Here is a 57,671-nt window from a genome sequence, read left to right as displayed (position 1 = left end):
ACATGACCTGTGACAAAATGTCCCCCCAACTTGCTGCCAACCCGCAGCGAAACTTCCAGATTGACCGGGCGATCGCCTAAACTCGCTTCCAGCGTTGTCCGCCGTAAGGTTTCTGGGGAAACTGCCGCGATAAATCCCTGCTCCAAAATTTCGGAAACGGTGAGACACACCCCATCGACGGCGATGCTATCTCCCAGAGCGATTCCGTCTAGAATGGCATGGGAGTTTGTTTGGCAGGTGATCTGCACCTCATAATCCCCGTGGCGCTGAATCAGTCCGATGGCCTGAATGAGTCCAGTAAACACAGCTATTCCTTACTAAATTAATAACTTTGGTAACCGATAGGAGAGGCTTTTCTCAGGGCGATCGCGCAGAGTGGCTTTAACGTTATAACTTTTTAGTTAAACTTTCAGATTTCAGCCTACTGATTGACCCTAGATTCGGGGCATACTGGAATTCAGACCCCTCATATCCGGTTTCTCGAAGAACAGCAACGTAATGTATAGAATCTAACCCGTAGCGCTGGCTCTTCAGCCCTACAACGTATGTTTCTACACTACGGTCGCTCGGATCTTAGGGCTAGACTCGTACCAGACTGTTCAAATCTGCCATTTTATAGCCTGCAACGTTAGATTTAATTCCATTACACTACAACTCATCACCGGGTTTCGTTTCTCCGCATAACGGATTTTAGAGGCTCAGCAATGATTGAAATGAAGGTCGCTGGCATCGCTCTGGAGGCTGCTACTCGCAGCCCCATTGTGCTTCTGAGGGATGCTTCAGAGCGGCGGCAACTCCCCATCTACATAGCACAGGATCAAGCGCGGGCCATCATCAGTGTGCTTGAAAACCAGACTCATCCTCGTCCCCTCACCCATGATTTGATGGTTAACATCCTGGATGAACTGGACGCGACCTTGGAGCGGGTGGTTATTCACTCTCTGCAAGAAAGTACTTTCTTTGCGGTAATGACGATTCGCCACGGCGAAACGCGCAAGGAAATTGATGCACGACCCAGCGATGCGATCGCCATTGCCCTCCGTACTCGCAGCCCCATCTGGGTAATGGAAGAGGTCATCGCCGACGCCTCCATCCCCGTCGATCGAGATGCGGATGAGGCCGAGCAACGGGCATTTCGCGATTTTCTGTCGGGTCTGAACCCTTCAGACTTTGCAGAACGGGGCCGCTCTACTAGCAGCGAGAGCTAGTATCCTCTGAACACTATTTTGAAGGGCTAACGTCTCTTCAAAAAGTTCTCTACCTGAACATTTAAGTGCCGGGAAGCCGACACTTAAATGTTTACGGAAACTTAGAGTTACTACGAGACATACTTGGGAATGCGCTACCGCCGTTTTGGCAGAACCAATCGGGACTTGTCGGTCTTTTCCCTGGGGACAATGCGCTGTCTGGCCTCTGAAGCTGTGGCCCGACAAACGATTGAGCAGGCGATCGCTCTCGGCATCAATCACCTGGAGACAGCCCGAGGCTACGGCAAAAGTGAACTGTTTTTGCGAAGTGCTTTGAGGCAAGGGGTGGGCGTACCTCGCCGTGACCTGTGGATTACGACAAAGCTTTCCCCCACCCCCGATGCCGAAAGTATGGCCAGAGCAATTGACGAGTCTCTGGAGCGGTTAGGGCTGGATTATCTGGACGGCTTAGCTATTCACGGTCTAAATACGGAAGAGCATCTAGCATGGGTGCAGACACGTGAGGGCTGTATGAAGGCGGTACAGCAGGCGATCGCGGATGGCCGTATCCGCCACGTCGGCTTCTCAACCCATGGCCCTCTAGAGGTTATTTTGAGGGCGATCGCCACTGATCAGTTCGATTTTATTAACCTTCATTACTATTACTTCTTTCAACGGAATAATCCTGCCGTTAATCTGGCCCATGAGAAAGACATGGGCATTTTCATCATCTCTCCAGCAGATAAGGGTGGGCAGCTCTACACGCCTCCTGAAACCCTGGAAAAATTGTGTTTTCCTTTTACCCCGCTGGATTTGACCTATCGCTTTTTACTGAGCGATCGCCGCATTACCACCCTCAGCGTTGGCCCCGCAAACCCAGCTGAATTGGAAGCCATTGGCTCTGTGATGGATCAAACGGAGCCTCTAACCCTGGAAGAGCAGGAGGCGTTTCATCGATTGGAGCAACAGAAGGATCGTCTCGGCACAGATCAGTGCAGCCAATGTCATGCCTGTCTTCCCTGCCCTGAGGCGATCAATATCCCTGAAGTGCTACGGTTGCGGAATTTGGCGGTCGCCTATGATATGCAGTCCTACGGCCAATACCGTTATGGCATGTTTGAAAATGCGGGGCACTGGTTTCCGGGGCGGCGGGGCGATCGCTGTACCGACTGTGGTGAGTGTCTTCCTCGCTGCCCGGAACAGCTTAATATTCCAGACCTGTTACGAGATACGCAGGAGCGTTTGGGTGGGCCACCCCGGCGGCGATTATGGGGCTGAGCCCGGGCAGAAGAGTTGTTATGGTGCGCTACCCTTTAGAATCTTGCCTAAAAAAATTTAGAAAAGTTATGCTTCAGGCTGAATGGCGATTGCTATAACTGCAATTATCCGTACTCATATCTCTTATCGTCTCTGGAGAACAGGATGAAAAAAGCCTTTAGCTGGGTTGGCATTTTACTGCTGAGCCTGTCCATCTGGGTTGGATTCACTGATACTGCTACTGCCCAGTCTCAAACACCCTGGTTTATGTCCCTCTACTGTCAACCAGAGGGTGGGTTTCTCCAGCTGAATATGGTGCCCGAGGGGGCCAGTGGGGTGACCTGGCGAGGCTATGGCACGCTGAGAAATACGGTTATCAACATTAGTGGTCGCTCATCCTATCGCATAGAAAGCGCCAGTATGCTCTCGCTACCCAGCGATCCGCCCCCAGCAGCACCCGTGACCTTGACAATGCGATCGCTTGAAGAAGCATCCCGTGGCCAGGCTCAACCGATTGGGCAAGTGGCTTTAAAGGATATTCGTGTGTATCCCCAGGAAGTCATCGGGTTTTCAGGGCGCTCAAATGCAACACTACTTGTTGACGACCCTACCGCAACACCCCAGCTTCCCTTATCGGATGTCATCACCAATTGTCAGGCTGTCAATTTGACAACGCTCCGTCGCCGCTTAAGTCCTCCCAATCAAGCCAGCTATACTTGCTATTGCTCCAACCCAAATCTGCCGCGTGAAATGGGTGCAGAGTCTTCGTCAGGGCCGGCATTTACGGAATGGCGCAATCGTGCAGGTGAAGCTTGTCGGGTCAGTGCTCGCGTCACAGGCACGTTTACTTGTAATCGCCTGTAATCGCTGATATGTAGCGTTACGCGCCCAGCGTTAGGACGCTTATTTTTGAAAGACCTGTCTATGCAAGGCATTTCAAAGATAGAAAAAGAATCGAGTGGAGACTTAGCCTCCACTCGATTCTTTTTGTTCTGTAGTCACAGTTCTATTGGGCGTAAAGAGGGATAGTTGCACTCAATAGGGGCAAAAATTTTGTCCCTATTGATGGCGTAAAACTATCGGGGATGAGGGAACCGCGCATTAAGCTGAAGAGCTTAATCTGCTGCTCCTTCTGTGTTCCCGCTCATATCCTCTTGGTTGTCGTCACTACCCGATTGAGCGCCTGAACCGGGGAACCGTCTCCGGCCGCCCATGCGCCCGGTGCCGCCCCGCTTCCGAAACTTGCGGGCGTACTCTAAATTACGCAGTGCTTTTTCCTTTTTCAAGTTACGGCGTTTAGCCATTCGAACCTCGTTTGCTAGTGGTGTGCAGTGAAAAATCTAGAAGAGTGGGCTGTGCGCAGAAAATTGACGATCGCAAAGTTCACAAACTTCATATCTTACCAAGCCCGGGGACGTCAGTAAAGTCTTGCTCCATTCCCTGGCTTCCAGATGCTGGAACCAGCAGTAAGACTGCGTCGGACAAGGTTAGATGGTATCCGCCGAGGGCGGGAGCAGAATGCCCTCCTCAGCATAGCGCCTGGCCCAGGTAATGGCGTCCTCGCGATTGGCGATCGCCCCCTCCGCATGGGCTAAATGAATGGCGTCCAGTAATTTGCCAATCTGGGGGCTGGGGCGCAGATTTAACGCTTTCATCAAATCACGTCCGCTAATTAACGCTTGTGGGTGCGCGACTGGATCTGTGGGATCCAGGTAGTGGTTGAGTAGGGGGGCGATCGTCTCCAGATCTAAACCCTGGGCAGCCGCCACCAGCACCAGCGCAGGAAATGTGCTGCCAACACTCTGGAAGAAGCGGTATTGTTGCCCTGCGCTTGCCGTCCCCGTGAGAGTCGCTAGCAGGGGCAGCGTTCGTACCACTGTCATGGCCGCCTGTACTTCCAGGCGGCTGTATTTCAACCGCCAAAGGTCTTGCTCGGCAATGTCGAGAATGGGTTCTGTCAGGCAGACTAGCTTTGCGACCCGTAGCCAGCTTCGTCCCATGCCCGAAGCTTTTTGCTGATCTTTGGGCCAACTGGTTGCTTCTTCAGCCAGAGCGGGCCAAAGCTGCTCCAGTAGAATCATGGCTCGGTCGATCCCGGCGATGTATTCCATGCTGTCGTGAGTAGCATGGGGGAGCCAGTAGGCCAGGAGTTGATCCTGCCAGGCCATCTTCAGAAAAGACGTACCCTTAGGGGTCCCCAGCAGGTAGTTCAGCTCGGCCTGAACCCGTTCAGGGGCAATCCGCTCCAGTAAGGGGGCGAGATCCTGAATAGTTGCCTGGGTTTCGGGCTCCAGACTAAATCCTAACTGGGCTGCCTGCCGATAGGCCCGCAGCAGGCGCAAGGGATCCTCTTTCAGGTTCTCAGGAGCCACCATGCGGATCCGCTGATGTTGCAGATCGGTGTACCCACTGAGGGGATCAATCAGGCGATCGCTATGGGGGTGGTAAGCGATCGCATTCACCGTGAAGTCACGCCGATGCAGGTCTTCCTCCAGGCAGTCGCCCACCTGCTGGGCAAAATCTACCGTAGCGCGATCAAACACCACCCGAGCAATCTGACGTTCCTGGTCGAGTAGTACGTAGCCTGTTTTGTAGTGGCGGGCGATCGCCTCAGCAACAGCGACGGCACCTTCAGCCAGCACAAAATCTAGATCCAGGTACTCGGCTTTCCGTCCCAGCAACGCATCCCGAACATTACCCCCTACAAGACAGGTGGTTGGTGGCAACCAATCCAGGCTGAACGGCCAGGTTTCTGGGGAAAGCGCTGACTGAATATGAGGGAAGTGGAGCCAAATCTCGGGTGAGTGGAGCGATGATAGGGAAGTAATATTCAAAATTTTGATGGCCTACGGCCTGATGGTAGGGCGATAGTTAATACGGGCGATGCTTCAGGAAGCCCAATCAAAAAACATACCGGAAAATGGGCCACGGTATTCTAAATCACTACCACGATCACTACCACGGCCTCCCCTATTATTTGCTGGTGTCTTTTCATTTTGCTACATCCAATTGGGGGGCTTGGGCGATCGCTTCTGCCCGGCAATCCAGGGTTAGAAATACTTTCCGTGAAGCATCCAGCATGTCCAAAAAACAGCCTTTAGAATATCCCCCTCCATAGGCTTAAGACATAACCTGAGGTTAGGGACCGGGTGCTGATGCCGTCATCGGTAAATTTAGGCTAGATTATCAAAAATGCCCGCCATTGTCGCACTATGAGGTGTTCGGGATGTGTATCTGTGTTAACTGCCATTACGTGGATCGCTGCACCACGTATCACGAGGTGGAAGGGCTACACCAGCAGCCTCATTTGACTGACCATCCTGATTTTGAGGCGGTCAACCCTACCATTAACTACAACTACTCGCTGCCCGAAGTGCGGGTGACTGAGGATGGGCAAATCGTCCAGGAAGGGGATCTCAGTGAAGAGTATGACGTAGTGGGCTGTGATAGCTTCAAAGCGGATATGGGCAAGTGGTCCCGGCTGCGACCGGGTGAGCTTGTTCCAACGTGATTGGGAGATTTGCCTTGAGGGAATGGGTGGATGGGGAAATGAGTGGATGAGTCAGTGATGGAGTCCACTGGCTCGCCCATCTATCTCTCGATTGATCCACCCATCTATCCGTTTCCCCTCCATGAGCCATTGCCTAAACCCTGATTGTCCTCAGCCAATTAATCCAGGAGATGCCCGTTTTTGTATGGCTTGCGGGCGATCGCTGCGGTTGGGCGATCGCTACCATCCATTAGAGCTGCTGGGGCAGGGGGGATTTGGGCGCACCTTTATGGCTCGTGACGAAGGGCAGCCAGGCCATCCCCTGTGTGTCATCAAACAATTTCTGCCGCAACAGCCTGGCGAAGAAGCTCGCCAAAAAGCCGCTGAGCTATTCCGGCAAGAGGGAGAGCAACTCCGGGAAATTGGCAAGTATCCTCAGATCCCCACGCTCTACGCCTACCTGGAGGAGGAGGGTTGTCAGTATCTGATTCAGGAGTTCATTAAGGGGCGCACCTTAGAACAGGAACTGACCGAAGCGGGACCTTTCAGTGAGCTAAAAATTCGCCATCTGTTGAACAGCTTGTTGCCGGTGTTGCAGGCGCTGCACGACCACCAAATTATTCATCGTGATATCAAACCCACCAACATCATCCGACGACAGGAGTCTGCAAATGCTCCTCTAGAGGACTTAGTGCTGGTGGATTTTGGCGCTTCTAAGTATGCCAACCCTACGGTGCTGGCCCGTACGGGCACCCTCATCGGGAGTGCTGGATATGCGGCTCCTGAGCAGGTAATGGGCCGTGCTGAATTTGTTAGCGATCTCTACAGTCTAGGGGTGACCTGCATTCACCTGATGACGGGGCTGCATCCCTTTGATCTATATTCAGCAAGTGATGATGCCTGGGTTTGGCAGGATTTCCTGACGGAGCCCGTGAGCGATCGCCTTGCCCAGGTGCTGAACAAACTTCTGCGTCGTCCCACTTCCCAACGATTTCGCTCGGCCACAGCCGTTTTGCAAGCGCTCAATCAGACCAGCAGCCCTGTCATACGAGTTGGCCGCCGTGTGCCTCTTGCCGTGGGTAGCCGTCCTGATCTGACTCTGGCTCCAGCGGAATCTGTTGAGTCTCAGCCTGTTCGCCGCAATTGGGAGTGTGTATTTAATCTGGAGGGGCATACAGGGCCTGTGACGGCGATCGCCATCAGTCCCGACGGTCTTCTGCTAGCCAGTGGCAGCACCGACCGTAGCATTAAGCTGTGGCATCTGGAGTCTGGCACGTTAATGCACACCTGGAGTGGGCGATCGCTCCGGTTTCAGGCGGGTCATACCGAGGCTATCACCACGCTGGCCTTTAGTGCCGATGGCTGTACTCTCATCAGTGGCAGCGAGGATTGCACGCTGCGTTGGTGGGATTTGGAGACGCGCAAGTTAATCCGCCGGAGCCCGGAGCATGGCTGGCTGATTTCGGCCTTGGCGCTGAGCCAGAATGGAGCGTTGGTCGCCAGTGGTGGGGGCGACGGCCTGATCAACCTGTGGGAGCAAGAGAGCGGGGAACCTTTAGCCCATTTGCACAAGCATCGCGATCGCATCAGCAGTCTCCTGCTCAGCCCCGATGGACAAACCCTCATCAGTGGTAGCTATGATCGCACCCTGCGGCTGTGGGATCTGCGGAGCGATCGCATCATTCGTACCCTCTGGGGCCATAGCGATCGCATCAGTGCTACCGCCATCAGCTCCAATTGGTTAACCCTCATCAGTACAGGTTGGGATCGCACGCTGCGCTTTTGGAACTTAAGCGAGGGCAAAGCTGTACACACGCAACTGGCTCATCAGGATGCGGTCACCTGCCTTGCCCTTTCCCCCAACAACCGCTTGCTGGCTAGCGGCAGCGAAGACAACCGAATTAAGCTTTGGGATTTGAAGCGGACTGAATCAGGTGTGCTGGTGCCGACCGGCGATCGCCCCCTTGCGCTTCCCTATGCCTGGAGCGTCAGCGCCCTCGCCTTTAGTCCAGACGGTCAGGTGTTGGTGAGCGGTAGTCCCGATGAAACTGTACGTGTTTGGCAGATGGTTTAGTCTATGCCTTACTGTCTCAACCCACGCTGCGATAAACCCATCAACCCAGAAAAGACGAACTTCTGCCAGAACTGTGGGCAACGGTTGCGGCTGGGCGATCGCTACAGTGCCTACCAACCGCTGGGCCAGGGAAGGTCTAGCCGCACATTTCTAGGCATGGATACGCATCAAATCCTCGACCCGCGCTGCGTTCTAAAAGAATTTCCCATGGGCACTGACGCGGATGCCCTGCGACAGCAGACAGCACGCCTGGCAGAGCTATCGGAGCATCCCCAAATTCCAAATGTCCTGGCCTACTTTGAGCGCGATCGCTGGCAATACCTGGTGCAGGAGTTTGTCGATGGGCGTAGTTTGCTGCGGCAGCTCCAGGAGGAGGGGACTTTTGATGAGGCACAAATTCGAGAGATGCTGCGTACGGTGCTGCCCGTGTTGCAGTATCTGCACGACCACTTCGTGATTCATCGCGATGTGAAGCCCGATAACCTGGTTCGCCGGAGCGATCGCTCTGGCACTTTAATGCTGGTGGACTTCGGTGCCGTGAAGTTCTCCACCCAATCCACTCTGGGTAATACGGGTACGTTTCTGGGTAGCGCTGAATATGCTGCCCCTGAGCAACTGATGGGAAAGGCTACCACCGCCAGCGATCTCTACAGCCTGGGGGCTAGTTGCCTGCATCTGATGACTGGGCTATCGCCCTTCGATTTATTTGACTCTGCCCAAGGGGAATGGCGATGGCGATCCGTCGCTGTGGGCATCAGCGACAGCCTGGCTTGCCTGCTGGATCGGATGATGGCTAATAGTTTGAGCGATCGCTACGCCACCGCTGCCGAAATTCTGCGTGACTTAGGTGCTTCCCCGACCCAGATTCAACTGGCAGCTAGTTGGAAGAAGCCTGTCTGGTCTGCGATTTGGCAGGATGCCGGAACAGAGAAGTGGGAGTGTGTCCAGACGATTGAGGTGGCGCAGGAGGTGAATGCGCTAGCGCTGGTTCCCGATGGCATCATAACCGCCCACAACGACGGCACCCCTCGGCGATGGGATGCCTCGACGGGGGTAATGGTGCGGATCTTTGAAGGCCACGAGCATTGTGTGTCCTGTATCGCGATCGCCCAGGATGAAGCCACTATGGTCAGCGGTAGCCAGGATCAATCGTTACGGGTCTGGGATGTGAACACGGGCAACGTGCAGCACGTGTTGCGGGGGCATCGGGGGAAAGTGACGGCGATCGCTCTTGATACTTCCCTGTTAATCAGTGCCAGTCATGACGAAACCATTCGTCTTTGGGAACTGCCCTCCGGTCAACCCCTCGGTGTGCTCCAGGGGCATACCCATCCCATCGAGTCTCTGGCCTACGATCCCGCCTCTCAAATCTTAGTGAGTGGTGATGCCGGGGGTTTCGTCAAACTATGGTACCTGGGTACTCGTGAACTGCTGCGAACGCTTTCGGGGCATACGGCCCGTGTCAGCGCTGTTGCGCTCATTGCTGCTACTCAAACAACCCTCAGCAGCAGTTGGGATATGACTTTGAAATTGCGCGACCTTAACACTGGAGGGTTACGTCGTAATCTAACCGGGCATCTACTCCCCATTAGCGCCCTTGCTCTGGAACTCAACCACAATCTCCTGGCAACGGGAAGTCACGACATGCTGATCAAACTCTGGAATCCTCACGATGGGAAACTCCAGAGTGTGCTGAGTGGACATACGGGTTCTGTTGATGCGCTGGCGTTTGGTGCGCAGGGCGATTGTCTTTGGAGTGGAGGGCGCGATCGAACACTTCGCTGTTGGAAGCCTGCACACCTGATATAGTGCGTAGCGCTATGAAACAGAACTTAGCCTTCAGCCGGAGGTGCTGCGGTGTTGCCTCCAAACCCGTTGTTCTTGACGAGATATTCAACAACGCCTTGAATGACGGTCTTCACGGCAGGTTCGCTAGCGGTGTAGTCGATAGTAACCGTAATGACGTATCGCTCGCCCTGAATATTCACGCCAGTTGTGCTACCCAGCACTTTAGAGTTTTGCCCCGTTTTCTCCCCAATCCAAACGGCAGGACGCTTCACCGCTTCATAGCCGAGCTCCCAATCGTACTGGTTCACCAGTCCTTCGAGAATCAAGTCATCACCAGGGTGCTCCTGGTTGTAGATGCCCACCATCATGTCGGTAAGTTCGTCGGTGGTCATGACGTTGGGAGGGGTGCCCAAGTTGGCGGGGTAGGTGCTTTGGCCTACCAGCTTGGTGCGTACGGTCGTGGTGGTGTAGCCGCGATCGCGCAGCACCTGATTGATGTAGTCCCGCCCGACATAGTCTATGAGCTGATTGGTTGCAATATTGCCACTGTAGCTAATCATGTCAAGCATGATTTTTTTCAGGGAATATTCTGAGCCGACCCAAATCTTTCCAGCATCCTCCGTCCAGTTCCCCCGACTGACCATGATCTTGGTCTCTGGGTTAATCTTCTCTTCATCCAGTTTTGCCATCAGGGCAACGGCCACAGGCACCTTGATCAAGCTGGCTGGGCTGGCTGGAGGTTCATTGCCCCGCAAGCGACGGCATTCTCGCTGCATGTTGCAGACCGTGACACGAACCCGAGAGGCCATGCCCGTTTTCTCGGCAATGGCTTTCAGGAAACCGGAACGAACCGTGTCGTAGCGATAGGCCGCGACAGCATAGTTATTTTCATATTCCTTCCGCTTTGCCTCGGCTTGGGCTGCCATGAAGGAATCTTTAGATACCTCTTTCAGTGAGTCCATAGCTTGCTTCCAGAGGGTGTAAGCCTGCTTGGCAGACTCCTCTGAATCATCAGCTTGAGATTTCAGGGCGGTTGCCTGGTTCGCAAACCGAATGGCATCATTCCAGCTTTGCTTAGCCGACTCTTCTACTTGAATGTGAATTTCGACAGCCTGTAAGCTGTCTAACAACTCTGTTGGAGCTGTGGCGGTACCCGTCTGGGAGGAAATCAGGACGGGCTGACGCTTGGCGAGGTCAGCCTGAAGGCGATCGCGGATCTGATAAAGCTCTTGAAGGGACTTGGCTTCTGGAAACGGCACTGTTTTCGAGTGCGGAGTTTCTAGCACGGGAGCCAGAACTGGGAACGAAGGAACAATCAAACTGGTTGCCCAAATCCCAAAAGTTGCCAGGGGTGTAACTGTTAGATACCACCACAAATGACGCATTCCACTACCTCGATACCCCACACCAGGGCTGACTCAACAGGGCCAACTTATCTTTAGATTTAATCACTTTTCCTGAAAAAGCATTACAAGACCGTTTACGGTAATCAAAATTCCTTAAAATGTCACATCCCTCCGCAGAATTAAATTTGCTAAACAATCTGGGGCAGGGGAGGACTGGAGGGTTTAAACCTTCATAGCCTACAAGCTTCTAGCCGGTTTATTTTGAAACTTATTTAACCTTAGTTCGAGATAAGCTGCAGTGCTTATTTTGGCGTGCGCAAAGCGCACGCCAAAATAAGCATTTTCGAGTGCCGCGCAACACGCGGCACTCGAAAATGCCCTTAACCCGAACTCAGGTTATTTAATTTGAGTTGAGGTTATTTCGTCTCCGACTCCTCACCGCAGAATTCTCAGTATGGAATCAGGCCCGAAAACCGCGTGCCTTCGGCACGCGGTTTTCGGGCTTCAAAGCCAGGATTGCACGCCCGTCGGGCGCGCAATCTTGGCTTTGAAGCTCATCATGAGAACTGCTGCCCTCAGCGCAACTCTGCCTTAATTGACCAAAAAATCGTCTACAGTGAGGGATGGGAAAATTTCCCCCCTGCTTACTGTTAGATGTACCCGATGGAGAACTCCCCGATGCCATCCATCCGCGAGTTGCACCAGCAACTTATTCGTAAGGAACGAACGGCGGTTGAAATTGCCGAAGCGGCGCTGGAACGATTGCAAGCGCTAGAACCAAAAGTGCATAGCTTTTTGACGGTTACCGCTGACTATGCTTTGGAGCAAGCCCGACAGGTGGATGCCAAGATTGCGGCTGGAGAGGCGATTGGCCCGCTGGCTGGCATTCCCATCGGCATTAAAGACAACATGTGTACGAAGGGAATCCGGACGACTTGTGGTTCGCGGATTCTAGAAAATTTTGTGCCTCCCTATGAGTCCACGGTGACCCAGCGGCTCAAGGATGCCGGTGCTGTCATGTTGGGTAAAACCAATATGGATGAGTTCGCTATGGGTAGCTCCACTGAGAACTCAGCGTTTCAGCTCACAGCCAATCCCTGGGATCTGGAGCGGGTACCGGGTGGTTCGTCTGGTGGCTCGGCGGCAGCAGTAGCGGCTGGGCAGTGCGTGGTATCCCTGGGATCTGATACGGGTGGTTCAATTCGCCAGCCAGCTTCCTTCTGTGGTGTGGTCGGTTTGAAACCCACCTATGGTCTAGTGTCTCGCTATGGTTTAGTCGCCTACGCTTCGTCACTGGATCAAATTGGGCCCTTTGGCCGTACGGTCGAGGATGTTGCAATTTTGTTGGGGGCGATCGCGGGTTATGACTCCCAGGACGCTACCAGCCTCAAAGTTGACATTCCAGATTATGCTTCTGCCCTGCGTCCTGACTTCAAGCCACGCGGCAAATTGCGAATTGGCATCATCAAGGAAACCTTTGGTGAAGGCTTGGACGCTGTGGTTGAACAGGCCGTCACGAAAGCTGTAGAGCAATTGCAGGGATTGGGCGCTGAAATTCAGGTTATTTCCTGCCCACAGTTCCGGTATGGGCTGCCCACCTATTACATCATTGCGCCCTCTGAGGCATCCGCGAACTTGGCCCGCTATGACGGGGTGAAGTATGGCTTCCGAGCCGATGATCCTTCCAATCTATTGGATATGTATGCCAAGACCCGCGCCGAAGGGTTCGGAGCGGAGGTGAAGCGTCGGATTATGATTGGAACTTACGCTCTGTCAGCGGGTTACTATGACGCCTACTATCTCAAGGCTCAGAAGGTCCGTACGCTCATCAAGCAGGACTTCGAGAAAGCGTTTCAGCAGGTGGATGTGCTGGTGTGCCCCACTTCTCCTACCACGGCCTTTAAGGCGGGCGAGAAGACGGACGATCCCATTAGCATGTATTTGTCTGACCTGATGACCATTCCTGTAAACCTGGCAGGATTGCCTGCCCTGAGCCTACCTTGCGGTTTTGATGAGCAAGGTCTCCCCATTGGTTTGCAGCTCATCGGTAACGTCTTGCAGGAAGACCTGCTGCTCAGCGTGGCTCATGCTTATGAACAATCCACCCGTTGGCATGAGCCCATGCCAAAACTTGAAGGGTAGTTTCGTGGATTTCGTGCGTGACCCGCACGAATCATGTCAAAGCTGATTGAAACAACACAAAATAGATAGTGCGCGGTAGAAGTACCGCGCACTATCTATTTGGGCCCCCAGGATGGGTAGGAATGAATGGCCAAACACGCCAGGAGAGCAAAATTGATGAAATGGTTTGGGGTAGGTTTAGCGATCGCCCTCTCCCTCTACGGCATTTTGAGCCTGCTCCTTTACCTCCGGCAAACCCGTCTTATCTTTTTCCCCTCATCGATTATTGAAAGCACGCCTGCCACTGTTGGCCTCGCCTTTAAGGATGTATGGATTGGAGTGCCAGCGGCGAAGGGCACTGAACGCATCCACGGTTGGTGGGTACCCGCTGGAACTCAAGAACGAGGCGCTCTGCTCTATCTCCATGGCAATGGCGACAATATTGGTGCCAACGTAAACCATGCGGCCCGATTTCAGCGCCTGGGATTATCAGTTTTGATGATTGATTATCGGGGCTATGGGCAAAGTGGAGGAGCCTTTCCCTCAGAAAAAACGGTTTACGAAGATGCCCAAGCGGCCTGGGACTACTTAACAGGGCCGTTAGGCTATCAGCCAGAACAGGTGATGGTGTTTGGGCACTCCTTGGGAGGGGCGATCGCCATCAATCTCGCCGTCCAGCACCCAGATGCGGCTGGGCTTATTGTTCAGGGCAGCTTTACCTCCATGCAGGAGATGGCAGAGCGCACTCTATCGTTTGGATTTCTACCTATTAATTGGCTTCTAACCCAACGCTTTGATTCCCTAAGCAAGGTCAAACGTTTGCAAATGCCAGTTTTCTACATTCATGGCCTGGCCGATCATCAGGTTCCATCGGATATGAGCGACAGACTTTATGAAGCGAGTCCTCAACCCAAGCGGCTTTGGCTGGTGCCGAACGCAGGCCATAATGGCTTAGCAGAGGTCGCGGGCCAAGCTTTCTCTAATCAGGTCGAAGCTTTTTTAGAACAAGCTATGCCTCAACATAGGTAACCTCAATTCGGGATAAGCCCGAGCGCTTCTTTTTGCCTGCCCTGCAAAAACTTAACCCGAACAGAACTGACGCAAGCCCGCTATCCGTAGCGCATTTGTGTTGTGGGTGGGGTGCGAAGCACCCCACCCACAACACAAATGCGTAAGCCCTGCCGAACTCAGATTAATTAGAAACGATAGTGCTCTCCAGGGGCCAGTAACGACCCTTCTGATAGATCCAACTAATTCCGTCTGGGTCAAGGCTTTGGCTCCAAGCACTAAAATCTTCCTGTAGTTTGCGTCGGCTCACAGTGCTGGGGCTCACCCGTAGGCGCTGGGCCAGGCTAATGCGGGTGAGAGCTTCGTTACGATCCCCTTCTGCCAGATCGAGATAAAACTCCCAGAAGGTAACGAGCAATAGCGCGAACAAAAGGATCACGGCTTCTGGGCGTTGTAAGGTTTTGAGCAGAGCCTTGATAGAGTCATCAACGTCTTCAAGAAATTCTTCTGTCTCAGCTTCTGCAACTGTCAGGGCAGTTTCCTCGGGGCGGGCCAGTACTCCTGCTTCGGGGGACGGTAGCGTTGTCGTAGAAGTTGCAACAGCTGCAAAAGGTTCTACAAGTTGTACAGGTTCAGCTGAGGCTTCTGCCTCTACTTCAGGGTCTTCTGTAAGCTCAGGTGAAGCTTCTACTTCAGGGGCTGACGAGGTTGCCGTAGAAGTTGCAACAGCTGCAAAAGGTTCTACAAGTTGTGCAGGTTCAACAGAAGCTTGTAGCTCGATTTCAGGGGCTTCTGCAGGTTCGGGTGAAGCTTCTGGCTCGACTTCAGGAGCTGACGAGGTTGTTGTAGAAGTTGCAACAGCCGCAAAGGGTTCTACAAGTTCTGTCGGTTCAGGTGATGCTTCTAGTGTGACTTCAGGATCTTCTGCCAGCTCAGGTAAAGCTTCTGGTTCGACTTCGGGAGCTGATAAGGTTGTCGTGGTTGCAACAGCCGCAAAGGGTTCTACAAGTTCTGCCGGTTCAGGTGAAGCTTCTGGTTCGACTTCAGGGGCTTCTGCGGGTTCGGGTGAAACTTCTGGTTCGACTTCAGAAGCTGACAAGGTTGTTGTGGAAGTCATAACAACCGCAAAGGTTTCTACGAGTTTTGTTGACCTTTCGGATGTTCCAGGGGTAGCTTCTGGGGCAGTGGAATCGGCTTCGAGAGCACTTGGGGCGGTTTCCGACGGGGTGGTGGTCATGCTACTCACGGCGGGTTCTATCTTCAGCACAAGTTCTTGCTTCCATGCTACTGACTCCTCTCCCACCCGCTGCCCATACAGAACAATTTGCTCTAGACTTTCAGCCTTGAGTTCTCGCATCAGCTTTTCGACCAGGGCACTCATCCGGCTAGCATCCGGTGCTGGCTCAGCTTCCAAAACTAGGTGGAGAGTGCGATCGCGCCGTGCTGCCTGCACATGCACCTCCAATGGCTTTAAGGTGTGGTTGAGAATGGCCGCAATTACCCTTGGATCGCCTTCCCGTGCCCGTCCTAATATCTCTTGAGAGCGCATCTTAGAACCCCTAACCATCATGCCAAGTTTAGTAGACCATCCAGAGGGGATCGTTTTCAACCCAAGTCATGTAGAGATTTGATAATGTTAGCTGGCCTCATTTCTAACTGTTGAGCTTGTCACCCTGACTTCGAGTTAAGGGCGTTTTCGTTGCCGCGCAACGTGCGGCAACGAAAACGCTGATTTTAGCGCACGCCAAAATCGGCGCTTCAACTTACCCTAAGTTCGTTACGTAATGATGGCTGCCTGCACCTGTAGGAAAAGAACTGGCAGAACACATTCATTCAGCAATTCTCATTTTGGAATTCAACCCGAAAATAGCCCGCCGAAGGCGGGCTATTTTCGGGCTTTGAAGCTGAGAGTTCATGCCCGAAGGGCACGAACTCTCAGCTTCAAAGCCCATACTGAGAATTGCTGACATTCATTGGTTTTTATCGCAGCATGGGATGAGGAAGTGCGATAGTAATGAGGTTTGTTGAATTTTGTAAGTGTTCCATGAGTGCCAGTCCTGCGTCCGCCTCCTTGGAGAGCAGTTTGCTTTCCCCTCCCATCTCCTCAGAGTTGTGGCAGCGCCACTGGGATGGGCCGCCCCTCCGGCTTGGGGTACTGGCATCGGGCAGTGGCAGCAACTTTGAGGCGATCGCCCAAGCCATTGCCAAAAAAGAACTCAACGCCGAAATTTGTGGCCTTATCTACAACAACCCTCAGGCCAAAGCCGCCGAACGGGCCGATCGCCTGGGCATCTCCAAAGTGCTCCTCAACCACCGCGAGTTTCCCAGTCGAGAAACACTGGATGGGGCGATCGCCCAAACCTTCTACGACCAGGGGGTTGACTGGGTGATTATGGCGGGCTGGATGCGCATTGTCACCCAGGTTTTGATCGACGCCTTTCCCGGACGCCTGCTTAACATTCACCCCAGCCTGCTCCCCTCCTTCAAAGGAGCCCATGCGATCGAGCAAGCCCTAGCGAGCGGTGCCAGAATCACTGGCTGTACCGTTCATCTCGTTTCCCTAGAGGTTGATAGCGGCCCAATTCTGGTGCAGGCGGCCGTTCCCATCCTTCCCGGAGATACTGTAGAAACTCTGCACCAGCGTATTCAAGCTCAGGAACATCGAATTTATCCGTTGGGAATTGCGATCGCTGCCGCATCCTAAACGAAAGACTAGAACGCCTGTAGACACCACAATCTCAGGCACAACACGACGTAACCCAAACCTGAGCCAAACCTCACAGATGCGAAGCGACCTAACACCTCCCCTGCAAAACCTCCTTGCCGAGGGAGTTTTTTGGAAGGGCAGCCCGTCCCCAAGCCAGGCCTTCAACCCCAACAGAACGTATGCCTCGTTGGGTACGTGTAACACACTCAGGACTTACGCATTTACGCTGTGAGTGGGGTGCTCTGCACCCCACTCACAGCGTAAATGCTCTAGATATAGCGGACTTGCGTAAGCCCTGATACTAAAAAAGCCAGTGATAGAAAAACAGAAAGGCTCGGCGATCGCCGAGCCTTTCTGTTTTTAAGCAAAGGTGGCTTAGTAGGTCTCTACGTGCCAACGCTCCTTAATCGAGCGCTGGTAGTCCTTCCACACAATGCCTTCCTTCTCGGCAGCGGCAGCCATCGCTGCATCAATGCCATCTTCCATACCTTTCAGACCGCAGATGTACACATGGGTCTTCTCTTGCTTCACCATGTTCCAGATCTCATCCGCATGCTCAGCCACCCGGTTCTGGATATACATCCGGCCGCCCTCAGCGTTTTGCTGCTCACGGCTGATGGCATAGGTCAAACGGAAATTGTCGGGATACTTCTGGGTCATCTCCTCCAACTCCTCCTTATAAAGGATGTTTGGAGTCTTCGGTACACCAAAGATTAACCAGGCAAAGCCTTTGAACTGATACTCAGGGTTTTTAGCCCGCTCGGCATCCTTGAACATGCGCCATAGGTAAGCACGGAAAGGTGCAATCCCAGTACCGGTCGCCATCATGATAATGTTGGCTTCGGGATCATCGGGCAACAGCATTTCCTTCCCAACGGGGCCAGTGATTTTCACATCGGCACCGGGCTCAAGGTTGCAGAGGAAGGTCGAGCAAACACCATAAACGGTTTCGCCGCTCTCTGGATGCTTGTACTCCAACTGACGAACGCAAAGGGAAACAGTTTGGTCGTCCATATTGTCGCCATGGCGAGTCGACGCAATGGAATACAGGCGTAGCTTGTGGGGCTTGCCTTTCGCGTCAATTCCGTCTGGAATAATGCCAATGCTCTGGCCTTCCAGATAACGCAGATCACCACCAGAGAGGTCAAAGGTGATGTGTTGAACGATCCCGATACCACCTTCACCAACTAGCTTCTCGTTACTCATGCACTTACCGATAAAAGGAGCATTCGGTCGGTAAGTGTTCACGGGAACATCTTTCTTGGTTTTTTCGCTTGCTTGCGTCATGGATGGTTTGCCCTGCGACTGGCTTGCTTCGGAGGGAGCTGACCCAGGCGCAACCTGCCCGTTCGATTCACCAGCAGGAGATACGGGACGAATGCTGACAATGCGGCCTCCCATGCGGGAAATCCGCTTCATTTCCTGATTCATCCGAGCGTAGGGCACTGTAATAAAGATGCTGCCACTCCGCCGAATGGAAGATGAAGAAGGTTCACTGTCATCCGTTTGCCGAAGCCCTTCGACCTCATAGACGAAGAGCCGAGAATCTGCCTGTGAGCTAGAAGAACTGCCCATTGCGCTTGGACTATACATCGTTAATTGACGCCCTATAAACCGACTATTGCTGTTCAAGATCAAAAAGCGTATCTGGTTATCACAGTGGCCCGTGGAATCACCAGACTGGTATCTAGATTAGCATCGCCGGAGGACGCATCATTGATGGAATTATGGGCAGATATGGCGTTAGACCCTCCAGCCCCACCATATCGGCCTCTTTCGTTGCGAAATGTTACTTTCGCTTCAATTTCACAGCTTCTTTACATTCAGGAATTAGGTAGATATTTCTTCATGCTTCGTAGCAATTGCCCCTCTTCCTTTTAATATGAATACATTCAGGTCGGACTTAAAAAATCTGGAATCCGACAGATCATCTTGTAGCGATCGCCCCTCTTCTGATAGGATCAGCCATAATGGATGGTATTAATACCTAGTAACGACAGGTGTATTCACCCGAGCATTTTGCGGGCTTTGTTTTTCCGTTGGATTAATTACGGGGATCATTCCTGCTAAATTTAAATGTCATGCATCACCGGCCAGCGTCATCCTGACAAACAGGTCACGTTGCGATCAATGCGGTCTTTTAGTGCCGTTGCCGGTGATTTGTCGTAGGGCGGGTATTGCGTTTCAGATAACTTGTGTCTTCTGTAGGGTAGTTTGAGGGAATTATGACCAGTCACATCGACCGTGTAGTACTCATCGGCGTCGCAGGGGATTCCGGCTGCGGCAAGTCCACGTTTCTCCGTCGTCTTGCCGACCTGTTTGGCGAGGAAATGATGACGGTCATTTGTCTGGACGACTACCACTCTTTGGATCGGAAGCAGCGGAAAGAGCACGGTGTCACCGCTCTGAACCCTGCGGCTAACAACTTCGATCTGATGTATGAGCAAATCAAAGCTCTGAAAGAAGGCAAGTCCATCGAGAAGCCTATCTACAACCACGAGACGGGCATGATCGATCCTCCTGAGACCGTTCACCCCAACCGCATTGTGGTAATCGAAGGCCTGCACCCCATGTACGACGAGCGCGTTCGTGAGCTGCTCGATTTTAGCGTTTACCTCGACATCGACGACGAAGTGAAAATCGCCTGGAAGATCCAGCGAGACATGGCTGAGCGCGGCCACACCTACGAAGACGTAATGGCGGCTATCAACTCCCGTCGCCCCGACTTCGAAGCCTACATTGACGTACAAAAGCAATACGCTGACGTCGTTATCCAAATTCTTCCCACCCAGCTTATCCCCAACGACACCGAGCGCAAAGTTCTTCGCGTTCGCCTCATCCAGAAGGATGGCATCGAAGGTTTCGAGCCCGCCTACCTGTTTGACGAAGGCTCCACCATCGACTGGATCCCCTGCGGCCGCAAGCTGACCTGCTCTTACCCCGGTATTCGTCTCCACTACGGCCCCGACGAATACTACGGCAACAGTGTTTCCGTTCTGGAAGTCGACGGTCAATTCGATCGCCTGGAAGAAGTGATCTACATCGAAAGCCACCTCAGCAACACCTCTGTGAAGCACTACGGTGAACTGACCGAGCTGCTGCTGAAGCACAAAGAGTACCCCGGTTCCGCAAACGGTTCTGGTCTCTTCCAGGTGCTAGTTGGTCTAAAGATGCGCGCCACCTACGAGCGTCTGGTCAGTGCCGAAGCACCTCTGGTTGCCAAGGCTTCCGCCAACTAATTACTGGCCATACTGTGGACATAAAGGGGGCTTTAGGCCCCCTTTTCGCATTTCTAACACCGAAAAATACGAAGAGCTGCTCCCCAGCCAGCAGGTTTGGAGGGTGACGCGCCTCCGACGAGACTTCTGCACCCTATTTAACCTGAGTTCGGGTTAAGGGCATTTTCGAGTGCCGCGCAACGCGCGGCACTCGAAAATGCCCTTAACTGAGGTTATTTACTATCCAAAAGAACTGGAGCGGCCTCACTCTTATCCTCTTCGCCATTTGGGTTAGGACGTGAGAAGGGAACCGAAGTACTCGCTTTTCATGTCCTAACCTAAATGGCTCTCGCTATATCCCTGTTCACCCTGCTCCTTCCCAGACCCCACCTGGGAATCCTTGTTAGATAGCTCTCATTCCCCTAACCATGACCCTGGCTGATACCCTCTGGAACGTCAATCAAGACTTGGCGATCGCCTGCCTCGACCATCCCTTCGTCCAGGGCATTGGTGACGGCACCCTACCCCGCGAGATCTTTGCTTATTATGTTGGGCAAGATGCCTTCTTCCTGGAAGCCTTTGCCCGCGCTTATAGTGTTGCAGCGGCGAAAGCTCCTGATTGGAATGGCTTCTCTACATTTCACGCACTGGCAGATGGCGTGCTGCAAGAGTTAAAGCTGCACCAATCCTATGCAGCAGAGTGGGGAGTTAACCTGCGGGACGTGCAACCTGGTGCTGCCACCCGTCAGTACACCGACTTTTTACTCGCAACTGCATGGGGGCAAGAAGTGGGTATGACGGCGGCAGCAATGTTGCCCTGCATGAAGCTTTATGGATTTTTAGGCCAGGAGTTAGCTGTAGGGGGTATTCCTGATCATCCCTATAGCAATTGGATAAAAACTTATAGTAGTGGTGACTTCGAACCATTGATTCAACAACTGGCTGAACTCACCGATCGCTACGCTCATGCAGGCCGTACCGTTGAAGCCACTTACCGTTACGCTATGCGATGCGAATTGGACTTCTTTAAAGGAGCCTGGGAAATAAAATAAGCGATCGGTTTTCCCCCTGCCCAATTGACCATTGTGAACTTAATATAGAAATATTGCGGTTTGTTTAGACTCATTTTTCTATGAACTCCTCAGCCGGGGAGTCGAGTCCGATCGCGTTCCGGGTCGCAGGCCCCCTCGGCCTCCCCATCCAATCCCTCCCAATTCAGGTTCTATTATGCTTTCTCCCATTCGCAACGTTGCCATTATTGCTCACGTTGACCACGGTAAGACTACGCTTGTTGATGCACTGCTGAAACAATCTGGCACCTTTCGTGAGGGGGAAGAGGTTCCGGATTGCGTGATGGACTCCAACGACCTGGAGCGGGAGCGGGGCATTACCATTCTTTCCAAAAACACCGCTGTTCATTACAAAGAAACCCTCATCAACATTGTTGACACTCCGGGTCACGCTGACTTCGGCGGTGAAGTGGAGCGTGTTCTGGGCATGGTTGATGGCTGCATCCTGATTGTGGACGCCAACGAAGGCCCCATGCCCCAGACCCGCTTTGTACTGAAAAAAGCATTGGAAAAGGGCCTGCGTCCTATTGTGGTCGTGAACAAGATTGACCGTCCCCAGGCCGATCCCTTTGGGGCGATCGATAAAGTATTGGATCTGTTTCTCGAACTGGGTGCAGATGACGATCAGTGTGATTTCCCTTACCTGTTTGCTTCTGGCCTCGGTGGCTTTGCTAAAAACGACCTGGACGACGAAGGCGTTGATATGCAGCCTCTGTTTGACGCCATTTTGAAGCACGTTCCGGCTCCCGTCGGTGATCCTGAGAAGCCCCTGCAATTGCAGGTCACAACCCTGGACTACTCTGATTACCTGGGCCGCATCATTATTGGACGGATTCACAACGGCACCATCCACATGGGGCAGCAGGCGGCTCTGATGAAGGAAGACGGTTCTATTGTGAAGGGCAAAATCACCAAGCTATTAGGCTTTGAAGGTCTACGGCGGGTTGAAATTGCCTCCTCTACGGCAGGCAATATCGTTGCCGTTGCTGGTTTTGCAGATGCCAACATTGGCGAGACCGTTACCGATCCGAATTCTCCTCAAGCGCTGCCCCTGATTAAGGTAGACGAGCCGACTCTGCAAATGACCTTCTCGGTCAATGACTCGCCGTTTGCAGGTCAGGAAGGACAGTTTGTTACGTCGCGTCAGTTGCGCGATCGCCTGATGCGCGAACTGGAAACCAACGTGGCTCTACGTGTAGAACCCACCGACTCTCCCGACAAGTTTGCTGTATCAGGCCGTGGTGAACTTCACCTGGGCATCCTGATTGAAACTATGCGTCGGGAAGGCTACGAATTCCAGGTATCTCAGCCTCAGGTGATTTACCGTGAAGTCGGCGGTCAGCCCTGCGAGCCCTATGAAATGCTCGTGCTCGACGTGCCCGAAAGTGCGTCCGGTAGCTGTATCGAGCGGTTGGGCCAGCGTCGCGCCGAAATGCAGGACATGCGGATTGGCGATATGGGACGGACTCAGCTTGAGTTCGTTATCCCGGCTCGTGGTCTGATTGGCTTCCGGGGTGATTTCATGCGCATGACCCGTGGGGAAGGCATCATGAACCACAGCTTCTTCGACTATCGCCCCCTCTCGGGTGATATGGAACTACGCCGCAATGGGGTGCTGATTTCCTTTGAAGAAGGCACGGCTACCTTCTATGCCATGAAGAACGCTGAAGATCGGGGTGTTTTCTTCATTACCCCCGGTACGAAGGTCTACAAGGGCATGATTGTGGGTGAGCACAATCGTCCTCAAGATCTGGAGCTCAACGTTTGTAAGACCAAGCAGCTGACCAACCACCGCGCTTCCAGTGGTGAGGAATTGGTACAGCTTCAGGCTCCCATCGATATGAGCCTGGAACGGGCTCTAGAGTACATCGGTCCCGATGAGCTGCTAGAAGTAACTCCTGAGTCTATTCGCCTCCGGAAGGTGTCGAAGAAGCTCGCGAAGCGTTAAGCAATAAAAAAGGGGGAGCTTTGCTCCCCCTTTTTTCCATGAACCTGTTGATCAACAGAACGTAATAATTACGCTTTGAGGAAGCCCGCTTTAGGGCTTCCTTATTTTTCTTTCTGCAACTTTGCCGAAATTTCATAGGGGCTCACTGTAGAAATTTTTGCAAGTACATCAATCCCAGTTTCGTGGCACTTCCGGAAAATGCCATCGTCTATATGCACTTCTAACGAAGTCTGGGTCATATCCATCAGAAAAATTGCTTGAGCTTGCCAGCCCCCAACTGTGTATTCCCGTCGTGATTCCCTGTAATTCCTGTTTCTTCAACGTACCGCTTGCCGCTAATGCATTCGGTTCATTGGCTGTCGGGTCTTAGAGCCTGTATTTCTTGTCCCATTGAGCCCCCCACGAAGACATGAAAATCAACGACCTTGTCAACTTCTTCCCCGATGGTGTTCTGGTTTTGAATCACCACGGCGACATTGTTTTTTCCAACGCCTATGCCAATCAAATTTGCCAAAAACTTTTAGAGGAAACTCCTACCACTGCTCCTGTCGCTGATGAAATCTGGCAACTTTACCAGTTACTGCGCAAGGCCAGTGATGGGGCGATCGCTCCCGAACGCCTTGCTCTCATGGAGGGAGAATTCTACACCGGTCCGGGTAACGACATCCGCGTTCGCGTTCAGACGGTGCAGTTAGAGCAGACGGAGGGTCTGTGTTTTCTGATTGTGCTAGAGGATCGGCAGGAAACAGTACGGCGGGCGGCGGTTGCCGAAATCAAAAAATTCAAGCTCACCCCCCGGGAAGCAGAGGTTTGGGTGTGGCGTCGCATGGGGATGACCTATAACGAAATCGCGGCCAAGCTCTTTGTGACGATTGATACAGTCAAGAAGCATCTAAAAAATATTTATGCCAAACGGGAAGCTACTGAGTGGGCTGAACAGGGTTAGGCTCCTTTGCAGATGTTTTAGATGAAAGGAAGGAGTTAGAGCCATAGCTCCAGCTCTTCCCTTTTATGAATGATCCAGCTGTTCTTATACTCCCTTCCATTTCATGTGGCGCAGGAGAGGGGTAAGGGGCATCGTCCCACATCCCTTTCCGGCACCTCATGAAATTGAAAAATGCTGTAAGTAACCTCAGTTCGGGATAAGCTGAAGTGCTCATTTTGGCGTGCGCTTTGCGCACGCCAAAATGAGCGTTTTCGAGTGCCGCGCAACGCGCGGCACTCGAAAACGCCCTTAACCCGAACTCAGGTTAAGTAGCTCAACTCAACTACAGTGCTGTGCGCATTTGTTATGTCACTCGTGCAGCTGATACGCATTTTGGATTGCATGTTTAATGATGCCTGCTGACTAATGACTGAAGAAATACCGAGGAAACTATCTACAAAGATTTTTAGCCGAAAAAATTAGCATATCTAAATGGGAACTAAGAAAAAGTACTGAGTGTTTCACTAACTTATTAAAGAACGCTACTTTTATAGAAAGTGGGATGTTTTATGGCTGCTTAGTGAGATTTCTCTTGTGAGGATGTTTCTATTGAAAATAAAGTTATACATTTTTGTTTCTAAATAATAGAAAGAGTTGTTTTTAGAGCTTCTGTTTCTATAAATGTCCTCATTAAAAATACCGAGTTTTTTAGAAGAAAACTAATTTCTTGAAGAGCTATAAATTCCCATTGTTTAGGGATTTCAAGATTTTGTTAGGTAATTATCACGGTATTCCTTCGGTAGAGCTTGGGAAGGCTATAGGTGTCTAAAAATACTTCGGATTGGCGTTGGAAGTGTCGCGAAGTATTCATCGGCTTTACGAGGTTCTACCATGAGTTATTGTGCCGTGACCGCTGGCTTTACCCGCGAACAAAGCAGCGCTTCTGACATTCGGCCTGCTGCTTCCACAATTGTTATTATCGACCCCTCTATTGAGGCCCCTGAGAGTCTAGCAAATGGTATTGCTAGTGGGGCTAATGTTTATATACTTGAACCTCAGCGAGACGGAATTGAGCAAATTACTCGGATTCTCCAAGTCCATAGAGAAAAGATTGCGCTAACTACGGTAGCCCTACATATCATTTCCCATGGATCGCCTGGCATTTTGTATTTGGGTGCCGCTCAACTAGATCTTGCAACAATTGACCGCTATGCAACTCAACTAAAATCATGGTTCGCAGTACCTGGTGCTGAGTTATTGCTCTATGGCTGTAATGTTGCCACTGGGGATGCTGGAGCCGAGTTTCTCGAAAAGCTTTATGACTTTACAGGCGCTAGCATTGCGGCTAGCAGTACTCCCATCGGCCATCGCCATCAGGGTGGTAACTGGGTACTAGACACACAGCGCGGCAGCGTCACTGCACCTCCAGCTTTTCAAAATGGGGTTTTAGAAAACTATTCTGGACTGCTAGCGACTACAGCGAGTATTGCCCGACTTAACCCGACAAGCGCTTCCACGAATGCTGACAATGTGACATTTCAGGTCACATTCAGTGAAGGCGTACAGAATGTTGATCCTACAGATTTTGTGCTGTCTGGTGGTAATACTACCGGAGCCTCTATTGCTGTCACCCAGGTCACGCCTTTGGTTTACAACGTTGCCGTGACTGGAATTACAGGCTATAACGGTACGCTCAATCTAGACTTTGCGACTGGTCAAAATATTACTGCCGTGGCTGGTGGTACGCCGTTTGTGAGTACAAATCTGACGGCAGAAGAAGAATACAGCCTGGATAACACGCCTCCCACGTTGGTGTCGTTTTTGCGGCAGCCCGTTGCGGGTGCTAATACAAATGCCGATGTCCTGGTTTTTCGGGCCACCTTTAATGAAACGGTCATTAATGTTGATCCCTCTGACTTCGTCGTTACCGGCACAACGGCCAGCATTCTGGGGGTGAGCTCGGTAGCCGGTTCTCCAGGTGTTTATGACATCACGGTTGCGGGTGGTAACTTGACGAATCTTCCATCTGGAACGGTTGGCATTAATTTATCGCCAACTAGCAACATTCGTGATGTCGTGGGTAATGCCCTCGTCATCCAAGAACCCACTCCTGAGAACGACCAAACCTACAACGTGGATAATGTTGCTGCCACAGTGGTCAATGTCTCTGCTGTGCCTGCATCAGCCACACCAACTCGCTACAATACCGGGGATCAAATAACCCTGGCTGTCGAGTTTTCAGAAGCCATTACGGTGGTGCAAGGTTCGTCCTCGACTTCACTGCCCCAACTGATTTTAGAAACGGGGGCGGTGGATGCGATCGCCACATACAGCGGCGTTGATGCCACCAATCCAAAGGTTCTGCTCTTTACCTATACGGTTCAAGCTGGCAATACCAGCCCAGACCTCGCGTACCAAAGCACTACGGCTCTCATGTTGAATGGCAGTGCCATTCGGGACGCGGCTGGCAACAATGCTGTGCTGAACTTGCCAACTCCCGGCACTACGGGCTCACTCAACTCTACCAGTGAGGTCATCGTCGACACCACAGCTCCTACCCTGGTCTCCTTCGTCCGCCAGACTCCGGCAGGGGCCGTTACCAATGCTGACACCTTGGTGTTTCAGGTGACCTTTAATGAAGGTGTAAACAATGTTCTTCCGAATGCAGATCCCCTTCTAACTATTGACGACTTCGTCGTCACGGGAGGTTCTACAGCAACTGTCACGAGCGTAACCCCGGGGAGTAGTCCTTCGGTTTACAACGTGACGGTTAGTGGGGCCGGTTTAACAAACTTTAATGGCACGGTTGGCCTTGCCTTGGCTGCTCAGCAGGATATTGTTGACCTGGCAGGTAACCCGTTATTGCCAACCCAACCGGCTACCAATCAGGCCTACACCGTCGACAATACTTCAGCAACCGTCGTTAAATTGACGTCTCCTACCGCTAACGGACGTTACAACGAAGGCGACTTGATTCAAATTACGGTTGAATTTTCGGAAGTTGTTACCGTTACGGGTGCTCCACGGCTGCTCTTGGGGAACGGTGCAACAGGGGCAACGGCTAACTATACGAGTGGCAGTGGCAGCAAAATTCTCACCTTTACCTATGTCGTTGCAGCCGGGGATACCAGCGCTGATCTGAATTATGTAGATATCAATTCCCTGCAATTAGGCAACGGTGGGGCCATTCAAGATGTTGCTGGTAACGATGCGGCTCTGACCTTGCCAGCATTGGATTCTGTTAATTCCCTAGGGGCAAGTAAGAATCTGGTAGTGGATACGACGGCACCGAGCCTGCTTTCCTTTACCCGGCAAAACCCGACTATTAACACAACCAATGTCGATAGTCTGACCTTCCAGGTGTCTTTTAGCGAAGCGGTTCAAAGCGTAGATATATCCGACTTCACAGTTGGAGGGCTCACCACCGCAACCGTCATAAGCGTGATACCTGTTGGCACTGACGGGACGGTTTACAACGTGACCGTTTCAGGTGGCGATCTGGCTAACTTTAATGGAAGTGTTGGGCTTAACCTATCCAGTACCCGGAATATTACCGACTTGGCGGGTAATGCCTTGCCTGTCGCCGAGCCAGCTGGCGACCCATTGGTATTTGACCAAGCCTATAACGTCGACAATACAGCTCCCACAGTGAGTGGTGTGAGTTCGCCAGCGTTGGATAAAAGCTATAAAGCGGGCGAGTCCATTGCCATTACAATCCAGTTCTCGGAGACCGTGAATGTAACAGGTACCCCGCAGTTAACGCTAGAAACAGGTGTTAGCGATCGCCTGGCCACCTATACCGGTGGAAGCGGTAGCAACACCCTCACCTTTACCTACATTGTTCAAGCCGGGGATACTGCTGCTGATCTGGATTACCACAGCGCTGCAGCACTGGCTTTGAATGGAGGCATGATTCGGGATCTGGCCGGTAATAACGCCAACGTGTCCCTTGCAGCTCCTGGCGCAACTGGCTCCCTGGCTGCCAATAAAAATTTGGTTGTTGATACCACTACCCCCAATCTGTTATCAATCATTCGGCAAACGCCGAGTGCTGCTACCACCAACCTGGACAGCGTTACCTTCCGGGTAACGTTTAGCGAAACCATGGTAGGGGTGGATGGGGCAGACTTCGTTGTGACAGGGGCTACGGGGACGAGCGTAGCAGTAACTCCGGTGGGAAGCTCTGCTACGGTTTACGATGTCACCGTTTCGGGGGGGAACCTGGCCGCTTTCAACGGTGATGTTGGGCTGAACTTGGCGGCTCAACAAAATATTACCGATGTAGCGCTCAATGCCTTGCCAACGGTGGAGCCTACAACCGACCAGCTCTATACCATCGACAACGTCGCGCCTACGGTGCTGAATGTAACATCACCGACGGCAAATGGGCGCTACAACGCTGGAGATGTTCTCCAGATTGCCGTCAAGTTTTCGGAGAAGGTCGCGGTCACGGGTATTCCCCAATTAACGCTGGAAACAGGGATAACCGATCGTGTAGCAACCTATGCTAGTGGCAGTGGTAGCGACACCCTTGTCTTCACCTACACCGTCCAAGCCGGAGATACCAACGCTGACCTTGAGTATGTGAGCACGGCAGCCTTAGTTGGCACCATTCAGGATGCGGCCGGTAATGTGGCTATCCTGACCCTGCCTGCGCCTGGGACGGCCAGTTCTCTGGGAGCCAATAAGGACCTGATCATTGATACGGCTGCACCTGTGCTGACTGCCTTGACCCGACAGACACCGCTGGCACCGATTACCAATGCTGATAGCTTGGTCTACCGGGTGACCTTCAATGAAGCGGTGCTGGGGGTGGATGTCTCTGACTTTGTTGTCTTCGCTTTGGGCCCCAACCCGCTGACGGCTACAGTCTCTACCGTAACCCCTGTGCAGGGAACAGGGAATACCGTCTATGACGTAACCATTTCTGGCGGTAACCTGGCCAACTACAGCGGAGATCTACAGCTCAACCTCGCAACTGGGCAAAACATCACGGATTTGGCTGGGAACTCGTTACCCTCCGCACCGCCTGCCCTGAATGAGGTTTACAGCCTTGACAATACTCTGCCTACGGTTACTAGCGTCACCTCTGCTGCTGCGGATACCCGTTACAACGCGGGTGATTTGATTCCTATCACCATTACCTTCTCGGAAATCGTGACGGTTTCGGGAACCCCGCAGTTGGTTCTGGAAACGGGAACGAATGATGCGATCGCCGATTACGTCAGCGGCAGCGGCACCAACACTCTGACCTTTAACTACACCGTCGGCACCGGAGAAAACAGCTCTGATCTGGACTACCGCAGTACCGTTGCCCTAATGCTGAATGGAGGCACTATTCGGGATGCGGGTGGCAACAATGCGAATCTCACCTTACCAACCCCGGGGGCCGCGACGTCTTTGGGTGGCAGTAAGTCGCTCATCGTCGATACTACGGCTCCCAGTGTGACGTCCATTGTGCGCCAAAATCCGGGGGTCGAGCTGACCAATGCTGATAGCCTGGTTTTCCGGGTGGCCTTTAGTGAAGCGGTGACCAACATTGATACCGCAGACTTTGTTGTTAATGGTTCTACCTCCGCTACCGTCACCAATGTTCTTGCGGTTAACGGCTCAACCACGGTTTACGATGTCACGGTTTCTGGCGGAGATTTGGCCAGTGTGAATGGTCCCATCGGGCTCAACCTCGCGCCCGCCCAGAATATTACTGATCTGGCAGGCAACCTGCTGCCGCTGGTCGAACCTGCTCCTGCTAATGACCAAACCTACAATCTGGATAATATCCAGCCTACGGTTACGAATGTCAGCGCTACGACAGCGAATGGGCGTTACAACGCAGGTGACACCATTGCGATTACGCTCGAATTTTCGGAAGTAGTCACTGTCACAGGTGCTCCTCGACTGACGCTAGCGACGGGTGGTACAACGGGGGCATTGGCGACCTACAGCGGTGGTAGCGGTACCAACACCTTGACCTTTACATATACCGTTAGAGCCGGGGAAACCAGTGCCGATTTAGATTATGCCAACACGACTGCTCTGGATTTGAATAGTGGCAGCATTCGAGATGCGGCTGGCAACCTGATCGATGTGGCTCTAGCCGCACCAGGCACGGCTAACTCTCTGGGGGCGAACAAAGATCTCATCGTTGATACAACGGCTCCTAGCCTGACGGCGATCGCCCGCCAACTGCCGACAACCAACCCGACGAATGCTGATAGCCTGACCTACCGTGTCACCTTTGGTGAAGATGTTCAGGGGGTTGATGCGGCAGACTTTGTGGTGGATAGCACTAGCACCGCCGCTGTTTCGGGTGTGACTCAGATCAGTAACTCGATTTACGATGTCACCGTTGCAGGCGGCAACTTGGCTACCTTCAATGGCACCGTGGGCTTGAACCTGGCTACTGCGCAGAACATCACCGATCTGGCTGGTAATGCTTTGCCAACTACTGCCGAATCTGCTGCCGTCACGGATGAACGCTACACCCTGGACAACACTGCTGCTACGGTGGTGAGCGTCACATCCACCACTGCCGATGGTCAATACAATGCGGGCGATGTCATTGTTGTGACCGTGCAGTTTTCTGAGGTGGTGAATGTGGTGGGAACACCCCAGTTGACCCTGGAAACGGGGACTGTGGATGCGATCGCCGAGTATACAGGGGGTGACGGTACCAACACACTCACCTTTACCTACACCATTGCGGCTGGCCAAAACAGCTCTGACCTCACGTACATCAGTACGTCAGCCCTGACCCTGAATGGCGGCACCATTCAAGATACCTCCGGCAATGATGCGAACCTGGCTCTGCCTGCCCCGAATGCACCAACAACGTCTTTGGGGGGCAGCAAAGCCCTGGTAGTTGATACCATCGCTCCCACTATGTTGTCCATCGAGCGCCAAACTCCGACGGACAGCCCTACCAATGCTGACAGCCTCACCTTTAAAGTGACGTTCAGCGAGGCGGTAGAGGGGGTCGATGTGTCGGACTTTACCGTGAACGGCATACCCTCCGCCAGCATTACCAGTGTGACGGGCAGTGGAGCCGTGTACTCAGTAGTCGTTGCGGATGCGGCCTTGGCTAGCTTCAATGGCACCGTTGGGTTGAACCTGGCAGGAACCCAGAATATTACCGACGGGGCAACTAATGCATTGTTGCCGGGTGAGCCGACCACTGATCAGACCTTTACCCTCGACAACACGCAGCCAACCATCCTGGGTGTTAGCTCCTCGACGAACAATGGCAGCTACAACACAGGCGATACTGTCTCGATTACGGTGCAGTTCTCGGAATCCGTCAACGTTACGGGGACACCGCAGCTTGCTCTGGAGACCGGCACGACGGATGCGATCGCGACCTATGCCAGTGGCAGTGGAACTGACACCCTCACCTTTACCTATACGGTTGCAGCTGGAAACAGCACGCCCGATTTGGATTACACCAGCACGAATGCTCTGACTCTCAACAGTGGAACCATTGGGGATGCTGCGGGTAATGCTGCTGATCTGACGTTGCCCGCTCCAGGTGCAGGTAACTCTTTGGGGGCGAACAAGGACCTCATCATTGACACGACGGCTCCTACACTGACCGCAATTACCCGACAAGATCCAATTGATCAACTGACCAGTACCGACTCACTGGTTTACCGCGTGAGCTTTAGTGAGGCGGTTACTGGCGTGACAGCCGATGATTTTGCCGTCGTGGGGGGAACCACCGCTACGGTGACGAATGTCACGAGCATTGGGGTTTCTGTGTATGACGTAACGGTATCGGGTGGAAACCTGGCGACCTTCACGGGAACAGTGGGGCTGAGCCTGGCAACAGGGCAGCCAGGCCAAAACATCATAGATGTGGCCGGCAACGCACTGCCAACGGTGGAACCCACCACAGATGAAACCTACACGTTAGACAATAGTGGGCCAACAGTGGTGCGGGTGTCTTCCTTAGCTGCGAATGGGAGCTACAAGGTGGGTGATGTGATTGACATTACCCTGGAGATGTCAGAGGTGACCAATGTTGCAGGTGCGCCACGTCTGGCCTTAGAAACGGGGACAACCGATGCTGTAGCCGATTACTTCTCCGGCAGCGGTACGAATGTTTTGACCTTCCGATATGTCGTGGGCCAGGGGGATGTGAGTGAAGACCTGAACTATGTCTCAACGACAGCCCTGTCTTTGAATGGTGGCTCGATTCAGGATGTATCGGGGAATGATGCCGTTCTCACACTGCCAGCGCTGGATAGCCCGAATTCCCTCGGGAGCATCAAGAATATCGTGCTGGACTCGGCACCTCCTCAGCTGACGGCGATCGCTCTACAAACTCCCAATACATCTGCCACTAATGCAGATAGCCTGGTCTTCCGACTGACCTTCAGTGAAGTGGTACAGAATGTTGATGCAACTGACTTTCAGGTGAATGGTACAAGTGGTGCCACGGTTACTGGAGTCACTCCGGTTGGTGGCACGATGTATGACGTCACCGTATCCGGTGGGAACCTGGCCAACTTCAACGGCACCGTTGGGCTGGATCTCGCGACGAGCAACAACATTATCGATGCCGTAGATTATGCCCTTCTGCCAGGTGAACCGGATGTGGATCAGGTTTACACCCTGGATAACGTTGTTCCGACCGTAACCTCCATCCTTCGGAAAACTCCGACTACACCTGTTACAGGGGCCAGTAGCGTAGTCTTTACCGTCAACTTTAGTGAAGCGGTAGAGGGTGTCAACATCAATGACTTCAGGCTGAACCGAACAGGAAATCTGCAGGCGACTGTCGCATCCGTTTCTGCCAATCAGGGTAATGCGATTGATGTCACGGTCAACATCACAGCGGGGCAGGGTGATCTGAGATTGGATGTGTTGTCTGGTGCAACCATCGCTGATGCGGCAGGTCAGACTCTCGCTGGGGGCTTTACGACGGGTGAGGTTTATACCCTGGACACGGCTCTACCCAGTGTCTCATGCGATATGGTCGCGGCAACCCTGCAGGATGGCCGATTTGATGCAGCCACAGGAAGACTGTTCCTTCGGTTTAATGAAGCTGTTACGGGATTGGGCAAGAGCGACTTGCGCCTGACACGTAATGGTGTTGCTTTAAACCTGGATCGGGCAACCCTAACGGCAAATGCCAATAGGACTGTCTATACCCTGAGTAATCTGGCGCCCTTAACGACAGCTCAGGGTCGCTATAGCTTTACGCTCAGAGCCGCAGGTGCTGGCATTGCCGATGCGACGGGTAATGCGCTGACTCAGGGTGGCTCTATGACCTGGCTGCGAGGTGTGACGGCACTTCAACCGCCTGCTATCCAGTTTGTGACGTCGCCCCTCGGTCGCAAATTTACTGGAAGTAGAGCGAATGAAACGGTCCGGGGGACTTCAATCCACGACATCCTCTATGGTCAGGGTGGTAAGGATGCCATCTTCGGCTTGGGGGGTGACGATAGGCTCAGTGGTAGTGGTGGCAATGATGTTGTTTATGGCGGGTTGGGGAATGACCAGCTAGTCGACGGAACCGGGGATGACGTTCTCTATGGCGAGGTTGGCAACGACTTCCTGTTTGGTAACGCGGGCAATGACACCTTATTAGGGGGTGACGGAGCCGATATTCTAAACGGTGGTACGGGTACGGATGTCTTAACGGCGGGCAAAGGGCGTGACATTTTCCGGTACAACACGTTGCAGGATGGGGGGGATACAATCCGCGATTTCCAGGCCGGTCAGGATCTAATTGATCTATCTGAGATCTTCAAGCTAGCAGGTTTCCGTCAAGGCACACCGTTTGCACGCTTCATCCAATATGTTCGGTTAGAAGCGGCAGGCACTTCGACCCGTCTACAGATTGATCGAGACGGTGTGGGAACCGGGCAGGAGTTTGTGACTCTGGCCACTGTGCAAAATGTTCGTCCAGGTCAACTGAGTTCGAATAATTTTGTCATTACCCAAGGATGAGTGGGTCGCGATGACCAATCGCAACCTGAGGGTTCTGTCTAATACACAAGAGGAAGGTGGGATACAGTCTCCCCTGCCTCCTATGTCAGAACTTACGCAATTTTTGTTGTGTATGGGTGCTTCATACCCATACACAACAAAAATGCACCCAACATAGGCGAGCTAGCGTAAGTTCTCGTGTATTGGATGGTCATGAAGCTTCTAGTACGCTGAGGCGGAAATCCATCACCTATGTTTTTGTGTAGGGTGCGAACTTAGGCCGCAGCCTACTAGAGTGACATCCAGGTTCAGGGCCGCTCTCGTTGTTCTAACCTGGATGGCATAAGATCGAAGAGACGCGGTTGGGTTATATCTAATAACCTGCACCGCTTGCTTTGCAACAGTTGCTGGATTTGCCTGTGGAAACTTTGGCCCCTAAACCGATCAAATTTCTAAAACAGCCCACCTCAGAGGCGTGGATAGAGCAGGCGATCGCCCATCTCGATACGGTTCTACTCGACCATTCCCACTGCGAACGCAAGGCAGCCAGCGTTGCCCTCAATTTGATGTTTCGCTATCCCTCCCATCGGAAATTGGTGCGGGCATTGACGGCGATCGCTCAGGAAGAACTGGAACACTTCGAACGGGTCAACCAATGGCTCGACCGTCGGGGCGTTCCCCTGGCTCCCCTTTCGGCTCCACCTTATGGAGCTGGGCTGAAAGCGCAGGTTCGGCGCGATGAGCCGGAGCGGATGCTGGATTTACTGCTAGTAGCCGGACTGATTGAAGCCCGAAGCCATGAACGGTTGGGTTTGCTGGCGGCCCACTGCCCCGACCCAGAACTATCTGCTTTCTATCGAGGATTGATGGCTTCAGAGGCGCGGCATTATGGGGCTTATTGGACGTTAGCGATCGCTGACTTCGATCGGGATACGGTTAACCACCGTCTTGATGAACTCGCTACTGTGGAGAGCGAATTACTGGCAACGCTGCACCCAGAACCCCGCATTCACAGCTAAAGAGATTTCCGTAGAAGTCTCTTAATGTGTTGTTGGATAAAAGGTATTCAGACCCTGAGCGTTGCCGAGACTGGGTTTCTGGAACCTCATGCAGAGGCTTATGAAAACGATCTATCAAAATTTTTTGATTCGCGATTGGGAACCGGGCGATCGCCAAACGGCCTTTGACCTGATTGCTACCGTTCTCAAAGAATGTGGCCTGGATAGCCAACCTCATCTGGCCGACTGGGATGTGTGGAACGTGGAGCAGGCTTACCAGGCTACGGGTGGGCAGTTTTGGGTGGTAGAACAAGAAGGGCGTATGGTGGGAACGGCAGCCTTTTATCCGGTAGAACGGGGCGAAAAGGCGGTCGAGATCCGTAAGATGTATCTGGTGCCCGAGGCGCGGGGGCTGGGGCTGGGGCGATTTTTGTTAGGGGAGTTAGAGACGGTGATTGCCCACCTCGGTTATACCCAAATCTGGATTGAAACCGCCAGTGTGTTGAAGGAAGCCGTGCGCCTGTATGAGGGGCATGGCTATTTGCCCAGCCCGGAAGTAGAAACAACGCGGTGCGATCGCGCCTATGTGAAGTATCTGGTTTAACTATGCCCAGCCTTTACACCGAGATTGAAATTAATGCGCCCCGAGCGGCGGTTTGGGATGCTCTGGTACGGAAGCGCGACTGGCTGTACTGGAACACGTATCTATACGATCGCTCACCCGAACGGCCATTTCGCCAGGGGGAGACGGTTAAGCTATGGCTGAAGCGAGAGTCACGGGAGACAGAAACAGAAATTGAGCCGTTAATTACGCTGGTGCAACCCGATGTGAGTTTGCAGTGGGTTTACACGGCTCCTGGGTTTCGCTGTCAGCATGGATTTGAGCTACAGGAGGTGGGGCGAAATCGGACGCGCTATACCCACCGGGTCAGATTTTCAGGCGCACTATCGAGCGTTTTTCTGCCATTTATTCGCAGGGAGGAACAGCGGGGGCTACGTCGCATGGCCCAGGAATTGAAGCGTTACCTGGAAAAGTATTAGGGCGTGTTTTAAAGCTGGCTGCAAGGGCCATCTTTGCACCTCTTTCGTAGAAGTATTAGAACTCCTGCGTGAATCGTTGCGTGGCTCCGCCGCGCAACGATTCACGCCCCAAAAAAACGATTCATGCAGGAGGTCTATTCATTGAGGAGTGGGATGTGGCGCTATAGGATGGCTATAGACGTTCATTGAACGCAACGTTATCCATCCTGGAGTTTGTTCTGAGAAGTTTATGCTGAAAATTTTGATGACATGGCTGGTGGCCGTTGCGCTGTTTATAGGAACGGCTGCTCCTGCCGTAGCCTATCCCTTGTCCCTTTCCCCTTCCGATGTATTGATAGCTCAAACCATGGCTAAGAAATCGCTGTTTTCTTTTTCCGGTACTCGCCCTGCTACCCTGGGCGTCAAAGACGGCAAGCTGGCAGCCTGCCCTGGTTCTCCCAACTGTGTTTGTAGCCAAAGCCTTGAAGCGGATGCAGAACACTATGTTGCACCGTTGACCTTTACTGACAGTGCTCCGGAGGCGATCGCCCGCCTCAAATCGGTCATCACCAACCTGCCCCGCACGGAAGTAATCCAACAAACGGAAAACTACCTCTATGCCGAATTCACAACACCATTGATGGGTTTTGTGGACGATGTAGAATTCTTTGCGGATGCCGAAACGGGTACACTGCACGTGCGATCGGCATCGCGTCTGGGGCAGTCTGACTTGGGCTTGAATCGCAAGCGGATCGAGGAAATCCGGGCTGCGTATAACGCGTAATTCTATAAAGCTCGTATTGTTCCAAAACAGAGGATGGGTGGTGCGTTGCGCCACCCATCCTCTTTCGGGTTCTAGAGTGATTCCATCGGCCCGGATATAGCGGCGTGCAAATGCGTTAAGTACAAAAATGGTGGTGTAGGGTGCGAAGCGCCCTACACCACCGTACTGAATCAACACGCAAAGCGCTATATAGCCTTACGAACCTGATTCGGACAGGTTAATTTTTGAAAAGCTACACTCTGCATGGCTTTTCAAAAACAATCTTCCTCGTTTTAAGCGCATGGCCCTATACAACCCGGAGACTTAGGCGATGGCAACTCATGCTTCTGAATTTGTGGCAGATGCAGCGGAATTACCCGTCAGTTTTGCTGATGTAGCGGCAGCGGCAGAACGGTTATCTGGTGTTGCCCACAAGACTCCTGTGATGACCTCCCGTACGGTGAATGAACGCACACGCTGCGAGGTATTTTTCAAGTGTGAAAACTTCCAGCGGACGGGATCATTTAAGTTTCGGGGAGCTTATAACGCGATCGCTCAACTCACCCCCGAACAGCGTCAACGCGGTGTTCTCACCTTTTCGTCAGGTAATCATGCCCAGGCGATCGCCCTTTCAGGCCAACTACTTGGGGTCGCCACGACCATCATCATGCCGGACGATGCTCCTGTCGTTAAACAGCAGGCAACTCAGGGCTATGGGGCAGAGGTGCGGCTGTACGATCGCACCTCCGTAAACCGAGAAGCCCTGGCCCAGGAACTGGCTACAGAGCAGGGTTCTGTGATCATCCCGCCCTACGATCATCCGCACATTATTGCGGGGCAGGGAACGGCAGCGAAGGAATTGTTAGAGGACGTGGGGCCGTTGGATTACCTGCTGGTGTGTTGTGGAGGAGGTGGGTTGTTGTCGGGAAGTGCGATCGCGGCTCACCACCTTGCTCCAAACTGCCGGATGGTCGGGGTAGAGCCTGCTGCTGGAGACGATGCCACCCGATCTTTCTACAGCCGCACTCTGCAAACGGTGCATAATCCTGACACGATTGCCGATGGGGCTCGCACACCATTTCTAGGGAAGTTGACCTTTCCGCTGGTGCTGCATTATGTGACCGATATGGTGGCGGTGCCCGATCAAGCGCTCCTTCGCACACTCTTTTTCCTATGGGAGCGGATGAAGTTGGTGTTGGAACCGACGGGAGGGTTGGCGGCTACAGCCTTGCTGGAGAACTTTTATGCCGTGCCTTCAGGAAGCCGAGTCGGCGTTATTCTCAGCGGCGGCAATGTCGATTTGCGTCAGGTAGCATCCTTATTTGCCGCAATGGAGCTGTGAAGCTATAACCCAGTGGGGCATGAGAGATGGATGTGGGACTGCGCTCCATATCCATCTCTCGAACCTCATCAGACCGGAAAATGCTGCATAAAGTAACCTCAATTCGGGATAAGCCCAAAAGCCCGTTTTGTCGTGCGTATAGCGCACGACAAAATGGGCTTTTTCGAGGGGCGCGCCTTGCGCGCCTCTCGAAAAAGCCCTTAACCCAAACTGAGGTTAAAGTACAGTCAATAAAAACTTGTAGCTCCTGAGAATGAGAATTAACTGCTCCCTCAGTACGTTTCTACTTTGAGCGGATTCAGCTATGGTTTTGAGCGGAAATCTGTGGTCTCCCATCTACTCCGTCAAAATTAGTCGTCTCTGTTGCGAAATGTTATGTTCATTGGGCGATCGACGGTGTATAAGGTGAAGGGGAAATAGCTCCTTGGGCTACTTTCCAAGAAAAGGAAACCCTAGCGACGAGGCAATGCAATGGTGCAGCGAATTCTGCGAGTCATACGGGACGGCCTGTTTAAACTGCGCCCAGATCCCTCCGCCGAACTTTCGCCCCGAGAAACCTACGCCGTTAAGGCCGGGCAGACGTACCAGCTTCAATCCTATGCCTACGCCGACATTAACGGTGACTTTGACGGCCACATCAAGTTTGCTTTGATGGGCCAATCCATTCAGGGCTTTAACACCTGGTTCGTCCATAGCTCCAACGCTCAGGTAGAGTTTGACGGAGTGATTGTGTATCCCCATGAGGATCAACAATCACTTCCAATTCTCAAGGTGGTACGCGATACAACCTTCAAGCGACGTCCCCTGCAAACGTCTGTGTTGGACCCCAGCGAAACGGTGAATGTAGTTGCTGGTCGGCGCTTTGTCTTGCAGTCCTATGCTTATGCTGACAGCCAGGGTGATTTCAGCAACCACATCAAAATCTCTATTAACGACCAGGAAGATTTTCTAAATGGTCGTAGCACCTGGTATGTGTATGACCAACATGCCTATGTGGAATTTGATGGAGAGGTTGTTTATCCCAAAATTGAGCCGAATGATTTTGTGCTGCGAGTAACGCGTAGCACCCTCTTCAAGCGCCGCCCACTGCAGACCTCCCAGCTTCCGGCAAATGAAAAAGTTGATGTTGCCCAGGGTAGCACCTGGATTCTTCAATCTTATGCTTATGCCGATGCCCAAGGTGATTTTGACGACCACATCAAGTTTGCCTTGAAGTATCCCAAAGACTTTGTTAACGACTTAAGCACCTGGTACGTCTATAAGGGCCATGCTCGGGTTGAATTTAGCGGCAAAATTGTTTATCCGCCTCCCACACCGACGGCACCGCCACCACCCCAGTACAGTGGTACGCGATTCCGGCTTCCGGGGAGCTATGGCACGGTCTATACGGATCAGCCCATTATTCCGGGTGGGAACTTTACCTGGGGCGAGGCTACCAAGAACGGCTCACGCATTCCCCCTACGGTTGCCGTTACCGAAAACATTATTGGCCTGGCCCGTCAGCTGCAACGGGCACGAGAGCAACTGGATCGGCCGTTCCAGATTAATTCCTGGTATCGTCCGCCGGAAGTGAACAACGAGGTGGGTGGAGCCAGCCGGAGTCAACACCTGTTTGGCCGGGCTGCTGATATTCAAGTGTCAGGGCTCAGTGGACGACAGGTTGCTAACGCGGTGTTCGGCTGGTGGAATGGCGGCATTGGCATCTACAGCAACATGCCAAGTGTGGTGCATCTGGACACAGGGCCACGGCGTTACTGGGGTTTCTAAACACACTGATTCGCATCTCGCAGCTTATCTGCAAGTCTGTTACGTTCAGTGAAATGAAGGTTTTTAGAGGTGCCCGAAATGTTGATTTTCGTGCGTACATGCACGAAAATCAGCTCCTTTTGAGTCTGACTCAGCATCTTCTAATTGGTTGCTTTGAAATGCGTTAAACCATGGAACAGGATCTTTCAAACAGCACGTTCACCATGACGGATGCGTTTGCTACAAACCGCACAGATTGGGAACCTGACACAACAGTCGCCACCAATCGTCAGGGATACATGGATATTGATGCGGTACAACGGGTCTTGAACCGCTCTCGGGCGTCGGTTTACCGTTACGCCAACACAGACCCCAACCGCCTCAATATGGAGTATGACCCCAAGCGCCTTAACCCCGAACTGCGTCAGAATCGCGATGAACCGCTAAAGTTTGACCCCAACGAGGTCGCCCGCTTTGCCCGTGATGTGTTGGGTATTAAGCAGGTCTTGATTGAGAAGCGTGAGCCAACAGAAAATACGACCCACGCCATTCTGAAGGAGATTCTCGTGGAACTCCAACAAATTCGGCAATTGTTGGAAGACCAGCGCTCTTAAAAACATGTCTTCTATGTTGAGTGCATTCCTGTTGTGTGCGAAGCCCATCACTCACAACAGGAACGACTAAGCCCTGAACGTAGAGAGACATGGGCAACCTCACGCATTCTTTGCAACTCATACTCATTATGAGTATGATTTAGGAAGAGATGCTGAGAAGTTCCTTATGCGTATTGAAGATATTCCTCTCAATCAAATTCGCCGCCCCTTCCTGCGGCAAAATGACCCGGCCAAGGTGATCGCCCTGATGCAGTCAATTCAGGAAGTTGGTCAGCAGGAGCCGATTGATGTGCTGGAGGTGGATGGCCAGTATTACGGCTTTTCGGGCTGTCACCGTTACGAAGCTTGCACGCGGTTGGGCCATGAAACCATTCGCTGTCGGGTTCGAAAAGCTCCCCGCTCGATTTTGCAAAAACACCTTGCTTAAAAACTTGCCTGTCATAAAGAGGAGAGGGGGATGCAACGCATCCCCCTCTCCTCTTTATGACAGGCGATCGCTGTAGGCTTGAGAGTGCAGATGTGAGAGGGAGAGCCGATGACAATTGGACTAATAGGCACTGGGTTGATGGGGGCACCGATGGCAGCGCGACTTCATGCAGCTGGGGTGCCGACGATGGTTTGGAACCGGAGTTCTGATAAGTTAGCGTCGTTGCAAGCGCAGGGAGTGGCGATCGCCCCCTCTCTCCCCCACCTCTTTCAGGAAACGGAAGCGGTTTTACTCATGGTCAGTGATGCCAGGGCTATCCGCTCTCTGCTGTTCTCCGAGGATGTCTCTGGAAAGTTGAGTGGGGGCACTCTGGTTCAAATGGGTACAATTGGCCCCAATGAAAGTCGTGCATTGCAAACAGATACTGAAGCGGCTGGAGGTCATTACCTGGAAGCTCCAGTTTTGGGCAGCATTCCCCAGGTAGAGGCAGGGACGTTGCAGATCATGGTGGGCAGTACGCCAGAGCAGTTTGAGACATGGCGATCACTCCTGCAACATCTTGGAGAACCGCAACATATCGGCCCTGTTGGTAGTGCTGCGGCCCTGAAATTGGCTCTCAATCAGCTGATTGCCTCCTTAACGACAGCCTTTTCCCAAAGCCTTGCCTTTGTGCAGGAACAAGGGGTAGATGTGGAGACGTTCATGGGAATTCTGCGCGAAAGTGCGCTCTATGCTTCGACCTTCGATAAGAAGTTGGATCGGATGTTGAATCGCGACTTTGCCAATCCCAATTTCCCCACTCGGCACATGTTGAAAGATGTGCGGCTCTTCCTGGCAGAAGCCCAAGCCGCTGGAGTGCGAGTGGATAGCCTGGAAGGAATCCGGCAAATTTTAGAGGATGCCTGTGCTCAAGCTGAACTGGTAGATGCTGACTACTCAGCTTTGTTCGCGGCGGTGTATCCTCAAAAGCAACCTTGAGTCTCCGGCAAGCATGGCTCAGCCGTACTTGCCCAAAACCTCAAATGTCGTATCTGGAGACATAACCATGAGCCAAGCCACTCAAACCATTCGTATTGAGCGACAACCCGCTCCAGCCGATCTAGAGCAGCAGGGTGTATTCACCTGGCCCATCTGGCAAAAAGAGGTGTCAGAGTTTCCCTGGGTCTACGATGATGCTGAAACCTGCTATTTTCTGGAAGGAGATGTCATTGTGACACCGGAGGGGGGTGACCCTGTGCCGATGGGGAAGGGAGATCTCGTAACCTTTCCGGCTGGGATGGCTTGTACCTGGAAGATTCAGGCTGCGGTTAAAAAACACTACAGCTTTGGCTAACACCTGATTCATCAAAGCGCGGTTGGTTCCTGCTTCAACACAGCTGGCCGCGCCACTTCTGATCATAAGCACGACTGGCTATTAGCATGTTTTCGAGCGCTGCCCAGTATGTGGGCTTCAAAAACGCTCACTTTGAGTGTGTAGAGTGCCCGGAGAAATGAGCACGTCAGCTGATCTCAAACAGATGTTACTTAAGCTTTCAGACCTCCGGATTCTCGCAGAATCCGGAGGTCTGAAACTTAAGGCTAGTGTCATGCAATAACGGCTATATACGTCTCAGTTGGGAGGATTTTTCCTAAAGGTAAATCTCCCAAGGAGCCCTGGAACATTCGTTAAGATGAGACTTCTAAGAAGTTGTTTGAACCGTTGATTTCATGGGCGTAACACCGCAGATCAACCTGCTTGGAATTTTCAAACATCCTCTAAGATGCTGTAGGGTTGCTGCATTGATAGGCCTTGTGTCTCTGTATTGGCTAGGCGGGTAGAACCGAAATGAAGCGTTTGTCGGGTAAGAAATTTAATCCTTATGTAGTGGTAGCGACGGGAACGGCGATCGCCCTTACCCTGGGGGGGTATCTCGGTTATCGTTTGGCACGGGGGCCGGGAGCGGGAGCGGTGGTGCCCGTTGGGGTGGAGGTTCTACCGCAGGATGCGGTGATGAGCATGACCGTCAGCACCAATGAGGGGCAATGGCGACGGCTGCGGGGGTTTGGTACACCGCAATCGCGGTCACAATTTGATGCGCAATTGGTGCGTTGGCGCGATCGCTTTCTCACAGCCAATGGCCTGCAATATCGCCGGGATATTCAACCCTGGGTGGGTGAGGATGTAACGCTGGCATTCCTGCCCTGGGATAGTGAAACGCCCCCATCGCCCTCCCCATCTCCGACCGGATCTCCTCAAGCATCACCGGAGGCACCTGAAGGATTGGCCACCCTGGTCGATCCGAAGCAGCCATTGCCTTTGGTGGCGATTTTGCCGATCGCCGATGCAGGGAGAGCCCGGCAGGTCCTGGAAAATGCGCCTGGAGCGACAGGGCAACAGGTGAAGACCCGCGACTACCAGGGGTTTACCATTCGTGAGGTGACCGGGCAGGGGGAGCAGAGCTATGCGGCAACTGTGCTGGAAGGTAAATATGCCGTGGTCAGTAATCAAGCCAGCGCTGTGGAGCGGGTGATTGATACCTACAAAGGTCGTCCGGCCCTGAGGGATGCCGCAGGATATCGAGAGGCTCTTGCCAATAGCCGTGTCGATCAACCGTTTTTGCAGCTTTACCTGAATGGGCCAGAAGTGCGTCAGGTGGTCGCAGCTAACACGGCTCAACCTGTCCCCCTGCTCAGTTTGACCCCTGTGCAGCGGAATCAGGGAGTCGTTGCCAACATGACGTTGGAATCTCAGGGCTTACGCATTTTAGGCTCAAACTGGCTGGCTCCAAATAGTGAAACCCGTTACACCGTTAGCAACGATGCAGGGGAACTGCCAGCCCTGCTGCCCGATGCAACCCGCCTCTTGATGTCGGGGGGAAACATGCGGCAGTTTTGGGAAGGCTATCGTCAACAGGCGATCGCCAGCCCCGCCAATCCCCTGAACCCCAGCACCTTTGAGCAGGGCATTAATCGCACCACTGGGCTGGATTGGAACAATGATTTCTTGAAATGGATGGATGGGGAATTTGCTCTGGCACTGGTGCCGATGACGGCTCCCTCCGGAACAGCCCAGGTCGGGGTAGTGCTGCTGGCTCAGACAAGCGATCGCGCAGCGGCGGAAGCAACCTTTGAAAAACTAGACGCCGTGATGGGTGAGCGGTATCAGTTTCGCGTTAGCCCCATTGAAATTGGTGGCAAATCTCTGGTGAACTGGGTGTCGCCTTTTGGTTCCCTGACGGTAACCCACGGCTGGCTGGATGACAATACCGCGGTGCTGACCCTGGGAGCTGGAAGCATTAATACCGTGCTCCCAGCCCCAAAAACTCTACTAAAGAATAACGACCTGTTCGAGGCCACTCAATCTAGAGAACTGGCTGCTCACAATGGGCGTGTATTCGTTGATGTTGATGGTTTACGAAGCTTGGGTGGCAGCCTACCCTTGCCGCAGTTTCCCCAAGGGGCCGCTACAGCCATGGAGGCCATGCAGCAAATCGGTATGACCAGCGCTCTAGGAAGCGATCGCACGAGCCGCTTCGACCTGTATTTGCGCCTTCGTAAGGAAGGAGAAGCCCCACCTTTACCCCCTCCGGGAGCAACCCCAAGTCCTAGCGCCAGCCCATCTCCCCAGGGATAACCATGGTGCTGTTCTGGACGTTTAGTCATTGTTTTTGAGGGAGCTTAGCTCCCTCAAAAACAATGACAGGTTGTTTTATAGCGCTATGCGGGTTGATTCTTAGGAATTACTGCACTGCAGCAGGGGGCGTTTCCCAGAGATAGACCTTATCTGTACCTTTGCCGGTTGCGATAACGCGCCAATCACTGCTAACGGTCATGTGATCCAGCGGGCCGTCGTCTCCCTTGAAAATGTGGGATAAGACGTGATTGCGCAAATCCCACAGATACAGCTTGCCATCGGAGTCGGTGCCCAGCAGACGGTTGCCTAAGCCCTGCATGGAAAGGCTATTAATATAACCCGTTGTCCCTTCTAAGGTATCCTCCAGTTCACCTGTACGGGCATCCCAAATATAGACCTTGCGCTCCGTTCCCGCAGCGAGCACACTAGATCCGTCGGGGCTGAATACAACCGCATTAAGATTTCCGTCATACCCGTTAAGACGCTTCATCTCCTGGCCTGTATCGAGATTCCAAAGGACGGCCTCGGGGGCTGTTCCGACAGCTACCAGGTACTTCCCATTGGGGCTGATGGCGATCGCATTCACAATGCCCTCATGGCTATTGAAGGTACGTAAGGGTTTGCCAGTTGCGACGTCCCAGGTCCGCACCGTGTTGTCAGCACCGCCGCTGGCCAAAACGTTATTGGGTGTCATGGCCAGGGTGTTGACTGGGCTGGTATGCCCCGTCAGGGTGTGAAGCACCTTGCCTGTCCTGGTTTTTCGGTCCATTTGCCAAATGATGATCGCATCATCGGCACCACCACTGGCTAACCATCGACCATTGCCGCTCAGGGCCAACGCATTGATAAAACTACTATGGCCTTCGGGTAGAGCCTGGATTTTTTGTCCAGTTTGCCGATCCCACAGCAAAATCTGACCATCTGCTCCAGCACTGATCAGGGTCTTCATATCCGAGGTGAAGATGGTTTGGTTTACAAATCCAGCGTGACCCGTCAAAATCGCTTGAGGTTTGATATGTTCCACTGGCAGGCTGTCAGGGAGACGGCCAAATAGGGCTGGGAACGGTAGTGTACCTGTCCGGTTAGTCTCCTGCACCATCCACCAGCTCACCCCTCCTGTCACCAACATCAAAGTCAGAATGCCGCTGCCAACCCACATCCATCGGCCTGAATCGACTAGAGATTTGTTAGACAATGGCTTCGAACCCGGCTTGGTATCCAACGCGCTGGCATCAGAATCCTTGTGACCATTCGCGCTGGCACTAGAATCCTGGTGGCCATTGGTGGCGGCGTAGTGGACAAAGGGCAGACTGGTCAGGGGAGCAGAGTTATCCGGGTTATACAGGGGCTCTGTAATGTCGCTGGAGGGTTCCACAGCGGTGAGAGGTTGTAGGCCGGGCAACGAAGTTGTGAGATCGGGTAGGTTCCCTAAAGCATTGAGCAGAGCTGTAGTTGTCTGGGGGCGATCGACCGCCCGGGGAGCGATCAGGCGATCGATAAAATCTCCAAAGGCGGGTGAAATTTGTGGCGCAAATTCACGCCAATGAGCCGCATCCATTAACGGATCGTAGACCTCAGGATCGGTGGGTTGCTTCCCCGTTAACAGATAGATAAACGTCCAGCCGAGAGCGTAGAAATCAGACTGAGGTACGGCCTGCCCCTTCTCCTGTTCGGGAGGAGTGTAGCCAGCAGAGCTGATGCGAGTCATTCCTCCGGTGGCCCCTAATTGGGCCATATAAGTTTCAGTGACAGCCCGCGCTGCCCCAAAATCCACCAGCACCACTTGGCCGTTGGAGCGAAGCATCAAGTTCTCTGGCTTAATGTCCCGATGAAAGTAATGTTGTTGGTGCACCAGATGAAGCACATCGGCCACTTGCCATAGCCACTCTCGTGCCTGCTTTTCGCTGATGGTATGGCCGCCCTGTTGGCGCATCCATTCTTTCAGGTTAGGACCATCAATTTTTTCCATGACCAGGCAGTGCAGGGGCTCCCCTCCATCTGCCGGGTGGAACTGGAAGTAACCTTCCCCTTCAACCCGGGGTACGCCGGGATGGTTCAACTGGCTCAGCACGTAAGCTTCTTGCTGAAACAGTTGTACGGCCTTGGCATTGTGATTATGAGCAGACTTTAGAACTTTGAGAATTTTGGGGATATTGCGTTCATAGGCTTCATAGACTCGGCCAAAGCCACTTCGATTGTTGACCAGCCGCATCACCCGATAGTGCCCCTGCAATACCATGTCAGACTTACAGCTCTGGCAGTAGCGGCTCCCATCATTGCCAGGGTGGTCGGGTTGGGCGCAGTTTGGATTAATACAGAGGCTCATGGCAATGCGTTCCTGGAACAGCCGATGATCTCGGTGTTATGCATGATTCATCTAATTACTAATTATCAACCGATTTGGGGGATGCGGGGGGATGGCATGACACCCATTTTCTGCACGCATCCAAGCAATCGGGATTTGTGACATCCACCATTATTCCCAAGGAATAGAATTCTTTGCATTACAAAGTAACAACACTCTAGTACGCTGAGGCGGAAATCCATCACCTATGTTTTGTGTGGGGTGCGAAGCACCCCACACAAAACATAGGTTGTGAACTTAGGCCGCAGCCTACTAGTCTTCGCTGGCTTAAGTTTGCCTCCGTTTGGAATTGGTTGATTGCCGCCGCTTAATACTGGACAGTTCGTGTCAGTTTGCCTGTACTGAGTGCAGATAAATGGCAAGAACGGTTCAGCGCAGGCGATCGCTTTTATTCTGTTCTGCAATGTTGTCTCCTTAGGAGCGTGCATTTATTTAATAACCTGTCCTTCTTTGTGTAGGATTGGCAGCGCAGCCGCCCCTCCCGCAAAAAGAAGGACAGGTTCAGGACTTACATATTTATGTTGTAGTTGGGGTGCTTTGCCCCCCAACTACAACATAAATGCTCTAGATATAGCGGGCTTGCATAAGTCCTGAGGTTGTTCTATTGGTGATCCTTAGAAACCCAACTGGGGGTATTTGAGAACAATCGTATCATTGGGACTGGTTAATCACCTTGGCCCTAACGTTCTTAACTCCCGGCAGAAGAATTTGAAGATCCCTAGCCTACAATGGGAGCTTTTAGACTCTGGGTGTCGTCACTCAAACATGACCTTTACTCTGTGCATCCTTAAGATCTATGCGTGCCTCCCGTCCCCTACTCTCTACTGTTCTAACCCGCCTCGCCCGGAGTGTCTGCTGGACAGGGGCTTTAGCACTGCTGGTGACTCTAGGTGCTTTCGGTCATTCAGCACCCTCCCTGGCGGCTGAGGAAGTTGTCGTAACCTACGGGCCTCTGTCAGCCTCTTTCCCCTTACGTGACTTGCAAACCCTGGCTCGTACTGGGGAACCGTCGCAATCCCTGGCGTTCTACCTGGGAATTGCTGGGGTCGATACAGCTACCGCCCAGGGTGCCTTGAATACTTCAATGCCTTTGAGTGAAACATTGCTCAATGATTTGATGAATGGGCCTACGGGCGATCGCCTTCTGGCCCGTTTTACGGACGTCATACATACCGGTTCGGGAGAGGATAACATTCCTGCCCTGCGCTCAGCTATTGCCCAATCGACTGGCTCAGATCAACAGATTACGCTGCTGGAGCTGATGGAGAACTACCCCACGGATCAGATGTACATCAATGGGGTAAACCTGATGCCTCTCATGGAAGAACTCTCTGCCATGCGTACGGCCAGGTAGGGCAAACGTGCGTAAAGCACCCGTAGCATCAACAGAATGGATGTTCCATTCCTTTGCGAAGCTTGGGTTCAGGTGAACGATAGGTTAGCCACTTGCTGGTTTGCAATTTCATCCCAGCCAGCATTTCAGCAAAACGAACTCCAGCGGCGACGGCATCCACGCAGGGAACTCCCAGCCGCTGGCTTAACTTCTCATCCAGGCCGCCCATCCCGGCGCAACCCAGCACCAGTGCTTCTGCACCATCCTCCTTCAGGGCCAGCAAACCCATCTGAGATAACCCTTCGATGATGGCCGAGGGGTCTTCTTCACAGGCGAGCACCGGAAGATCGACACAGCGGATAGAGGCACAGCGATCGCCCAATCCTGTGCGTTGCACAATCGCTTCGACCATGTGGTAACTGCGGCGTAGGGTGGTGATCACAGACCAGCGTGGGGCGATCGCGTTCGCGGCGTACATGGATGCCTCTGCAATCCCTACCACCGGCTTGGTCGTGATTTCCCGCACGGCTTCAATACCCGGATCACCCCAACAGGCCAGCACAAAGGCATCGAACTGGGGTTCATCCCGCATCACTTCTGCTAACACCTGGGGGATGGCGAGGTACTCGTCGTAGAAACTCTCAATGGAGACTGGCCCCTTTTGGGGACAAACGGTGACAACTTCTGTGGTAGGGGCGACATGGCATTGGGCGATCGCCCCAATCGATGCCGTCATTTCCTCACTGGTATTGGGATTAATTACTTTAATGCGCATCACCCGTCCTCTAAAAAACGCTTGACAATAGAGATAGCGGTCAGGGTCGTGAATGGCACCACCTACCTGACTGAGTCCACACGCACAGCGTTATAGACTTACCGGTTGAGGGACTCTTATGCAAGAAAAGATCAGAACGGTACGACCGAATGTCACCATCGACACCGTTCAGCGGCTACCGAATTACGTGGGCATTTCTGAAGCGACTGTAGGGGCGACAGGAATATCCATGAATATGGTCGTGATTCCTCCCGGTGCCCAGGCGGAACCTCACTTCCATAAGGGGTATGAAACGGCAATTTATCTCCTGCAAGGTCGCGTCGAAACCCTTTATGGTGAGGGTCTTAAGGAATCGGTCATCAATGAGACGGGAGACTTCATCTTCATTCCCGCTGGGGTGCCGCATCAGCCGCGCAATTTGAGTGACACGGAAGTGGCGATCGCCCTTGTCGCTCGTAACGACCCCAACGAGCAGGAAAACGTGCAGCTCTACGAACTCGGCTTTTGAACGGCCTAACCCAAGGGTTTGTGTCCCGGCCGATACGCCATCCCAGGCGCGTGATCGGCCTGAATGTCCACAATCACATCAACCCGCTGCGAGTCCTGCAATAACGGTGGCCAGAACAACTCTGGATGCAGAGCTTTCCAAAAGTACTCCACAAATTGCTCAATCTCATCATCGGATAGGCCAGATCGCCCCTGTTTCACCATCTGATGTTCTGCCTGTTTCCGCCACGTTTTACTGAAGCGGTAATCCACGGGGTTCAAGACGACCAGCATGTCTAGCAAGTCCCACAGGGGGATATAGGCATGCAGGCGAGTATTACAGTCCTGGGCAAATGTGCGATCGCTCTCCGTCACAATAGGCGGGGGGGCAGTTTCCAGCAGGGCGGGGTTGATAGGGCGAATCCCCACAAACCACCCTTCAAAGAGCAGTACATCAATGCTGGTGATAGGCTCAGGGGGAATGCGATCGCCCATCCCTCCATGCAGGGACTTGTCAAAACGAGGAACCCAAATGGGTGCATCTGTACCCATTTGTACCTGGTGCAAAACCTTCAGCCCGTCCTCAACATCATGGGTTCCGGGTGGGCCTCGCCAGCGCAGGCGCGGGTCCGTTTCGAGTAAACGCTGGCGTTCCTCGTGGGTTTTATAAAGGTCATCCAGGGAAAGGCTAGCAACGCAGCAACCCATAGCGGTCAACAAGCGGGTCAAGATTTGAGCCAGCGTTGTTTTCCCTGTTCCCTGACCACCCAAAAAACCAGGGATAACGGGCCGCTGCCGCTCGGTCCGTAAGGCCACGATTTGCTGTGCCAGAGGAAGCCAGAGTTGCCACAGGGTCAGGAGGGGTACCTGAGACCAGTCCAAGGTGTTGAGACACAAATCCTCAATAGCGGGGAAATACTGGTGCAGTTGGGCAGCCCGTTTTTGCAGCGCCGACGGGCTCTGGGAAAAGGCAGAGGGGATGGCGGAGAGGTAGGCGATCGCCTCTGATGTCAGTACCTCTCCCCTTAAGACTCCTTGTAGATAACCTTCCAGCTTAGTATCCATATTCACCCTTTAGCTTCCCAGCTTAAAGGCTTCAATAAACAGGCCGTAGGTAAGCCCAATTTTGATCGCGTTCAGCACTTCTGTCAGCAGGGCTCTTGGTTCGTTGGGGAGTACCGTTCGGCCTCCCCGACCACTGCGTCTGTAGAAGAACCAACTGGTTCCCTCCGTGAAAGCTACCAGGGTTGCCCCTGCCAAAATATCCAGCTCAGCCTGTTGTCCGGCACTGGTGGCAAAAGCTGTTGCCAGGAAGTTGCCAAAGAGCAGCCCTAACACAATCAGAGAAATACGCCGCCAGGGGTTACGAATCCACTGGCCAAATTGCTGCGTTGTACCGCTAACAAGGCGATTAAGGCGGGTGTTCTGCATCGCGTTTTTGTCAAACTGATGGCTTTATCCTATAGCGGTTCTTATGCTCAAAGGAGTGCTTTTGGGAAAGAATCGGCGAAGCTACTCCTTTCCCAAACTTTTTTCTGAGCAGCTTACAGCGCTTTTCAAGTGCTTAAAATCTGGTTGTTTTTGTAAAAACTGCGCTGGGCGGGTTTTCACAAAAACAACCGTAGCTGATTCAAACTCAAGGCGCGTAATGAAGTAGGTTACAGTTCGTACAAATTCTTTTACAAAACTCAACCGAAGGGGGTAAAAAGCATTACGGTTCGTTGCAGGCTTCCAAAGAGGGCTACCCTCGTGATAGCTTCAACAGTGTTGGTTGAGCAATACTTGAGCGTTTGAAGCGGATGAACGAGAACACTGTCATCACCCATCCTGAACATCTTTCTTCATCTCCTGAGCGGGAAGACTTCAGCGAATACGTTGCACATCTTCAACTCCACATGGCTCTGCAAGCTCGCAAGCTTGTACCGACTCTCACTCAGTCGATGGATAGTCGTGAAAGCCTACTACACCAGACTCAAGCTAGCTTCGAGAAATTTGTTTCCCGTCAAGTACGATAAAATTTAAAAAATCAAAGCATAAACGGCTGAGGCGTTCGAAAGAACGCCTCAGCCGTTTATTAGCAACTCTCATTTTGGAATCCAGCCCGAAAACCGCTGCCCCATGTGAACGATTTTCGGGCATCAAAGCCAAGAGTTCACGCCCTACGGGCGTGAACTCTTGGCTTTGATGCCCATACTGAGAATTGCTGCCAGAAATCCTTCAGTGATGTGCCTGCTTGTACTTCCAGAGGAGACTGGAGAGGATGTTGGTCACGATGTGCGCTACGACGGGCACTAAAAGGTTTTGGGTCTGTAAAGCGCTGATGCCCAAAACTCCACCGACAACTGCTGCCCAAGCCACATAGCACCAGTGACGCGGACTAAAAAAGTGCAACACCCCAAAGCACAGGCTGGAAATGAGAATCCCAAACCAGTTCAGCCCGATCGCCGGAAGCATAACCCCTCGAAATAGCAGTTCTTCACTCATGCCGGGTAGAACCCCCAACCAAATGAGATCAGCCATTTTAAGAGGTCTGAGAATCATACTCAGATAGACGTCGGCTCCCTCTCGGTAGTCCTTCCAGATGCGATACAACCCCTCACTGCACAGCGTAATGCCCAAGCCAATGACACAACCTAGAAGTAACACGTCTGTCGTTAGCTTGGTTGCCATTAGCGGCACATCATCCAGCCAGATCCAGAGGCGAGCGATGATCAGAAGCACCACAGCAGTCATGCCCATCGCAGCCAGAAGCTGCACGCGGCTTAAGGATTCAGCGGGTTGAGGAGGCGGGAGTTCAGCCACAGTAGGTCAAGAGCATGAGAAAAGAAATCTATGGGTCAACAGCGATCGCACTCTCAAAAACAAGGGGCGATGGCTTCAGACTACCATTTGTCTATCAGAAACAGTGACAGAAGATATTAAGGTAAGCCTGCGGGTTAGACTCCAGACTAATTTTTAAGCCATTCTCAGGGAAATTGTAGATTCCTGTAAGGGCCTTAGAGATGAGATCTGGGGCTGAAGGGCTGAGGGGGCAACCCCGGCTCGATGAGCCGCCATAATACCAATGGCTTCGAGGTAGGACGAGGCTGCGATCGCTCGTACCCCCAATGCCTCCGCCGAAACCTGCATGCGTGTGGTATTTTCAGCCACCGTAATGAGTGTCGTTGCCGTTTGAGACAGGCTCAGCGTCGCAGCTCCCCCACAGGCTCCCTCGGGTACCACCAGGGCATCCACTTGATTGGCCCAGATACCGTTCGCTTGAGCTATCGACGTGACGTAATGAGGAGCACGGCTCAAACCAGCTAACACACAAGGTAAGAAGGTATAACCTAATTCCTCCGCAGCCGAACGGGGAGAAATGTCAGGATCTAAGGGTAATGGCGAGAGGGCTGGAGCATGGGCGCAAGGTACGCGAAACTGACGCACCAGCAGGTGACTGATAACCGCCTCAGCTCCTGCCAGCGGGTCAACTCCTTGCCCATGCCGATAACTCTGTAGCTCGGGGCTACCTTCGTCGTCAGGAAAGCGGGCAACAATGGCGATCGCTTCTGCCCCTGCTTGAATCAGACGCTCTGCCCCACGCAGCAAACTATCGGGATGTTGAATGGTGCCCCACGTTGCCCCAGAAGAAGCGGTACGCAGCTCGACTCCCAGGGGTTGATCCGTGACAACGTAATCGGTCAGAGAAAGCCCCAGGGTAGCCCGAGCAGCATCAGCGACCTGTAAGTGACGCCACCGCAGATCGGGCTCAATTCCCTGGTCGAGCAGCAGCCCGATTCTGTTTTGGTGTACAGGGCGCAGCCCCCAATGCCCCGATGCAAACTGATCGAGCCCATAGCCTTCGACGTAGAAAACGTTGGGCAACGGCCAGTAGAGGCTGGCTCCATTTAAAACATTGGGATGGGTAATGACCCGATCGGCAACCTGAGCGATCGCCCGGACCACGGGCAGGGCATCGCCAGCATAGCCCCCCATCGCCGCGCCAATTCCGGTGGGGATGACCACCATGGCCGTGTAAGGTCGCTGATTCACACTACCCTCGTTGAAATTGTCACCACAGCTTCAATGCGGGCAATTCCTTGCACTGCATCAATACCGGTAATGGCCCAGCGGAGCGGGTCGCCATGGGTTTGGAGTGTTTGGGCGATCGCTCGTTCCAGGTGCGCCGGGTTGTTTTGCAGGGGCACCTCAACTTGTACGAACTGTGTCAACATCAGACCGCTTATTTTTTGCTCTGGGCTGCCCCAAACTGGTACTCGTAAACCACGTCTTCCTTCTCGGTTTCCAGCACCAAATCTGATGTCGGATAGGCGACACACAGCAGAGCATACCCTTTCTCTTGAAGCTCGGGGCTAATGCCCATACCGTCACCCTGCTCAACCGTCCCTGACAGAAGTTGCGCGGCACAGGTGGTACAAACACCTGCATTACAGGAAGACGGCAGATCTAATCCAGCGGCCTGAGCTGCTACCAGTACGGTTTGGTTGGCAGGAACGGTAATGGTTTGGGTGTTGCCCTGGTGGCGAATTTCGACAGTGTAGCTCTCGGCCATGATGGTAATCGCGTGATGTTAAAAGATAACGTGGGGAATGCAAAATCTTCGTGCCTTTTGAGCACGAAGGAACAAACAAAACAAGGTCTTAATTCTGGGGGAAATTGCTTTCTGGGAACGTACGATTGAAGTCGTCAATCAGATCATCCAGTTCTTCTAGAGCCTGGTTGACATCAATGCGAAGTGTTCCTAAATTTGGCTGCTCCAGGAGACGCAGCAAGGAATCGCGCTTGCTCCGAATCTGGTTGAATCGTTCTCTAAGGATTTGCGGGTCTGCCATGAGTACGTCCCACCGGAATTTGACACAGATTCCATCCTATCAAACCGTGAGGATTCTGTTCTAAGCGCCTATCCAAAAACCCACTTTGGGAGGGTGAGGTATGTACACCCCCCACCCTCCCAAAGTGGGTTTTTGCTTTCTCGATAGATTCTAAGTCAGCTCAGGTTAACGAGGTTTTTGCGTGTGCTTTAGGCACCCAAAAAAACCGTTAACCTGAACGAGACTGCACAGGGAAATCAACTACTATGAAGCCGCTGAGTATTAGACCAGCAGTTGGTTTTGGTGGAGCCGTGCTACGCCGCGAAAACCAACCGCTGGTCTAGAACAGAACTGGATAGTGAATAATAAACAAAGACTCGCCCTGGATACATAAACTTATGTTTGGTCGCTTTTCGCTTGGAAAACTTGGTTTGTTTGTGGGAGGGGCGCTGACACTAGTAGGCTTCTTTGCCTACTTTACTGAACGCGCCACCTTAAACCTGGTCGGCTTTTTCTATGGTATTCCTCTCCTCTTGGGCGGCTTAGCCCTTAGCGCTGCTGAACTTCAGCCTGTTCCCTTTAGCCAGCCCACCACTTCAGACGTGCTGGCTTTGCGGGAACAACAGGCTACCGAAACCCAGAATCAGATTCGCAAGGATGTCACCCGTTACCGCTACGGCCAGAACGCTCACTTGGATAGCTCTCTGGATGCCTTACAGCTTGGGGTCATGGATGATGAGCAGCCAATTTTGCAGGGAATTCGAGAGGAGGCGATCGCCGGTTCCTATGCTCTGGTTTTAGAGTTTGACTCTGAGTACGTCAGCCTGGAAAGCTGGCAGGCGAAACGCGACAAACTTGAACGTTTCTTTGGTCCCGGTATTCGTGCTGAGGTTGCAGAACCGGCTCCCCACCAGATCGAAATCAAATTGATATCCAGCCCGGTTGCATAACTACAAACCGGATTGTAAAAAGCGCGGCTCTAAACGCCGCGCTTTTTTGTTTACTCAATCTCAATTTGGGATAAGCCTAAGTGCCTATTTTGGCGCACGCTCTACGCACGCCGAAAAGATCTGAACCCGAACTCAGGTTACTTAAAAAAGAGTGTGCGTCATGCAATGCACAACGCACACTCCTTCTTTGAGGTTCTTAATACCTACTTCTCAAGCCGAACCGCATACCATTGCAGGTATTCTCCCGGTCCTACATCCAGTTCGCAGGAGGTTTCCATCAAATGCTGAGCCTGAGCTGATATCTGAGGAATACTCTGCAAGTCACGGGGAAGATCATCCTGCCGTTGAGCCAGGATACCCGATAGCTTTTCCAGAAGTTCCTTTGCCGTCAGGAAAACCTCCGGTTGGTTGGTTTCCAGAACGACGTAAGCATCTTCCTGGTACATGATGGGATCAGGCATGGTTCTCTCCGAAACGGGAGTGACGACCTACTCGTCCTCAGCAAATACGTACTTATACAAATCTGCAGGGTCGGGTTCGGGGCTTTCGAGGGCAAAGGTCACCGCATCTTCGATGCTCTCTTGAATGCGCTTATCAATTGCCTTCAATTCGTCTACACTCGCTAATCCTTGCTCGGTCATATAAGCGGCAAGGCGTTTAATTGGATCACGGGCAAACCAGAAGTCCTTCTCAGGCTTACTGCGAAGTTCGTCTGGGTCAGCCAGGGAGTGACCACGGAAGCGATAGGTGAGGGCTTCAATCAGAGTTGGGCCTTCTCCAGCACGGGCGCGGGCTACAGCTTCGCGAGCGACTGAATGAACCGCCAACACATCCATCCCATCTACTTCTACACCAGCCATGCCAAAGACACTGGCTTTTTTGTAGATTTCGGGCTGAGAGGTAGCGCGATCGTGGGCCATGCCGATCGCCCACTTATTGTTTTCAACCACAAACAGAATGGGCAGTTTCCAGAGAGCAGCCATGTTCAGGCACTCAAAAAACTGACCATTGTTGCTGGCCCCGTCTCCAAAGAAGCAGGCAGTCACCTGATCTGCGGAGGCATCACCCAGGGCCTCACGGCGATATTTGCTTTGGAATGCGGCTCCGGTTGCCACGGGAATCCCTTCTGCAACGAAGGCATATCCTCCCAACAAATTATGCTCAGCCGAGAACAGGTGCATAGAACCGCCCCGTCCTTTGCTGCATCCGGTCACCTTACCAAACAGCTCAGCCATGACCTCCCGGGCAGGAACTCCGCTACTGAGAGCATGAACGTGATCCCGGTAGGTACTGCAGACGAAGTCATCCTTCCGCATCGCCTTGATGACGCCGGACGAGACTGCCTCTTGGCCGTTGTAGAGGTGAACGAAGCCAAACATTTTGCCGCGATAGTACATCTCGGCACACTTATCTTCAAACAGCCGCCCTAGGACCATATCTTCATAGATAGTCAACCCTTCTTCACGGGTGATGTTGGCCTGGGCAGTCGAAAATGACGGCAGTACTCGCTCTTGTACCATCAACGCGTCCTGTATCTAGTCATGGAGTGGATTGAACATCCTAACCTATCTAATCACACATGTTGCACCTGTCCAAAGGCAAAACCTGAGGGCTTTATTTCGCTGTCACTTTGTGGCGGCAAAATAAGACTCTTAGTCCTGTGCGGCGAAAATCACTGAATGGTTAGAGCGCACGCCAAAGCGGCACTGGGGCTGATTGCGAATAGAGTTCAGTATTCACAAACCTGGGAGCTTCTGCTCATCTCGAGTCAGTAAAAGTTCACAGTGCCGGAGTTTGGATAGTTCCGCCAGGTTTACGGGGATCAATTGTTGTGTCGTTGCGATGCGAAATGCCTTAAACCCCAGATCAAAAAGCGCACCCATTTCAGCAACAGGTTTAAACCCACAATTTTTTATCTGGGAGAAGCTGTACTCCATTAATATTGTTAGATTTTCGTTCTCCTTCAGAAGATTGTGCATACCCTGAAAGACCATAGGCTCGGCTCCTTCCGCATCAATCTTCATCAGGTCAATGATGCGATCGCCTCCTTCCAGGAATTCATCCAATGCCACGGTAGGAACGGTAATTTCCTTGATGGTTTCTTGAAATCTATCCAGGTGCTCCTGTCCCACCGCTCCCAGCGTGCCTCCTCCCAGATGACGCTCAAAGATCCGGAAAGTCGCTTCCCCGTCAGCATTGCTGGCTGCCAGATTGTGTAGACGAACGCGATCGCTGTATCCGTTGATGTTGAGGCTGTCAAAGGTGAGTTGCGCTAAACCTGGATTGGCCTCAAACGTAATCAGCCTTCCCTCTGGGCCAATGCCTTGAGCCATCAACAAGGTATACCAGCCGCAATTAC

Annotated in this window: 47 protein-coding genes (2 of these 47 running past the window's edge); 29 read left to right on the top strand and 18 right to left on the bottom strand. The window is 52.7% G+C overall.

Features of this window, described 5'->3' with window-relative positions:
* A protein-coding gene (locus tag H6F91_RS16730) for a riboflavin synthase (RefSeq protein ID WP_190771946.1) crosses the window boundary here: on the bottom strand, positions 1–305 show its beginning. It extends 394 nt beyond the left edge of the window; 305 of the gene's 699 nt are visible here — the first part of the coding sequence; the start codon lies at positions 303–305; its stop codon lies off the left edge, out of view.
* Between the two features lie 399 nt (positions 306–704).
* On the opposite strand from H6F91_RS16730, the gene H6F91_RS16725 reads away from it, so the two are divergent.
* The 3 genes from H6F91_RS16725 to H6F91_RS16715 all read left to right on the top strand — a co-directional run bounded on the left by H6F91_RS16725 (position 705) and on the right by H6F91_RS16715 (position 3,308).
* Complete coding sequence (locus H6F91_RS16725; RefSeq protein WP_190771945.1) at positions 705–1,208, top strand: bifunctional nuclease family protein; 504 nt, start codon at positions 705–707, stop codon at positions 1,206–1,208.
* A 129-nt stretch (positions 1,209–1,337) separates the two neighbouring features.
* Positions 1,338–2,465 (top strand): aldo/keto reductase, encoded by a 1,128-nt coding sequence (locus H6F91_RS16720; protein ID WP_190771944.1) that lies wholly within the window; start codon positions 1,338–1,340, stop codon positions 2,463–2,465.
* A gap of 144 nt (positions 2,466–2,609) precedes the next feature.
* Positions 2,610–3,308, top strand: coding sequence for a hypothetical protein (locus tag H6F91_RS16715; protein WP_190771943.1), 699 nt, complete (start codon positions 2,610–2,612; stop codon positions 3,306–3,308).
* A 251-nt stretch (positions 3,309–3,559) separates the two neighbouring features.
* On the opposite strand, the gene H6F91_RS16710 is transcribed toward H6F91_RS16715, so the two are convergent.
* Together H6F91_RS16710 and H6F91_RS16705 are read right to left on the bottom strand one after the other, a co-directional pair.
* A complete protein-coding gene (locus tag H6F91_RS16710) occupies positions 3,560–3,748 on the bottom strand; it encodes a hypothetical protein (protein WP_190771942.1) in 189 nt (62 codons plus the stop codon).
* A 183-nt stretch (positions 3,749–3,931) separates the two neighbouring features.
* A complete protein-coding gene (locus H6F91_RS16705) occupies positions 3,932–5,278 on the bottom strand; it encodes a CCA tRNA nucleotidyltransferase (protein ID WP_199307876.1) in 1,347 nt (448 codons plus the stop codon).
* A gap of 392 nt (positions 5,279–5,670) precedes the next feature.
* Between H6F91_RS16705 and H6F91_RS16700 the strand changes: the two genes are divergently transcribed.
* The 3 genes from H6F91_RS16700 (at position 5,671) to H6F91_RS16690 (ending at position 9,817) form a co-directional block, all read left to right on the top strand.
* Positions 5,671–5,955 carry a Ycf34 family protein gene (locus tag H6F91_RS16700; protein ID WP_190771941.1) on the top strand — a complete coding sequence of 95 codons (285 nt, stop codon included), beginning with the start codon at positions 5,671–5,673 and terminating at the stop codon, positions 5,953–5,955.
* Between the two features lie 121 nt (positions 5,956–6,076).
* Positions 6,077–8,008, top strand: a complete 1,932-nt coding sequence (locus tag H6F91_RS16695; protein WP_190789406.1) for a serine/threonine-protein kinase — start codon at positions 6,077–6,079, stop codon at positions 8,006–8,008.
* A 3-nt stretch (positions 8,009–8,011) separates the two neighbouring features.
* A complete protein-coding gene (locus tag H6F91_RS16690; RefSeq protein WP_190771939.1) occupies positions 8,012–9,817 on the top strand; it encodes a serine/threonine-protein kinase in 1,806 nt (601 codons plus the stop codon).
* A gap of 23 nt (positions 9,818–9,840) precedes the next feature.
* Here the strand turns inward: H6F91_RS16690 and H6F91_RS16685 are convergent, their stop codons facing one another.
* Positions 9,841–11,181: a serine hydrolase gene (locus H6F91_RS16685; RefSeq protein WP_190771938.1), complete on the bottom strand. Its 1,341-nt coding sequence runs from the start codon at positions 11,179–11,181 to the stop codon at positions 9,841–9,843.
* A gap of 639 nt (positions 11,182–11,820) precedes the next feature.
* On the opposite strand from H6F91_RS16685, the gene gatA reads away from it, so the two are divergent.
* Both gatA and H6F91_RS16675 read left to right on the top strand, forming a co-directional pair.
* Positions 11,821–13,284 (top strand): Asp-tRNA(Asn)/Glu-tRNA(Gln) amidotransferase subunit GatA, encoded by a 1,464-nt coding sequence (gene gatA / locus H6F91_RS16680; RefSeq protein ID WP_190771937.1) that lies wholly within the window; start codon positions 11,821–11,823, stop codon positions 13,282–13,284.
* A gap of 156 nt (positions 13,285–13,440) precedes the next feature.
* A complete protein-coding gene (locus H6F91_RS16675; protein WP_242035830.1) occupies positions 13,441–14,292 on the top strand; it encodes an alpha/beta fold hydrolase in 852 nt (283 codons plus the stop codon).
* 163 nt (positions 14,293–14,455) lie between these two features.
* Here H6F91_RS16675 and H6F91_RS16670 read toward each other — a convergent pair whose 3' ends face one another.
* Entirely contained in the window at positions 14,456–15,820 is a 1,365-nt protein-coding gene (locus tag H6F91_RS16670) for a hypothetical protein (protein ID WP_190771935.1), read from the bottom strand.
* Positions 15,821–16,315: 495 nt separating this feature from the next.
* Here H6F91_RS16670 and purN point away from each other — a divergent pair, with 495 nt between their 5' ends.
* Entirely contained in the window at positions 16,316–16,975 is a 660-nt protein-coding gene (gene purN, locus H6F91_RS16665) for a phosphoribosylglycinamide formyltransferase (RefSeq protein WP_190771934.1), read from the top strand.
* A gap of 378 nt (positions 16,976–17,353) precedes the next feature.
* On the opposite strand, the gene petH is transcribed toward purN, so the two are convergent.
* Positions 17,354–18,571 (bottom strand): ferredoxin--NADP reductase, encoded by a 1,218-nt coding sequence (gene petH / locus H6F91_RS16660; protein WP_190789405.1) that lies wholly within the window; start codon positions 18,569–18,571, stop codon positions 17,354–17,356.
* A gap of 632 nt (positions 18,572–19,203) precedes the next feature.
* Between petH and H6F91_RS16655 the strand changes: the two genes are divergently transcribed.
* The 16 genes from H6F91_RS16655 (at position 19,204) to H6F91_RS16580 (ending at position 44,592) form a co-directional block, all read left to right on the top strand.
* The gene (locus H6F91_RS16655) at positions 19,204–20,217 is read left to right on the top strand and encodes a phosphoribulokinase (RefSeq protein ID WP_190771932.1); all 1,014 of its coding nucleotides are present in this window, start codon (positions 19,204–19,206) and stop codon (positions 20,215–20,217) included.
* 407 nt (positions 20,218–20,624) lie between these two features.
* Positions 20,625–21,248, top strand: a complete 624-nt coding sequence (locus H6F91_RS16650) for a TenA family protein (RefSeq protein ID WP_190771931.1) — start codon at positions 20,625–20,627, stop codon at positions 21,246–21,248.
* 175 nt (positions 21,249–21,423) lie between these two features.
* Positions 21,424–23,214: a translational GTPase TypA gene (gene typA, locus H6F91_RS16645; RefSeq protein WP_190771930.1), complete on the top strand. Its 1,791-nt coding sequence runs from the start codon at positions 21,424–21,426 to the stop codon at positions 23,212–23,214.
* Positions 23,215–23,623: 409 nt separating this feature from the next.
* Positions 23,624–24,160 carry a helix-turn-helix transcriptional regulator gene (locus H6F91_RS16640; protein ID WP_190771929.1) on the top strand — a complete coding sequence of 179 codons (537 nt, stop codon included), beginning with the start codon at positions 23,624–23,626 and terminating at the stop codon, positions 24,158–24,160.
* Between the two features lie 870 nt (positions 24,161–25,030).
* Positions 25,031–34,090, top strand: a complete 9,060-nt coding sequence (locus H6F91_RS16635; RefSeq protein ID WP_190789404.1) for a DUF4347 domain-containing protein — start codon at positions 25,031–25,033, stop codon at positions 34,088–34,090.
* A gap of 398 nt (positions 34,091–34,488) precedes the next feature.
* Entirely contained in the window at positions 34,489–35,088 is a 600-nt protein-coding gene (gene miaE, locus H6F91_RS16630) for a tRNA isopentenyl-2-thiomethyl-A-37 hydroxylase MiaE (RefSeq protein ID WP_347280049.1), read from the top strand.
* Between the two features lie 100 nt (positions 35,089–35,188).
* Positions 35,189–35,671, top strand: coding sequence for a GNAT family N-acetyltransferase (locus H6F91_RS16625; protein ID WP_190771927.1), 483 nt, complete (start codon positions 35,189–35,191; stop codon positions 35,669–35,671).
* A 2-nt stretch (positions 35,672–35,673) separates the two neighbouring features.
* Positions 35,674–36,108, top strand: coding sequence for an SRPBCC domain-containing protein (locus tag H6F91_RS16620; RefSeq protein WP_190771926.1), 435 nt, complete (start codon positions 35,674–35,676; stop codon positions 36,106–36,108).
* Between the two features lie 346 nt (positions 36,109–36,454).
* On the top strand, positions 36,455–36,871 hold the full coding sequence (locus H6F91_RS16615) for a DUF1499 domain-containing protein (protein WP_347280053.1): 417 nt from the start codon (positions 36,455–36,457) through the stop codon (positions 36,869–36,871).
* 310 nt (positions 36,872–37,181) lie between these two features.
* A complete protein-coding gene (locus tag H6F91_RS16610) occupies positions 37,182–38,192 on the top strand; it encodes a threo-3-hydroxy-L-aspartate ammonia-lyase (RefSeq protein WP_190771924.1) in 1,011 nt (336 codons plus the stop codon).
* A 471-nt stretch (positions 38,193–38,663) separates the two neighbouring features.
* The gene (locus H6F91_RS16605; protein ID WP_190771923.1) at positions 38,664–39,959 is read left to right on the top strand and encodes a D-Ala-D-Ala carboxypeptidase family metallohydrolase; all 1,296 of its coding nucleotides are present in this window, start codon (positions 38,664–38,666) and stop codon (positions 39,957–39,959) included.
* 278 nt (positions 39,960–40,237) lie between these two features.
* Positions 40,238–40,552 (top strand): resolvase, encoded by a 315-nt coding sequence (locus tag H6F91_RS16600; RefSeq protein WP_190772021.1) that lies wholly within the window; start codon positions 40,238–40,240, stop codon positions 40,550–40,552.
* Positions 40,553–40,718: 166 nt separating this feature from the next.
* Positions 40,719–40,979 (top strand): sulfiredoxin, encoded by a 261-nt coding sequence (locus H6F91_RS16595; protein ID WP_190771922.1) that lies wholly within the window; start codon positions 40,719–40,721, stop codon positions 40,977–40,979.
* Between the two features lie 108 nt (positions 40,980–41,087).
* Positions 41,088–41,957, top strand: coding sequence for an NAD(P)-dependent oxidoreductase (locus H6F91_RS16590; protein WP_190771921.1), 870 nt, complete (start codon positions 41,088–41,090; stop codon positions 41,955–41,957).
* Between the two features lie 67 nt (positions 41,958–42,024).
* Positions 42,025–42,312 (top strand): cupin domain-containing protein, encoded by a 288-nt coding sequence (locus H6F91_RS16585; RefSeq protein WP_190771920.1) that lies wholly within the window; start codon positions 42,025–42,027, stop codon positions 42,310–42,312.
* Between the two features lie 492 nt (positions 42,313–42,804).
* Entirely contained in the window at positions 42,805–44,592 is a 1,788-nt protein-coding gene (locus tag H6F91_RS16580; protein ID WP_190771919.1) for a DUF3352 domain-containing protein, read from the top strand.
* A gap of 106 nt (positions 44,593–44,698) precedes the next feature.
* Here H6F91_RS16580 and H6F91_RS16575 read toward each other — a convergent pair whose 3' ends face one another.
* A complete protein-coding gene (locus H6F91_RS16575) occupies positions 44,699–46,918 on the bottom strand; it encodes a serine/threonine-protein kinase (protein ID WP_190771918.1) in 2,220 nt (739 codons plus the stop codon).
* An 835-nt stretch (positions 46,919–47,753) separates the two neighbouring features.
* Here H6F91_RS16575 and H6F91_RS16570 point away from each other — a divergent pair.
* On the top strand, positions 47,754–48,311 hold the full coding sequence (locus tag H6F91_RS16570) for an alpha/beta hydrolase (RefSeq protein WP_190771917.1): 558 nt from the start codon (positions 47,754–47,756) through the stop codon (positions 48,309–48,311).
* A gap of 28 nt (positions 48,312–48,339) precedes the next feature.
* Here H6F91_RS16570 and H6F91_RS16565 read toward each other — a convergent pair whose 3' ends face one another.
* The gene (locus H6F91_RS16565) at positions 48,340–49,065 is read right to left on the bottom strand and encodes an aspartate/glutamate racemase family protein (RefSeq protein ID WP_190771916.1); all 726 of its coding nucleotides are present in this window, start codon (positions 49,063–49,065) and stop codon (positions 48,340–48,342) included.
* Between the two features lie 118 nt (positions 49,066–49,183).
* Here H6F91_RS16565 and H6F91_RS16560 point away from each other — a divergent pair, with 118 nt between their 5' ends.
* Positions 49,184–49,573: a cupin domain-containing protein gene (locus H6F91_RS16560; RefSeq protein ID WP_190771915.1), complete on the top strand. Its 390-nt coding sequence runs from the start codon at positions 49,184–49,186 to the stop codon at positions 49,571–49,573.
* Between the two features lie 5 nt (positions 49,574–49,578).
* Here H6F91_RS16560 and H6F91_RS16555 read toward each other — a convergent pair whose 3' ends face one another.
* Both H6F91_RS16555 and H6F91_RS16550 read right to left on the bottom strand, forming a co-directional pair.
* Positions 49,579–50,616, bottom strand: a complete 1,038-nt coding sequence (locus tag H6F91_RS16555) for a glycerate kinase (RefSeq protein WP_190771914.1) — start codon at positions 50,614–50,616, stop codon at positions 49,579–49,581.
* 9 nt (positions 50,617–50,625) lie between these two features.
* A complete protein-coding gene (locus tag H6F91_RS16550) occupies positions 50,626–50,982 on the bottom strand; it encodes a DUF565 domain-containing protein (RefSeq protein ID WP_190771913.1) in 357 nt (118 codons plus the stop codon).
* A gap of 368 nt (positions 50,983–51,350) precedes the next feature.
* Here H6F91_RS16550 and H6F91_RS16545 point away from each other — a divergent pair, with 368 nt between their 5' ends.
* A complete protein-coding gene (locus H6F91_RS16545; protein WP_190771912.1) occupies positions 51,351–51,566 on the top strand; it encodes a hypothetical protein in 216 nt (71 codons plus the stop codon).
* A 202-nt stretch (positions 51,567–51,768) separates the two neighbouring features.
* Here the strand turns inward: H6F91_RS16545 and H6F91_RS16540 are convergent, their stop codons facing one another.
* The 5 genes from H6F91_RS16540 to H6F91_RS16520 form a co-directional block, all read right to left on the bottom strand.
* Positions 51,769–52,353: a CPBP family intramembrane glutamic endopeptidase gene (locus tag H6F91_RS16540; RefSeq protein WP_347280048.1), complete on the bottom strand. Its 585-nt coding sequence runs from the start codon at positions 52,351–52,353 to the stop codon at positions 51,769–51,771.
* Positions 52,354–52,506: 153 nt separating this feature from the next.
* A complete protein-coding gene (locus H6F91_RS16535) occupies positions 52,507–53,583 on the bottom strand; it encodes a DUF3326 domain-containing protein (protein ID WP_190771911.1) in 1,077 nt (358 codons plus the stop codon).
* On the bottom strand, positions 53,580–53,765 hold the full coding sequence (locus H6F91_RS16530) for a hypothetical protein (protein ID WP_190771910.1): 186 nt from the start codon (positions 53,763–53,765) through the stop codon (positions 53,580–53,582). Before H6F91_RS16530 ends, H6F91_RS16535 begins: the two co-directional genes overlap by 4 nt.
* 8 nt (positions 53,766–53,773) lie before the next feature.
* On the bottom strand, positions 53,774–54,103 hold the full coding sequence (locus H6F91_RS16525; protein WP_190771909.1) for a 2Fe-2S iron-sulfur cluster-binding protein: 330 nt from the start codon (positions 54,101–54,103) through the stop codon (positions 53,774–53,776).
* An 88-nt stretch (positions 54,104–54,191) separates the two neighbouring features.
* The gene (locus H6F91_RS16520) at positions 54,192–54,383 is read right to left on the bottom strand and encodes a hypothetical protein (RefSeq protein ID WP_190771908.1); all 192 of its coding nucleotides are present in this window, start codon (positions 54,381–54,383) and stop codon (positions 54,192–54,194) included.
* A 377-nt stretch (positions 54,384–54,760) separates the two neighbouring features.
* On the opposite strand from H6F91_RS16520, the gene H6F91_RS16515 reads away from it, so the two are divergent.
* Positions 54,761–55,312, top strand: a complete 552-nt coding sequence (locus H6F91_RS16515; protein ID WP_190771907.1) for a DUF2854 domain-containing protein — start codon at positions 54,761–54,763, stop codon at positions 55,310–55,312.
* 203 nt (positions 55,313–55,515) lie between these two features.
* On the opposite strand, the gene H6F91_RS16510 is transcribed toward H6F91_RS16515, so the two are convergent.
* The 3 genes from H6F91_RS16510 to H6F91_RS16500 form a co-directional block, all read right to left on the bottom strand.
* Complete coding sequence (locus tag H6F91_RS16510) at positions 55,516–55,773, bottom strand: chlororespiratory reduction protein 7 (protein WP_190771906.1); 258 nt, start codon at positions 55,771–55,773, stop codon at positions 55,516–55,518.
* 27 nt (positions 55,774–55,800) lie between these two features.
* On the bottom strand, positions 55,801–56,832 hold the full coding sequence (gene pdhA / locus H6F91_RS16505) for a pyruvate dehydrogenase (acetyl-transferring) E1 component subunit alpha (protein ID WP_190771905.1): 1,032 nt from the start codon (positions 56,830–56,832) through the stop codon (positions 55,801–55,803).
* Between the two features lie 216 nt (positions 56,833–57,048).
* Positions 57,049–57,671: the 3' portion of an FkbM family methyltransferase gene (locus tag H6F91_RS16500; protein ID WP_190771904.1), read on the bottom strand. 106 nt of this gene lie beyond the right edge of the window; only the last 623 of its 729 coding nucleotides appear in the window; the start codon falls outside the window, past its right edge; the stop codon is at positions 57,049–57,051.

Origin of the sequence: Leptolyngbya sp. FACHB-8 (assembly GCF_014695575.1) — a bacterium.
In the GTDB taxonomy this organism is placed as follows: Bacteria; Cyanobacteriota; Cyanobacteriia; order Elainellales; family Elainellaceae; genus Vacuolonema.
The sequence above is the reverse complement of the archived record's forward strand: the minus strand, read 5'-3'. Positions and strand labels throughout refer to the sequence as shown.

Coding starts and splice junctions, on each gene's coding strand:
- H6F91_RS16725 (WP_190771945.1), top strand. CDS start 705: ATGATTGAAATGAAGGTCGCTGGCATCGCTCTGGAGGCTGCTACTCGC.
- H6F91_RS16720 (WP_190771944.1), top strand. CDS start 1,338: ATGCGCTACCGCCGTTTTGGCAGAACCAATCGGGACTTGTCGGTCTTT.
- H6F91_RS16715 (WP_190771943.1), top strand. CDS start 2,610: ATGAAAAAAGCCTTTAGCTGGGTTGGCATTTTACTGCTGAGCCTGTCC.
- H6F91_RS16710 (WP_190771942.1), bottom strand. CDS start 3,748: ATGGCTAAACGCCGTAACTTGAAAAAGGAAAAAGCACTGCGTAATTTA.
- H6F91_RS16700 (WP_190771941.1), top strand. CDS start 5,671: ATGTGTATCTGTGTTAACTGCCATTACGTGGATCGCTGCACCACGTAT.
- H6F91_RS16695 (WP_190789406.1), top strand. CDS start 6,077: ATGAGCCATTGCCTAAACCCTGATTGTCCTCAGCCAATTAATCCAGGA.
- H6F91_RS16690 (WP_190771939.1), top strand. CDS start 8,012: ATGCCTTACTGTCTCAACCCACGCTGCGATAAACCCATCAACCCAGAA.
- H6F91_RS16685 (WP_190771938.1), bottom strand. CDS start 11,181: ATGCGTCATTTGTGGTGGTATCTAACAGTTACACCCCTGGCAACTTTT.
- gatA (WP_190771937.1), top strand. CDS start 11,821: ATGCCATCCATCCGCGAGTTGCACCAGCAACTTATTCGTAAGGAACGA.
- H6F91_RS16675 (WP_242035830.1), top strand. CDS start 13,441: ATGAAATGGTTTGGGGTAGGTTTAGCGATCGCCCTCTCCCTCTACGGC.
- H6F91_RS16670 (WP_190771935.1), bottom strand. CDS start 15,820: ATGCGCTCTCAAGAGATATTAGGACGGGCACGGGAAGGCGATCCAAGG.
- purN (WP_190771934.1), top strand. CDS start 16,316: ATGAGTGCCAGTCCTGCGTCCGCCTCCTTGGAGAGCAGTTTGCTTTCC.
- petH (WP_190789405.1), bottom strand. CDS start 18,571: ATGTATAGTCCAAGCGCAATGGGCAGTTCTTCTAGCTCACAGGCAGAT.
- H6F91_RS16655 (WP_190771932.1), top strand. CDS start 19,204: ATGACCAGTCACATCGACCGTGTAGTACTCATCGGCGTCGCAGGGGAT.
- H6F91_RS16650 (WP_190771931.1), top strand. CDS start 20,625: ATGACCCTGGCTGATACCCTCTGGAACGTCAATCAAGACTTGGCGATC.
- typA (WP_190771930.1), top strand. CDS start 21,424: ATGCTTTCTCCCATTCGCAACGTTGCCATTATTGCTCACGTTGACCAC.
- H6F91_RS16640 (WP_190771929.1), top strand. CDS start 23,624: ATGAAAATCAACGACCTTGTCAACTTCTTCCCCGATGGTGTTCTGGTT.
- H6F91_RS16635 (WP_190789404.1), top strand. CDS start 25,031: ATGAGTTATTGTGCCGTGACCGCTGGCTTTACCCGCGAACAAAGCAGC.
- H6F91_RS16625 (WP_190771927.1), top strand. CDS start 35,189: ATGAAAACGATCTATCAAAATTTTTTGATTCGCGATTGGGAACCGGGC.
- H6F91_RS16620 (WP_190771926.1), top strand. CDS start 35,674: ATGCCCAGCCTTTACACCGAGATTGAAATTAATGCGCCCCGAGCGGCG.
- H6F91_RS16615 (WP_347280053.1), top strand. CDS start 36,455: ATGGCTAAGAAATCGCTGTTTTCTTTTTCCGGTACTCGCCCTGCTACC.
- H6F91_RS16610 (WP_190771924.1), top strand. CDS start 37,182: ATGGCAACTCATGCTTCTGAATTTGTGGCAGATGCAGCGGAATTACCC.
- H6F91_RS16605 (WP_190771923.1), top strand. CDS start 38,664: ATGGTGCAGCGAATTCTGCGAGTCATACGGGACGGCCTGTTTAAACTG.
- H6F91_RS16600 (WP_190772021.1), top strand. CDS start 40,238: ATGGATATTGATGCGGTACAACGGGTCTTGAACCGCTCTCGGGCGTCG.
- H6F91_RS16595 (WP_190771922.1), top strand. CDS start 40,719: ATGCGTATTGAAGATATTCCTCTCAATCAAATTCGCCGCCCCTTCCTG.
- H6F91_RS16590 (WP_190771921.1), top strand. CDS start 41,088: ATGACAATTGGACTAATAGGCACTGGGTTGATGGGGGCACCGATGGCA.
- H6F91_RS16585 (WP_190771920.1), top strand. CDS start 42,025: ATGAGCCAAGCCACTCAAACCATTCGTATTGAGCGACAACCCGCTCCA.
- H6F91_RS16580 (WP_190771919.1), top strand. CDS start 42,805: ATGAAGCGTTTGTCGGGTAAGAAATTTAATCCTTATGTAGTGGTAGCG.
- H6F91_RS16575 (WP_190771918.1), bottom strand. CDS start 46,918: ATGAGCCTCTGTATTAATCCAAACTGCGCCCAACCCGACCACCCTGGC.
- H6F91_RS16570 (WP_190771917.1), top strand. CDS start 47,754: ATGCGTGCCTCCCGTCCCCTACTCTCTACTGTTCTAACCCGCCTCGCC.
- H6F91_RS16565 (WP_190771916.1), bottom strand. CDS start 49,065: ATGCGCATTAAAGTAATTAATCCCAATACCAGTGAGGAAATGACGGCA.
- H6F91_RS16560 (WP_190771915.1), top strand. CDS start 49,184: ATGCAAGAAAAGATCAGAACGGTACGACCGAATGTCACCATCGACACC.
- H6F91_RS16555 (WP_190771914.1), bottom strand. CDS start 50,616: ATGGATACTAAGCTGGAAGGTTATCTACAAGGAGTCTTAAGGGGAGAG.
- H6F91_RS16550 (WP_190771913.1), bottom strand. CDS start 50,982: ATGCAGAACACCCGCCTTAATCGCCTTGTTAGCGGTACAACGCAGCAA.
- H6F91_RS16545 (WP_190771912.1), top strand. CDS start 51,351: ATGAACGAGAACACTGTCATCACCCATCCTGAACATCTTTCTTCATCT.
- H6F91_RS16530 (WP_190771910.1), bottom strand. CDS start 53,765: ATGTTGACACAGTTCGTACAAGTTGAGGTGCCCCTGCAAAACAACCCG.
- H6F91_RS16525 (WP_190771909.1), bottom strand. CDS start 54,103: ATGGCCGAGAGCTACACTGTCGAAATTCGCCACCAGGGCAACACCCAA.
- H6F91_RS16520 (WP_190771908.1), bottom strand. CDS start 54,383: ATGGCAGACCCGCAAATCCTTAGAGAACGATTCAACCAGATTCGGAGC.
- H6F91_RS16515 (WP_190771907.1), top strand. CDS start 54,761: ATGTTTGGTCGCTTTTCGCTTGGAAAACTTGGTTTGTTTGTGGGAGGG.
- H6F91_RS16510 (WP_190771906.1), bottom strand. CDS start 55,773: ATGCCTGATCCCATCATGTACCAGGAAGATGCTTACGTCGTTCTGGAA.
- pdhA (WP_190771905.1), bottom strand. CDS start 56,832: ATGGTACAAGAGCGAGTACTGCCGTCATTTTCGACTGCCCAGGCCAAC.